This window comes from Kitasatospora sp. NPDC002227 (assembly GCF_040296285.1).
GTDB lineage: Bacteria > Actinomycetota > Actinomycetes > Streptomycetales > Streptomycetaceae > Kitasatospora.
Map to the genome: position 1 here is coordinate 1 of NZ_JBEOWY010000036.1, position 56,587 is coordinate 56,587.

Consider the following 56,587-nt stretch of genomic DNA (forward strand, 5'->3'; position numbering starts at 1 on the left):
TGGAAGGTGCCCGAGACCTCACCGAGGCGGATGTTGACCGGGTCCGCCTCCTGGTTCCAGTACTCGGCCACCGACTTCTGGTAGCGGGTGGCAAGGACGTCGTTGCCGGTGTCGACCGTGGTCATGGAGTTTTCCTAACTCTGGTTGTATCGGGGGCTACTGGCGTGCCACTCGCGGTTGCCGCCGAGCCAGGCCCACAAGGCGCCCAGGTAGCGGGTCAGCAGCGGGTCACCGGCGAGGCTGAGCTCGGCGGCGGCGGCCTCGAAGGAGCGGACGGTCTCGTTGTGCAGATCGGCGGAGCGCCGGACGGCCTCGTCGAGCGAGCAGCCCTCCTCCGCCGCGATCACGGTCGGCAGGTTGTACTCGACGGCGTCGGCGCCGCCCTCCTTGTGCATCGAATAGACGTCGTTGAGCAGCACGGAGGCGAGGGCCGCCAGCAGGGTGGCCCGGCGCACGTCCGGCCGCCCGTAGACGGTGGCGGGCAGCTCGTAGCCGCCCACCACGTCCACCAGCGCCAGGCAGGGCAGGAAGCTGTTCATCTGACGGTTGGCCAGGTACTCCCAGACCGGCGGCAGACTCCCGCCGATCCGCCACCCGGCCTCGGCGTCCATGCCGAGGAACAGCCCGGCGATCTCCTGCCGCAGCCGGTTGACCTGCGCCCCGCTCGCGTACGGCGCCAGCTCCCGCACCGAGCGCCGCAGCGCGTTCAGGACGGGCTGTTCGCGCATCGCCCGCTCGTACGAGGGCCGGACGGCGGCCGGCAGCTGGGCCGGATCGATGGCCGACTGGGCGAGCATCAACTGGGCCCCGAGCCGCTCGGGGTGGTCACCGGCCGCGGCCTCGTCGCAGAAGTAGTCGTCGACGGCGAACTCCGCCGCCATGCACCGGGCCGCCGCCAGCAGCCGGTCCGGGTCGTCGGTGTCGGGGTGGGTCAGCATCAGCAGCCGCCCGAAGTCGGCCGCGCGGAACTTCTCGGTCTGCCCCGCGTAGATCCCCACCTGCCCGGCCCAGCGCACGAGGCGCTCGTTGACCTCCTCGCCCAGGGCGCGGTCGTCGCGCAGGTGGGGTGGGCAGTACAGCTCGGGCAGCGTGCGACGGGGCGCCTTCGCGGGCGGCCGCAGCCGGGCCGCCGAGGTGCCGAGCCCGGTCGGCCCGGGCCTGAACGCGGTTGCCATCGGTCAGGACCTGGGTGCGGCGACGTGGACGTTCTCCAGGACGCCGACGGCGTCCTGGACCAGGATCGCCACCGACGCGTAGGCCGTCACCAGGTACTTGATGATGGCCTGGTCATCGATGCCCATGAAGCGCACGTTCAGCCCGGGCTCGTACTCGTCCGGGATGCCCGTCTGGTGCAGCCCGACGACGCCCTGCCGGTGCTCGCCGGTGCGCATCGCCAGGATCGAGCTCATCTGCCCGCCGGTGACCGGGATCTTGCCGGAGGGGAAGATCGGCACCCCGCGCCAGGCCGGCACGCGGTGGCCGTCGACCTCGGCGTGCTCCGGGTAGATGCCGCGCTTGGTGCACTCGCGGAAGAAGGCCGCGATCGCCTTGGGGTGGGCGAGGAAGAGGTCGGTGCCCCGGCGCATCGACAGCAGGTCGTCCATGTCGTCCGGGGTCGGCGGCCCGGACCAGGTGTTGATCCGCTGATCGTAGTCGGCGTTGTGCAGCAGGCCGAAGTCCCGGTTGTTCAGCAGCTCCCACTCCTGCCGCTCCCGGATCTCCTGGATCGTCAGCTTGAGCTGCTCCTCGATCTGGTCCATCGGGTCGTTGTAGAGGTCGGCGACCCGGGAGTGCACCCGCAGGATGGTCTGGGTCGGGGCCAGCTCGTACTCGCGCGGCGCGAGGTCGTAGTCGACGAAGGTGCCGGGGATCTCGGCCTCGCCCTCGTGGCCGGCGGCCACCGTGACCTCCACCTCGCCCTTGGAATTCACCTTCCGGGATGCGGTGGCGAGGAATTCCCCGATGTGCGAGCGGAGCTCCTCGGAGCGGTGGAACAATTCCTGGAAGGAATTCCAGGAAATCGCCAGGATCGTCCCGGCAGTGGCGGCCTTGAATGTCGCCGTCCAGAGCGGGTCGGTCTGCAGCAGGGCCTCGTCACCGAGATGGTCACCGTCGGCGAGGACACCCCTGGTCTCCTGGTCGCCGTATTTCCCGGTGACGATCCGCTCTATTCGGCCGTGCGCGACGATGAAGACCTCACCGATCGGTGCTCCCTCCTCGACGATGACCTCTCCGCTGCGGAACTCCCGGGCGGTGAACCGCCCGGCCAGCTCCCTGAGCAGGGCGTCGTCGCCGAATCCGCGCAGCGCGGGCAGCTCGCGCAGGGTCTCGGGGATGATCCGCACATCGTCCGCCCCGGTCTGGACGAACCCGACCCGGCCGCGCCCGACCGCAAGGGAGAGCCGACGGTTGACGCGATACGTTCCACCGGAGACCTCGACCCACGGAAGCCGGCGCAGCAGCCAGCGCGAGCTTATTCCGCGCATCTGCGGAGCGGATTTCGTGGTGGTCGCCAGATTTCTCGCGGCAGCGGTGCTGAGGCTGCGTCGACTGCCTTCTCGGAAGGCTTCGATATCGGCTTCGATCGTCATTCTGACTCCCCATCAGTGGTCGGGACGACCAAGTAATACCGGCCTGAAGGTATGACTCGCATCTTTTGGGGAAATCGGAACGAAAGTTCGAAGTGAACACGCCAACTTCACGGGGGTGGCCCATCTGGTCACAGCCGGGCCAGAACCGGACAAAGGCCCTCCGGTTGTGTCCCGGGGGGCCGTGTCGCCGACGATCAAGGTGGCTGGAAACCGCCTGTCGTGCCGAACTCGGTGTTTCAATGCCTCAGGCTGCGGATGCCGAGGGGCTCTGGCTCGTGGTCTCCCGGTTGAGCTCGTCCAGGTCGATGCTCTGGTCCGGCGAGGGAGTGGTCGTCGGCACCGGCGTGCCGAAGTCCTTGAAGTCGAGCTTGCCGCCGCTCTTCTCGATCCGCAGCGGGTACGGCTTCCCGGTGACGGCCACGTAGACGGTGCCGCTGTCGGCGCCCTTGGTCCCGTTGAGGGCGACGGCGTCGGTCCCGTTCACCGTGGTGCGGCCGCCCGTCGTCACCGTGTCCACGCTGCCGATCGAGTCCGCGAGCGTGTTCAGGTCGCACACCGAGGCCAACTGGGCGAAGTCGGGGTTGTCCGAGCTGGTCTTCAGGTACTTGTCGCCGACCAGCTGGGCCGTCGCCGGGCCGCCGTGCGTCTGCCAGAACGCCGCATCCGGCTTGACCCAGACCTGCTTGCCGAGCTTCACCAGCTTGAAGGTGCCCTGATCGGTCTGGCTGACCGTCCCGGCACAGTTCCCGGTGGTGTCCATCGCCAGGTCCATCGTCACGGTCTGGCCGTCGGAGCTGGTCTGCCCCGTCAGGTGCGCCGATCTACCGTCCTTCAGGGTCTGCACGGACCTCGCCACGATGTCCTTCGCGCCGAGCGACTCCACCCCGTTGCCGCTCGGCTGCGCCGAGGTCGGCGCGGTGGAGCCACCGCCGCCGCTGCCGCACCCCGCTACCAGCAGAGCCAGCAGCACCAGGAATGCCCGCTTCGTCATGACAGCCTCCCACCATGCCGTGCCCAGGTGGTGACAGTCTGCGCGCACGGCGGGTGCCCCGCACTCCGACGGCTGGGGCGGCGGCCTCTTCGCGGCCGGGCGCCCGCACCGGCTTCCGCGCGATGTCATCCCGTCTTCCCGGCGGGGAAGGCCTCTGGTGTTTTCAGGGCGCGCCGCTAACATGAGTGATCCTCATGTTAGCGAAGGGGTTGGGCATGGCGAAGAAGGTTGAGCTGCCGGCGGGGTTCCGCTGGGGTGTTTCGACGGCCTCGTACCAGATCGAGGGGGCGGTGGAGGAGGACGGGCGGGGGCGCTCGGTGTGGGACGCTTTTGTGGAGCGGCCGGGGGCGGTGAAGGACGGGCACACCGGGCGGGTGGCGTGCGACCACTACCACCGGTACGGCGAAGACGTCGCGCTGATGCGGGAGTTGGGGCTCGACGGGTACCGGTTCTCGATCGCCTGGCCCCGGGTGCAGCCGGGTGGGAGCGGTGCGGTCAACGCGGCGGGGCTGGATTTCTACGAGCGGCTGGTGGACTCGCTGCTGGAGGCGGGGATCACGCCGCTGCCGACGCTGTTCCACTGGGATCTGCCGCAGGCTCTCGAGGATGAGGGGGGCTGGTTGGCGCGGGACACGGCCTACCGCTTCGCGGAGTACGTTTCCGCTGTGCTCGGGCGGCTGGGGGACCGGGTGCCGGCCTGGATCACGCTCAACGAGCCCTTCGTCCACATGGTGTACGGCTACGCGATGGGGATACACGCGCCGGGGCGGGCGTTGATGCTGGACGCGCTGCCCGCCGCCCACCACCAGCTGCTGGGGCACGGGTTGGCGGCCTCGGTGCTGCGCGAGCACGGGCGGGAGGTGCTGATCGCGAACAACCTGACGCCGGTGCAGGCTGCTTCGGAGGCCGAGGCCGACGTGGTGGCGGCGGAGGCGTACGACGCGCTGCACAACCGGCTGTTCACGGATCCGCTGCTGTTGGGGCGCTATCCGGACCTGAGCGCGTTCGGGGTGGAGCTGGACGGGGTCGTCCGCGACGGTGATCTGAAGCTGATCTCCGGGCCGGGGTTGGACGGGCTTGGCGTCAACTACTACAACCCCACGCGGATTTCGGCGCCGACGGATCCCGGTCTGCCCTTCTCGGACGTGCGGATCGAGGGCGCGCCGCGGACGGCCTTCGACTGGCCGGTGGTCCCGGACGGGCTGCGCGAGCTGCTGGTCGGCCTGCGGGAGCGGTACGGCGCGGCGTTGCCGCCGGTCACGATCACGGAGAACGGCTGCTCGGTGGCCGACGAAGTCGCCCCGGACGGCACGGTGGACGACCGGTTCCGGATCGACTACCTGGCCGGGCACCTCGACGCGGTGGCCCACGCGGTGGCCGAGGGGGTGGACGTCCGGGGATACTACACCTGGTCTCTGCTGGACAACTTCGAGTGGGCTGAGGGATTCAATCAGCGCTTCGGTCTCGTCCACGTCGACTTCGAGACCCAGCGACGGACGCCGAAGGCGTCGTACGCCTGGTACCGCGACCTGATTGCAGCCCACCGGGCGCTGTAGGAAGGGCAGTTGGGCATCCGCGCGGGAACTTGTCCACGTCGGGTCCGATGCCGATCAGGTGCCTTGGTGATGGAGGACGTTCGAAGGCGACGCGAGGCCGGAGCCATGTGCGACACCGCGTCGGGCGATGAGCGGCTTGATGCCGTGCTTCCACAGCAGGCGGCGGTACTTGTCGAAGTCGTGGCCCCGGTTCGCGAAGAGCCGCTTGGGCCGGTTGCGCGGGCGTCCACGCAGCCCCTTGATGAACTGAACCCGGGTTCGGCCGGGCCTCATCTTCTGACCGGGGTGGTGCCGTTCATGGCGAAACGGGCGGAGCACTGCTCGCCGGCCTGGTCGCTCGCGTTCCAGACGCAGATCCACATGGTGGTGCCGGTGTCCGGGATGAAGTTCGTCTTCGCGGCTCCCCAGCCGGCCTGGAAGGTGTACGCGATGCCGTCACTGCGGAAGAGCTCGGCGTCGCAGGTCTGGCCCAGCGAGGTGTTGAGGACGCCGGCGAGCCGGCCCGAGCCGTCGGCGTCCAGCCAGGCGGAGCAGGTGGCGTCGTTGGCGACCCAGCCGGTGTCGGCCTCGGAGCCCTTGACCTGCGCCGGGTCGTCGCCGCCGTTGATGCCGCCGATCGGCGAGGCGGTGGGGCCGGCGGCAGGCGGCGGTGTCGCGGGGGGCGTGACGGCGACCGGGCCCGGTGCAGTGGTGGTGCTCCGGTGGGTCGGGCTCGGGGCGGCGCCCGGGTCCGTGCGGGACGGGCTCGGTATGACGGTCGGTGTGACGGTCGGGGTCGTCGGAGTCGGGGTGGGGGAGGGCGATGGGGCGGTCGTGGTCGTGGTTGCGGGACGGACGGTGGTGGGCGTGCTGCCGGGCGACCGCAGGCTGACGTCGGGTGGGAGTGTGGACGGGCTGTGCATGAAGACTGCGACGGCACCGAGGGCGATCAGTGCGGCGGCCGAGAGCAGCAGTAGGTGTTTGCGCCGAAGGCGGGGCAGGAAGGGGACGGTGGGCACGGCCTCGGGTGTCGGCCCCGCAGTCAGCTCCGGCGGTGGGACGGTGTCCAGCTTGCTGACCGGTGTGGCGGCGAACGCACGTCGCGCGGCGATGCGTGCGGCGATCTCGGCGGGCCAGGCCGGCGCCGGCACGGGCAGGTGCGCGCGGGCCGACTCGGCCACCTGGTGGGCGGTGGGGCGGGCGCCGGGGTCGGCGGACGTGCAGGACTCGACGACGGCGGCGAGGTCGGGGTCCACGGCGCGCAGCGGTTCGGCGTCCGGGATGACGCCGGGCGTGCGGCCCGAGGCGGCGTAGAGCAGGAGCGCCCCGAGCGAGAAGACGTCCGCGGGCGCGTCGACGTTCTCGTCCCCGGCCTGCTGCTCCGGTGCCGAGAAGCCCTGCGTTCCGTAGCTGCCGCCGCTCCGGGTGAGCCTCGCCTGGTCGGCGGCGCGGGCTATGCCGAAGTCGATCAGTTGCACGCCGTCCCGCACCAGCATCACGTTGCCGGGCTTCACATCGCGGTGCACGATCCCCGCGGCGTGCACGGCCCGTAGTTGGGCGGCCGTCTCGGCCAGCAGCAGCCAGAGCGCCTCGGCGGGCAGCGGGCCGCGCAGCCGGACGGCCTCGTCCACGGTGAGCCCGGGTACGTACTCGGCGGCGAACCAGGGGCGTTCCGCGGTGCCGTCGCTCGCCAGCACCCGTGGCCCGACCCCGGGCGGCACGCGGTGGAGGATGCCGACCTCGCGTTCGAACCGCTCGCTGGGGACCAGCCTCGGCCGGACGCGCTTGACGGCGGCGTAGCCCCGGTCGGACGCCCCGAGGTAGACCTCGCCCATGCCCCCGACCCCGAGCAGGCCGATGATGTGGAAGCTGCCGATCTCCTGTGGATCGTCCGAGCCGAGCGGCTCGGCGATCGTGCCGTCCATCATCAGCTGGTCCCCCACCGCTCGCACTGACGGCGGGCAGACTATCAGCAAGTACCGTCCACAAACGGCATGTTCGCGCCAGCTGGAGGACCGGTCCTCGCAGGGCGCTCGTACACTGGCGCGACCCGAGCCGGAGGTACGTGAGATGGACGGAAGATTCCCACCCCAGATGCTGCCGCCGGGTAGCCCTTCGGCCGGAGTGCCGGAGGCTCCGCCGGGGACGATCTTCGTGCTGGGGCCGGAGGGCGGGTACGCGGTGCCGCCGCGCCGGTACACGCTGCTGTTCGGGCGCGACCGCGACGGAGTCCATGTGCCGGTCGGGGTCGACGATCCGACGGTCAGCCGCCGGCACGGGGTCTTCACCTGCACGGGCACGGCCGGTGACTGGTGGATCGTCAACACCGGCAACCTGCCGATCGAACTGCCCGACGGCGCGCTGATGCTCACCGGTCACAAGCGGATCGTCGAGCCCGGGTACACCCCGCTGGTGATCAACTCGTCCAAGCGGCGCTCTCACCTGATGGAGGTCCGGCTGGTGGGCGAGGACGACCGCCACCCCCGCTCCACGAGCGGCGCGGAGACGGTGGACCCCGAGACGGTCTACGAACTCGCGCCGCAGGAGCGGCTGGTGCTCACGGCGCTCGCGCGGCGGTATCTGCAGGGGCACGACGCCTTTCCGCTGCCGCTGGCCTGGGAGGACACCGCCCGGCTGGTCAACGCCTCGCCGTACACGACCAAGTCATGGACCTTCAGGTCGGTCGCGAACACGGTGGAGGACGTGCGGGAGCGGTTGCACCGGCGGGGCGTGCGGGGGCTACTGCGGGAGGAGGTCGGCGAGCCGGTCGGGTCGACGCTGAGCGTGAATCTGATCAGGGAGTTGCTGAAGACGGCGACGCTCACTGCTCAGGATCTGGAGTTGCTGGCCGAGGAGGAGTGAGTGGAGTCCGAGCGTGTGCCCCGGCCGATCGATCGATCGGCCGGGGCACACGCGCTGCGCTCAGCGTTCCGTCGTGTTGTAGGTGACGTGCATGGTGCCGTGTTCGACGGCGAAGACGGCGGCCTGGTCCTCGGCTGAGTTCAGCTGGCGCGGTATTGGTTGGGGTTCCTCGGGGTGGTGCGTCGTGTTGGTGACGCGGTTGTTGTCGCCGACGATGAAGGTGCCGGAGACATCTCCGGTGTGGATGTCGGTGGGGGTGGGGTCGCTGGGCATGGGTGCCCTTTCCGGTCGATGTGACGGATGATCAGACGATGCATCTGAGGACCAGGTCGTGGTAAGCGGAGTTCAGGGCGGAGGTCTGGCTCGACGTGTAGTCACCGTCGGCCTGATGGTTCTGGACCGCCTGGTACTGCTGGCCCTCCTGCTGATTGGCAGTCAGCATGGTGTTGAGATCTGCCACCACAGAGGGGTCCTGGGCCTTCGACAGGGCGCTGTGCAACAGGGAATCCCTGGAGTTCACATCGCCGATGAGGGTGCCGGCGGCGGAGCTCACCGCGCTGTAGTCCGGAATGGGTGACGTCTGGTCCGAGTTGTGGGCGTCCATTGCACGGTTGTAGGCGTCGATGGCGCTGTTCAGCGTGTCGAGGTCGGTGTTGTGCTGGTTGATCGCCGTCGACCAGGCGTCTGTCATGCTGCACCCGGGGTCTGCGGTGGGCCAGGGGGAGGGCGGGGGCGCGGGGGTGGGCGTGCTGTCGTCGACCCGGTCCGTCGAGGGGGCTGGGATCGGCGGGAGACTGAAAGTGTCCGGCGGGAAGGTGGGGGCCGATACGACGGCTGGTGCCGGGCTCGGTCGGTCCTCCGCGTAGACCACGGCGCCCACGCCCACCACGGCGACCAGGCCGAGCGTGGAGGCGACGATGAGCGCGGTCAGCCCGCCCTTGGCGCCTGCCGCAGCGGTGGCGGTGACCGCCGTGTGACCGGTGCCGGCCACGGTGGTGGTCGTAGGCGTTGTCGTGGTTGTGGCCGAGGTCGCGATGTGGGTCGGCTGGGTGGCCGTGTGGGCCTGGGAGAGGTCGATCCGCTGCGGAATGTGCGGGGTGGTGGGTGTGCTCGCCACGTGGGTGGGTGCGGGGTGCGGGGGCGCCGAGTGGGCCGGGGCCGGGGTCGGCGGCGGTTGGGTGGCGTGGTGCGAGAAGTCGACCACGTGCTTCGCCACGGGTGGGTGCACGGGCGGGTGCACGGGGGCCGGGGTGGTGGGCGGGTGTACGACGGTCGGTGGGTGGGGCGGGAGGTGTGTCGCGACTGTCGGGTGGATGGGCTGTGTCGCCGCGTTGACGAGGTGGTGGGCCGCCGAATGGGCGTGCAGGGCGGTGAGTTCATGCCACAGCACGTCCGCTTCGAGGACCAGGGCCGTGGTGAGTGCGGCGCGGCCGATCGCCCGGCGGCGGGTGCGGGCCTCGTTCAGGAAGAAGTCTTCGGCCGGCTTGTCGCCGGCCGCCTTGGCTGCTGTCCAACCGGCGCCGAGGAGGCTGCCCCAGGCGTCGAACTGGCCGGAGAGGGCGAGCTTCGGGGAGGCGGCGCGGGCCAGTGCTACGCCGAGATCCGGGTGTCCGTCGTTCTCGGCCTGGAGGATGGCAACGTCCAGGGCCTGGAAGTGGGCGGCGACCTCGGCCGGGGTGGTGTCCCTCGCCCGGGCCCAGTCGGTGAGGGTGCGGCAGAGGCGGTCGGCCGGGTACCGAGTCGCCCACCTGGTCAGTACGTGCTCGGCGACGTCCGGCGGGCAGCTGTAGCCGGTCTCCGAGGCGAGTAGCAGACCGTGCTGCACCAGGCCGTCGGCGAGGGTGTCGGTGTCGGGTCTGCCGAGCAGGTCGCCCAGGTGGCGGGGGGCCAGTTCGGCGCCGGAGAGGGAGCCGAGCAGGTGCAGCAGGTCGCGCTCCTGTGGCGTGAGCCTGTTCACCAAGGCGGGCAGCAGGGCGGGGAGTTCGGCGATGCTCGGCAGGCGGTTGCCGGCTGCGGCCGAGGAGGCGATGCGGCGCAGGCGGAGCGGATTGCCGTCCACCGCGTCGCGCAGCGCGGCCATCGTCCGCGTCTCGTCGCCGAGCAGCGTGCGCTGGAGCAGCGTCTCCATCAGCTGTGCCGCTGCCCGGAGGGACAGCCCCTGGAGCTGGAGCGCGTGCACGCCGGAGACCGTGGAGCGCTGCTGCGAGGTGAAGACGAAGGTGGAGTGCGCGGCCAGGTCGAAGAGCTGGCGCAGGCCCCGCTCGTCAAGTCCCGTGTCGTCCAGGTAGATCCGTAGCCGCAGCGTCTTGAGGTGCTCCTTCAGCACCTCCAGCGACGGCTTGTAGTTCGGCGCGTCGAAGCTGATGTCGAAGATCGCCTGCGCGATGTCGTCGGCCGTGCGGCCGCCGGCCTCGATGTACGCCACGCCCTCCGGCCCGCGCGGCATCGTCCGGGCGAGGTGACGCAGCAGGGTGCTCTTGCCGACTCCGGATTCGCCCCAGACCTGCACCAACTGACGTGTCTGGATGGCCGCTTGCAGCGCATGCACGTCCTGCTCGCGTCCGATGAACGGATCGGCGGCGGGGCGGGGGAGCTGGGAGATCGGCTGTCGCTTGACCGGTGTCGGCAGCGGCCCCGCGTTCACGGTGACATACGAACCGGACGCGGCGGTGATCCTCAGGGTGTTGACGGTGTTTCCGTCACCCACGACAACCGTGCCGGAGACGTTGCCGACCCCGATCCCGCCGGAAGCGCCCGGAGCGCTGTTGTTCGCTGGCATGTGCTTCCCCCTCCTCCTCAGCGCGCTCAGGTCCTGAGCCCGGCCATGGTGGCAGCGGTCCCGTCGTACGAACCCGGCACTTATACGTGTTTGGCGGGACCCGCCGGCGGACGGGCGAGCCCGGCGGCGGCGTCCTGCGGTGGTGCGGCCTCGGCGGCGATCCGGGCCAGGTGGTCAAGGTCGAGGATGGTGATCCTGCGGTAGCCGGTCTTGACCGCGCCCGACTCCCGCAGGGCCCGCAGGGCCTTGTGGACGGAGGACTCCGCCGCGCCGACCAGAGTCGCCATCTCCGGCTGCGAGAGAGGGAGTTCAGCTCTGTTGCGGCCGGGGCGGCCGTAGGTGACGGCCAGGTGGTGCAGGATCCTGGCGAGGCGCCCGAGCACGTCGCAGCCGGTGAAGTCGACGATCCGGCCGGTCGCCGTGCGCAGCTTGGCGACCACGCTCGCACTGAGCGCGAGGCCGATGGCGGGGCGCCGTTCGGTGCACGCCAGGAGTTCGGACCGCAGGATGTAACGGGCCGCCACCTTGCCGCAGGCGGTCACGGTGCCGATGCGCGGCTGGCCGTCGATCCCGGCGAACTCCCCGACCAGGTCCCCCGCCATCCGTACGGCCAGCAGTGCCTCGCGGCCGTCCTGGGCGCGCGCGGTGACCTTCACCATGCCGCCGAGCAGCAGCAGGGCGAAGTCCGAGGTGTCCGCCTCGTGGATGACGATCTGTCCGGCCGGGTAGGCCACGCCGTGGCCGAGCCCCAGCAGGACCGCGCGGTCGGCCTCGCCGACCCGTCCCAGCAGCCCGGCCGGCGGCCAGTAGGCCGTAGTCCGGCGAACCGTTGTGCTGGTCATCGGCCGCACCTCTCCTCCTCTGCCCGCCGAAGCGGCGCAATCCGTATTAGTAGCCGATCCATCCGAGGACCCCTCCTCTACGCTCCCGTCAATCATCGTGACGGCACCGGACAACGGGGAAGCCGGAATGCCGGCCTTCTGTCCGCCTGCCCCTGTCGTGATCGCGGAGGGAATGTGAATCCGAGGTACGAGTACCGAGCGCTGTTGGCGTGTGACATCGCGGCCTCTGCCGGCCGCGGCGAGCAGCGGCTTCAGGAGATCCGCAGGGTGCTGCGGTCGGCGCTGTTGGAAGCAATCGCCGTCGCCGGGCTGGACTCCCAGGACTTCGCGTACGTCGACACCGGCGACGGCTGCCAGCTCGTCGCCCCGGCCGGGTTGCCCAAGCCCAGGCTGCTGGTCCCGGTGCTGCTGGGGCTGAGCCGGCGGATACGCACGCACAACCGGAAGGCCGGCCCGGACACCCGGCTGCGGGTGCGGGCCGCGGTGCACGCCGGCGAGATCCGGCTCGATCCGCTGGGCACCGTCTCCGGCGTGCCGTTCGAGGCGCTGGCCCGGCTGCTCGAGTCGGCGCCGCTGCGGCAGGCCACCCTGGCCGCGCCGAACGGGGCACCCGTGGCCGCGATCCTGTCGCCGCACTTCCACGAGGAGACGGTCGGTCACGGCTACTCGGGGCTCGACGCCGACGCCTTCACCCCGGCCGACGTCCGGGTCAAGGAGTACGCCGCCCGGGCCTGGCTCTGGTATCCGGGCAGCCCGGTCGGCCCGCGCGTCGATCCGCCTCCAGAGGCCGGCGCCGACGAGCACTCCGTGGGGCCGGGGCCACGGGCCGTGGAGCAACTCATCCAGGCCGGCGGGCGCGGCACGGTCTTCGCCGTCGGCCGTGGCAACCAGTACGTCCACAACGACCGGAGTTGAGCCGCGCCGATGAACGAGGAACTCGCCGCGCTGGCCGCGAGCGCCGCCACCGCGCTGTGCTCCGCGATGGGCACCGATCTCTGGCAGGAGGCCAGGCAGCTGATGAGCGGCGTCATCGCGCGGGCTCGCGGCGGCCGCCGCAGGGAGCTGTCCGCCGCACTGGACCGGCCGTCGACCGCCACGAGGGGAGCGGTCGACGGCCCGGTCGTGGACTACTGGACCGAGGCCCTGGCCCAGTTGCTCGACCGGGATCCGGCCATCGCCCGGGACCTCGCGGTGCTGGCCGCGCTGCGCGTCCCGGAGGGACCGGAGAGGTACAAGGGGCCGGGCGTCGTGATCCAGGTCAATTCCGCCACGCAGTCAGGTGAGGTGTTCGCGGTGCAGTACGGCACTCAGCACTTCTCCGCCGGTCCGCACCCGCGCGATCGCGAGGACCGGTCGTGAGCGGGCGGGGCGTCCTCCTGATCGGGCGGGCACGGACGGTGCTGCTGGTGGCCGTCCTGGCCGGGGCCTTCGTCGAGGTCAGCACCGAGCACCGGCGGTACGGCTGGCTGGTCGACGTGTTCGCCCTCGCAGCGGTGGGGGTGGTCGGCATGGCGGCCGTGCTCGGGTCCGAGGCTTCCCGGCCACGGGACAGGCTCGCGCCGGAGCCCCGGCCCGGCCCGGCCGCGCCGGTCTTCCAGCACCTCCCCGGTCCGCCGCCGCCTCCCGCCCGGCCGCCGAAGCCCAGGCCGCTCCTGCAAGAGCGCCCGACCGACCCGAGCGTGCCCCGCTTCGGCAACGGCGCCCCGGCCCAGGGCTACCCCTGGCTGCTGCCGGAGCGCACGGTGCAGAACGGGATCGCGGCCGACGAGGCCGCGGTCGGCGCCTTCGCCGTCCGGGCGGCCTCGGTCGTCGGGCCCGGCCACCGCTGCAGCCCACCGGCCGGGCCGCGGCAGGACTCGTACCGGATCGGGCGCAGCCGCGACAGCCGGTACGCGATCGTGGCCGTGGCCGACGGGCTGTCCAGCGCGGCCTGGTCCGACGCCGGTGCCACCACGGCCTCGAGCCAGGCCGTCACCCTGCTGCGCGCGCAGGTCGAGGCCGGGGGCCTCGACGGGCTCGACGCCGTGGAGCTGTACGGGCGGGTTGCGGAGTCGGTCGCCGGCTACGCGGTCAGGCGCGGAGTCGACTCCTCGCACGTCGCCACCGTGCTGATCACCGCGGTGCTCGCCGAGCCGGACGCGGACGGAGTCGCGCGGGCCTGGGTCGGCTGGCTGGGCGACAGCTCGGCCTGGCTGCTCGATCCGCGAGGCGGGCCGTGGCAGTGCTCCTCCGGCGATGCCAAGGACCGGGCGGCCGTGGTGCTCTCGAACGACGTCGCCGGGCGGCTGCCGGACACGCCGCAGCTGGCCCGGAGCCACTACCTCACGCTGCCGCCCGGCGGCGCCCTCGCCCTGGTCACGGACGGGATCGGCGACGCGTGGGCGGATCCGGCAGGCCACGTCAACGAGTACTTCGCGAACGCCTGGCGCTTGCCCGTCCCGGCCACCCGGTTCACCGCCGACGTCGGCTTCGACGCGCCGCAGTGCCTGGACGACCGGACCGCGGTCGTGGTCTGGAACGGCGGCCGGGCATGACGGACCAGGAGCTGTGCGGCAGTGCGGCGGCCTACCCGGGAGGCTGGGCGTTGCCGAGGTCCGTGAGCCTCGACGCTCTCGGACCGCTCGGTGAGGCGGTCTCCGAGCACAACGGACAGTCCGTCGCGGTGCAGCCGCTGACCGACCATCCGGGCTGGCTGGCCAAGCTCTACCGGCCCGGCCGGCACCCGGAGGACGCCCGCCGGCTCGACGACCTGATCGCGGCCCCGGATACCCTGTCGCCGCCGGAGCGGACGGCCCTGTACGCCGGGACGTGCTGGCCCGCGGCCCGGATCCACCGGCCCGACGACCCGGCCGCCGGCTGCGTGATCCCGATGGCGCCCGAGGCCTACCGCGCCGAACTGCGGCGCGGCGCGTTCGCCGAGGAACGCTTCGTGGAGGTCGACTGGCTGGCGAAGTCCGACGAGTCGATCCGGCGGATCGGCCTGCCGGGCCCCGGCGCGGCCGGCCGGCTGGCCGCCTGCCGCCGGCTGACGGAGCTGGCCGCGATCCTGGAGAGCTTGGGCCTGGTCTACTCGGACTGGTCGTTCTCCAACGCCTTCTGGAGCCCGGAGCAGCGGTCCGTCTACCTCATCGACGTGGACGGCTGCCGACCGGAGAGGATGCCCGACATCCACCAGCCGAACTGGGCCGACCCGCTCACCCCGCAGGGCACCGACGCGGACCGCTACACCGACCGGTACCGGCTCGCCCTGCTGGTCGCCAAATGCCTGACGGGCCGACGGGACGCGGACGCCTTCCACACCGTCGCCGCATCCCCCTGGCCGGGCCAGCCCGCGGCCTCCGAGGTGCTGCTGGACATGCTGCTCGCCACCGACCGCGAGCGGCGGCCCTCGGCCGCCCAGCTGCACCAGGCCCTGAACGGCGGGCCCTACCTCAGGGCGCTACGGCCGACCCGCAGCGCGCTGCCCCCGGCCCCGCCGGTGGCGGTCACGACCGTGCAGCGCCGTGCCGAGATCTATGCCGTCCGGAAGGAGTCCGTGCCGGCGCCCACCCCGCCCCGGCAGAAGCCCGCGTCCAGCCCGCGCGACGGCCTGACCCTCGCGCTCGTCATCGTGTCGATCGTGGTCCTGCTCGTCATCCTCGCCGTCAACCACTAACCCAGAGGTGCCTCATGTCAGTCTGTCTGCCCACCTACGTGGTGATCGACGCGTCCTCGTCGATGAAGCCGCACGAGGCGGTGCTCAACGCGACCCTCTCCCGGCTGCACTACAACCTGGCGATGAACCCCCGGGTGTCGGAGTTCGCCCGGGTCTGCGTGGTCGCCTTCTCCACCGACGTGCACGTGGTGATCCCGATGTCGGACATGGAGCAGGTGCCGACCATGCCCGAGGTGATCTGCGGCGGGCGTACGGAGTACGGCAAGGCATTCGACCAGGTGCGGCGGTGCATCGAACAGGACGTCGACAATCTGCGGGCGCAGAACCTCGGTGTGCTGCGACCCACGGTGTTCTTCCTGACCGACGGGGCTCCGACCGACGCGCACTGGCGGAACTCCTTCCGCACGCTGGTGGACAGGGACTGGCCCCGCCGCCCGCACGTGATCGCCTACGGCTTCGGCGGAGCCAAGCGCGACGTGCTGGAACAGGTCGCGACCAAGGCGCTGTTCATCGCCGACGGCTCGGACACCGAGTCGGCACTGAGCGGGGCGATCTCCGGCCTGCTGAACAGCCTGATCGCCTCGTCCAGGACCGGCCAGACGCAGATCGCCACCGAGGTCAAGGGCTTCGAGTACGTCCAGGTCGCTCAGGAGTACGTGGACTGATGCCGGACGTCGACCCGCATTCCACGGCGTCCCGGGCGCTGGGCGTCTCCGTCGCCCTGACCGTGCTGGCCGCGGTGCTGCTCCTCTGCGGCGCCGCGGTCGACGTGACGGGCAGTCAACCTGGCTCCCGGCCGCACCCGGCCCCGACCACGAAGCCGGGCCCCGGCCGTCCCACCGTCTCCGGGACGCCGTCACCAGGCACCCCGATTCCGAGCCCGAGCCCGAGCCGGCCTCCCGACCCGCCCTGCCCGGTTTCGCCGCGCTGCGCCGGTGGATCGACCTGTTCGTTGACTTCCTGGTCACCAAACACGGGCTGGCCGATGCGATGCAGTCGGACAGCAGCGGCTTCGCCGCACTGCACGGTCACTTCCTCGACCGCCTGCTGCCGGTCTGCGCGCGGCTGCTCGAGGCCGCGGTCGATGCCGGTGAGATCAGGGCGGGCACCCAGCCCTACGAACTCATGCGCGGCATCGGCAACCTGTGCATCGGAGGCGGAGACCCGCAGTACGACCCCCGGCGGCTGATCGAACTGCTCCTGTGCGGACTTCAGCGCCACCCGTCGGAGTGACGTCGACGGTGACCTCGCCGGGGCTCGCCCTCGTAGCGGCCTGAGTTCGGCGGTTCGGCGGGCGAACAGGACGACAGGGTGTTCGGCGGGCCGAGGGTCGGACTCGACAGCCTCTCCGGCGCAAGCGGCCCGGTCGAGGTCGGCGGCGCTGACGGCCCGGGCCGGCCGGAGCCCGCAGGGCGGGCCGGGGCCGCCGCCGCTGGTCGCCGGGCAACTCCGGTGCACCGTACGGGAATCGTCGTGCGGATCAGGGTTTCGCATGACGTGTTCCTGGCGACATATTCCAACCGTGAACTTATCGCCGGTCGCCGGTCACCCTGCTGTCGCTGTCTTCCGTGAGCCCCGAGGGGGGCGGCCCGTACCGGTGCTGGGCACGCGGGTCACGGCCGAGGCGAGACGGACCGCGCGCGTGCTGGCCGGGGTGGGGACCCATGCCGGACCTGTCGAGCGGAGCGCAGCGCTGCGCCAGGCCGCCGCGGTGGCCGGTGAGTTGGTGGCCGCGCTGTCGGCTCTGGCTCCGGCGCTGGCCGGTGAGGACGTGCCGGCGGAGTCGGTCAGCCAGTCGTACTTCCGGGTCCGCGAGGTGGAGCTGTCGGACCAGCAGGCCGCTCTGCACGGTGTCATGGTCATCCACCACGCTCTGGAAGATCTGTGCGATGCTCCGCTGTCCGGTGCCGACCTGGCGATGGAGGTGGCCGGGATGAGGCAGTCGGTGCTCGACCTCACCGGAGCGGCGCCCGACGCCGACCCCGACGCCGATTCCGTCTTGCCGGTCGCCGCCCCCGAGCCCGGTGCGGGGACGTCGTCGGAGAGCTTGTGGAGCGCTCGGTGGCTCATCGGGCACCAGGTCCACGTCCTGTTCAACGTCTGCGCCGCCGTCGCCGTGGCCGACGCCACCCGCCATCTGCGGAACGGCGACGGCGATGCGGCACTGCTGCGGCTTGCGGACGCAACGGTGTACGTGCGGGGGTTCCCGGCGGCCATGAACCACGCGAGTACGATCCCGGCGGACTACTACATGACGGCGATACGCCGGACCATGGCGCCTCCCTCCGTGGAGATCCCGTTGAGCGGGCGTCAGCATCGCGGGTACAGGCTGTTCCGGGCGGCGATGAAGGACCTGCTCCTGGTGATTCCCGACTCCTACGAGCAACTGGTGGCCCACGCCCCAGAGTTGGCCGAGGCGCGGGGCGCTCTACTGGAGGCCGACATCGTGGACGGCGAACGGCACGTCACTCTCGCGTACTCGATGGTGCATCTGCGTCGTTCCATCGCGCAGCGGCCGGAAGGCCCCGACAACGCTGTCGCCGAACTACGGCTCATGCGCCATCGCCGCGCAGCCCAGTACGCCTCCCTGATCCGATTCGGGGACCACTACATCGCCGACGCCGTGGCCGGCCTGCGCCACTCCTGAGTCCGCGCGACCGCCCTCCGCACCCCCGGCAGGAGAACCCGATGCCCGAGATGACGCACGGCACGCCCCGAAGCCCCGTCGCAGCCGACTGGGAACTGGATCCGGCCGACGCCGGAGCGTGCGAGCGGCTGGCCCGCACCCTGTGCACCGGCGGACACGACCAGGTCGACAGCCCCGAGTGGGTGGCACGCGCCCGGGACGCCTGGGAGGACCTCCCGCTACCGCTGCGCCGTGAGGTGAGCCGGTTCCGCAGGCACTCCGGCCCGCACGGCACCCTGGTGATCGGCGGCCTGCCCGTCGACCAGGCGGCCCTGCCGGCGACACCGACCGTACTCGGCTCGGTCCAGCGCCGGCCCAGCGTCCCGGCAGCGCTGCTCACCATGGTGGCCTGCGGGCTCGGCGAGCCCCTCGCCTACCTGGCCGAGAAATCCGGCGCCCTCGTGCAGGACGTCGTGCCCGTGCCCGGGCAGGAGACCTTCCACGGCAACGCCGGATCGGTGCCGCTCTCCTTCCACACCGAGAACGGCTTCCACCCCCACCCGCCCGACTACGTCGTGTTCCTGTGCCTGCGCGCCGACCACGACCGGACCGCCGGCATGCGCGTCGCCGGCATCCGCCAAGCACTGCCGCTCCTCACCCCGGCCGGCCGCCAGGCCCTGTTCGCAGCGGAGTTCATCACCACACCACCACCCTCCTTCGGCCCGGGCACCACCACGAGCGAACCCGCCGTCGAGCCCCGCCCGGTGCTGTCGGGGGCGGCCGAGGATCCCGACATCCGCATGGCCCAACTCGTCACCACCCCGCTCACCACTCGGGCCACCGCGGCGCTGGCCGAGTTCGGCCGCGCCTGCGAGGCCACCGCCCGCACCCTGCGCCTGAGCCCCGGTGACCTGGTCATCATCGACAACCGCGTCACCGTCCACGGCCGCACCGCCTTCCAGCCCCGCTACGACGGAGCGGACCGCTGGCTGCAACGCACTTACGTCACCACCGACCTGCGCCGCTCCCGTGACCACCGCCCCGACGACGGTCACGTGCTCGCCCGCTGACCGGCGCCCGGTGGGCCGGTCGCCGCCGAGTGGTCCCCATGCCGAAGAGCGCCCGGTCGGCGCGGCGGTCCGGTTTCTGTACGAACTTGAGGCACATTGAGTGACGGCGTCGCTGCCGTGAATCATCGTGAGGGGCGGGAGGCGGATCTCGTCATGTGCGGTGGCTAGGGGGGCGGAGTTGATCAGGAGCCCGGCTGCGACCTTTCGCCCGGCGGGGAGGTGTTCACGTACCAGGTCCCGCCGGCCAGGTGCGACGGGGCTTCACCTGACCGGCAGGTCCAGGTGTCAGCAGGCCGGAGCGAGGGAAACCCGGATCGAGGCCCATGCCATGGTTCCCTGCTGTGGCGCGAACTCGAGCCGTTGGGAGGTGCCGCCCAGGAGCTCGCCGCACAGAGTCCCGCTGGCGTTGACCGAGCCATCCGCGTTCAACAGCGTGATGGCGAGACCGAATTGCTTGGCGAGGCCGGTGTCCGAGTCGTGGGACGTGACATCGGCGACCAGGTCGATTGTCGTGGTGTTCATGGGGTTGGCCCGACTGAGGCTCACACTGTATGCGCCGACGGCGTAGGAGCGGGACAGCGCTCGCTGCTGGAGGCCGGCTGCTTCCGCGCTGGCCGAGGCGGCGACTTCAGCCGCTGCGGACTCCGAAGCGGCTGAGGCTTCGGCCGGCGCGGAGGCTGATGCTTGCGCTGCCGTGGCTGGGGTTTCAGCTGCGGAGATCAACGGAGCAGGTGCGCCACCGGTCTGGCCTGACACGGCCTTGACCGCGAACGGGAACGACCAACATTGCCCCTCGCCGTTGCCGAACTTCTCCGGATTTATGGGGAAGCTGAACGCCTGCATCTCACCTGGCTGGAGTGTCCACGAGGACGGGCGGCTGCCAGTGCCGTTGCCGGTTACCAGCGCTGTGCCGTTGGCCAACACCTCTACGGTCTGCACCGTACTGCCGTTGTTCGTGAGGTCGACCACGGCCACCCGTGCTGTCAGAAGACCCCGGGAGCCAGGACTTTGATAGAGCCTTGTGTTCGAACAGTCGACAACCGCCGCGGTGACCGGAACAGCCGCGCTGCCCTCGCCGGCGCCCGACTGCAGAGCGACGACAATCACCCCTGCGAGGACAGCCGCAACAGCGACGACAGAACCGAGAACAGCGACCCGCCGGCGGGCGGTGGGAACGGGCTGGTCGTGGGCGCTGGGGTCCATGGGAGAAGCCCTCCGGGGCCAGAGTGATCAGAGGCGGCCAGTTCAAAACCAGCTGAGGTTACCGCGCGCACCGCGCCCGCCGGAGTCGATCCGGTTCAGCGTTCGCTGGATCCGGTGCGGACTGGCGTGACCGGCCTCAGCGCGGGCTCGAGCGGCTTGCTCCGGGCGGACCGGTGAGCAAGTCGCCCGTGCAGCCGACCGTCTGTCTGTTCGCCGCCCGCTCTCGGTGTGACCCGTCGAACGGCACCCGGATCGGCGTCGTGCTGGAATACTGGCCCATCAGTCAACCGGTGCGCGGATGCAGGGCAAGGATCGGGGGCACGTGAAGAAGCCGTACAGCTACTGGCGGGTGGTGGGCGGCACGATGGTGGAGGTGGACCACTCCACGGCTTCGGGTGCGTGGACCCGGGAGGTGTACCCGGCACTGGTCGAGGTTGCCCGGACCTACCACGCGGTCATCACCTACGGTGCACTCGGCCAGGTCTTGCAGGAGCGCTCCGGTGTGTTCACGAGGGTTCCCCCGTTCTTCTGGATCGGCCAGGTGCTGGGCAGTGTCGTGCGGGAGGCACATCTGCGGGGCGACCCGCAGCTGACGGCTCTGGTGGTCCGTGTCGACGACGGCATGGTCGGGGACGGCTACGACGAGGTCCTCCAAGTGTCCGGTCTGCCGCCTGCCGCGGACGACCTCGCCCGAGAGAACCATGCTGCTGAGGCCCGCCTCGCGTGTTATCGGAGGTTCTGTTCGTCATTGCCGGCTGACGGCGGCACCGCTGCACTGGCGCCTCGCCTCCAGTCCGCCATCGCCCGTCGGCGCGCCGCCAGCGCAGCCGAGCGGCCTGCTCCCGTGTGTTCCCGCTGCTTCGTCCAGTTGCCAGTCACGGGAGTCTGCGACAACTGCGGCTGATCCTCCCGCGGACAAGGTCTCCGGCTCGGGCTCCCGGGGTCCGGTTGGGTGCCGTACGGCTGCTGGTCGTATGCTGTGAAGCTCATCGGACAGGGGGACGACGTGGGTGGCTGGCTCTGGGCGGTCATTCCTGCCGTGATGGTCGGCGGGGGATGGGTCAGTGACAACCTCAGGCGTGCCCTGAGGACGCGGCACGAGCGGAAGCTGGAGCTGCATCAGGCCGCTGAACGCCGCCAGCTCGCGCTGGACGCGGCGAACCGCCCGCCGGAGCCGGTCTGCGGTTGCACGCATCATCTCGCCAAGCACGACAAGCAGGGCAGATGCCACGAGGTGGTCGAGGCGCCGACGGCTTGGGACGCCGAGCGCAAGCCGCTGAGCTTCGAGCCTCGCCAGTGCAACTGCCAGCAGTACATCGGTCCCGAGCCGCTGGGCACCGTCTTCGCGACGGAGATCACCGACCTGCGTTGACGCCGTGCCAGGGCGGCGAGGTGGGCGGGTCAGGGACGCCGCGCCAGCAGGGCGGCCGTGGGCCGGGGAATCCGGCTGATCACCGAGCCGATGAGGGTGCCGACGCTGACCCCGAACAGGGCTGACACCGCAGCGAGGACGGCTTGTGCTCCGTTGCCCACTTCGATCTGCGCGGTGTTGAGCAGGCCGAAGGATCCGGGCACCGCGACCCAGAACGCGGGGAGGTAGAGCACCTGCCACGACGGGCCGCGCGGCAGCCAGTGCGCGACGGTGGCCGCAGCGGCGGCGGTGACCGCGCCGGCCAGGCCGCCGAGCGCCGCGCCGCTGGTGGAGGTCACCGGTACCTGGACGGCAGCCGTCACGGCGATCACCGCGACGATCCACGGGATGGCTGGCGGCGGGGCGTTGACGTTGATCACGAGCCCAGCTGCGGCGAGCGCCAGCCCCAGGCAGATCACCCACCAACTCGGTTCTGCCAAGCGCGTGTTGGCCAGTGCGGAGGCGGGGACCCCGATGGCGGCGGCCGCACTCACCACGCCGGCGAGAAAGAGCGCCAGCTGCACCGAGCCGGACACCAGCCTGGCCGTCCCCGCGCTGGCCGCACCGGCGGCGATCTCAGACAGCCCGGTCACCAGCAGTGCGCCCGGCAGCAGGATTGCCAGGGTGGCGACGATCGTACGCAACGGGCCGTCCAGCAGCGACGCCCGGGCAGCCCCGAGTACGAGAGCGGAGACCAGGAAGCCGGCGGCCACCGGCAGCAGCGGTCGCAGCAGCGGCCGCCGCCGGGCCGCCGTCGTCAGGCCCACCACGATCAGCGAGCCGAGCGCGGCGGCCAGGACGTTGGCGGCCACCGGTTGCAGGAAGAGGCAGAGCCCCACCCCGACCGGAAGCATCCCGAGATCCGCGACCCAGGCGGGCCAGCGAGCCGGCGCCCGGCGGATCGTGTCGAGCTCGCGCAGTGCCCGGTGTCCGTCGAGGGCGCCCGCGCGCAGCCGTCGGACGAGGTCGAGGACGTCGGCGGTCTGTTCGAACCGCAGGGCCGGGCCGACGGGTTCGAGGACGGTCGCGTCGTCCGGGCTCAGCCCGACGAACAGCCCGGTGGTGAAGGCGGCTACCCGTACGTCGGGTGCGCCCAGCGCCCGCCCGAGCCCGCGCAGCTCCTCCTCCACGTCGTGGACGGGCAGACCGCCACTCAGGAGGGCCGCGCCCAGTTCGAGCAGGAGGCGGCGGCGCGGGTCGGCCTGGGCGTCGGAATCCCGGTCCGGTGGAGAGGTGCTGGACATGGCGCGTATGGTCCCATACCGGCAGGATTCCCCAAGGCCTCCTACGCTCGGTGCCGCGCAGAGCTCCGCGCGCCTGGTAGGTCTCGGCCTATCCGTCCGCTGCGAGCAGTCCGGCCGGAGCCAGGCGCGACAGCGCCCGGATCGGGAGGAGCAGAGCGCAGCACACCAGCGCCACGCCCGCCGCCGTTGCCAGCAGGCCTGCTCCGGTCAGGGTGAGTGCGCGCCCGGCGAGCAGTCCTGAGCCCAGGTTCGCCAGCACCGTGAGCCCCGCGCCGGCGCCCAGCGCTCCGCCGAAGGCGGAGAGGCAGACGCCCTCCGTCAGCGCCAGCCGCGTCAGCTCGCGACCGCTCCAGCCACAGGCGCGCAGCACCGCGAGATCTGCCGCACGTTCTCGCTGGGAGAGGACCAGGACGTCGACCGCGCCCGCCGCCCCGAGGAGGAGTGAGAGCGCGACGCTCGCGAAGTCCACCGCCCGGGCCCGGGCGACCACCGCGTCGCCCAGCAGGGAGCCGGCCACCTCGCCGTGGAAGGCCAGGGTGACGCCCAGCAGCACGGTGAACGCTGCCACGCCCAGTGCGAGGCCCGCCGCGCCGAGGAGGCTGCGGCCGGGCACGCGCAGCAGGTTGCGCACGGCCAGGCCGGGGACGGAGCGGACCGCGCGGGCCCGGCGCACGGCCGCGACCGGCGGGTTGACCGCGTCCAGCGGGCCGAGACGGGTGGCCCGCCAGGCCGGCGGCAGTCCCGCCAGGAGCGCGAGCAGCACGGCCGTGGGGAGCACCAGCGCCGCCTTCGCCGCCGAGGTGTGCAGGCCGAAGGCGGTGGCGAGCGCGTAGGCGAGCAGGGCTCCGGCGGCTCCCGCCGCCGTGCCGATCACCAGCAGTTCGCCCAGGACCAGTCGGAACACCTCGCCCGCGCTCCAGCCGACGCAGCGCAGCGTGCCGATCTCGGTGCGCCGGGACCGGACCGACGCCAGCGCCCCCTGGCCGAGGAACAGTGCGCAGACCACCAGCACCAGCACGAACAGCACCGCGCTCTTCGCGTCCACCGCGGAGAGGATCCGCAGCGCGACGCCTTTCGTGGTCCAGCCCTCGACCACCCGCACGCCGCCGGGCAGCACGATCGTCTGTGGCACCGGCGAGCTTCCCACCGTCACGTCCACGTCCAGCGACGGGTACGCGGTGCGGATCGCCGCGGCCACGGCGTTGACCCGGGCCTGCGAGGCCGCGTCGACGCCGGTCACCCCGGCGACGCGGATCCGGACGGCGCTGATCGGCGCGGTTGCCTGCGCGTCGGGGGTGAGGCGGCTGCCGGTGAAGGCGGAGAGGGAGGAGAGCGTGGTCAGCAGGGTCGGCGGCTGGCTGATGTAGCCGCCGAGATTGCGGTCGGGCAGCAGCGGACTGCCGCCGAGCGCGGTGCGGCTGGCCGCGTCGGCACCGGTGACGGCGGGGGACTGGTACGTCTCCAGCGGGACGTCGCTGAGCGCGGAGAAGGTCCGCAGCTCGGCGGCGTCGTAGCGGCCGACGAAGTCGAGCACGGGCGAGGGGCTCCGGTCGGGTACCACCGTGCCGCAGAGTCCCTGGACGCCGCGGCAGTCGGAGGGCGGCCGGGGGGTGACCGAGCGGAACTGGGTGCCGGTGTTCTCCTCGGGGGCCATCCAGACCCAGCCGCCGGTGGCGCTGTTGCTCCGCCAGACGTCGGTCGACTGTGCGGGGCGGGTGAGGGCGACCAAGCCCTGCGGGGTGGCGCGGTAGCCGACCGGGCCGACGGTCCAGTAGGTGCCGGAGGACGAGCCGGAGGCGGTGTCGAGGTTCTGGAACCCCGAAGCGAGGTCCGTGTGCACGCTGCCGACGGTGGTTCCCGGCAGGCCTTCGACGTAGGCGTGCGCGGCGGGGCCGTCCAGCCGGTCGGGCAGGGCCGACGGGTCTGCGTCCAGGCGCTGGACGTCGGCGGCGATGGTCCCGGCGCTCATCGCGCGAGCGCTGAGCAGCACCGGGACGGTGACCTCCGGGTGGTTGTAGCCGCCGCCGGACTTCGCCGTCGTGGTGCGCGGGGCGTCGTTCTCCTTGAGCATCCGGCCGGAGGTCACCGCCGAGTCGAGGCCGACCAGCCGGCTCTCCGCGGCCGGGTCGATCGCCGACAGCAGCACGGGGTAGGCGATCGGGAGGGAGACGGAGGCCTTGCCCTGGCCGGATTCGCAGGTGAGGTAGGTGCGGTCGTCCGGGGTGAACGCCGTCGGTCCGAGGGGGCGGAGCCCGGCCGGGTCCGCATTGGAGTACGGTCCGCCCGGCCCACCGGTGTGGTCCCAGTTGAAGTACCAGCAGACGGTGTAGTCCTTCGCGCCGGTGCGCTGTACCTGGAGTTCGGGCGTGAGGCCGCCCTGCGGCCGGGGGTCCACCGTGGTGATCGGGTCGCGCGTGAGGTAGAGGTACTGGTCGGCCATGGGATAGCTGCCCAGGCCGGTGCTCAGCACGGGCCGGATCCGGAGCAACTGGTTGCGGGCGCCGCTGTCGAGGAAGGCGGAGACGTCCAGGGTGAGGTGGCTGCTGATCTGCAGGTAGCCGATGTTGGCGACCGGCGCGGCGACGTCCACTCCGGGCAGGGACTTGATCCGCTGGTACTGCGCCATCGATATCCCGCCGAAGATGCCGGACAGGAAATTGGACTCGACCTGCCCGTGCTGCTGCTCCAGCGCCGTCGTGGCGCCGGGCGGCCGGATCAGCAGGTCATAGGCGGAGCGGACGTTGGCCTGGACCGTGCCCACGGTCTCCGCGCGGCTGGTGGTGACCGCCGAGGTGAGCAGCGTGAAGCTGGTCGCCGCGACCAGGATTCCGGCGGCCAGGGCGAGGGCGCGGCCGCGTCGGCGCAGCAGTTGGGCCAGGATCATCGCGATCACGGGCGCAGCCCTCCCAGCCGGTCCAGCACGTCGTCCGACGGGGAGAGCTCGGTGTCCGAGGTGATCCTGCCGTCCTGCAGGCGGACGATCCGGTCGCAGCCCGCCGCGACCTCGGGGTCGTGGGTGGCGACGACCAGGGTCGTGCCGTAGCGCTCGCGCAGCGAGAGCAGCAGGTCGACGATCTCGCGGCCGATGACGCTGTCGAGGTTGCCGGTGGGCTCGTCGGCCAGCAGCAGCCGGGGCCGGCCGATCAGCGCGCGGGCGATGGCCACCCGCTGCTGCTGGCCGCCGGACAGCTCGGCCGGCAGGGCGGAGGTGCGCCCCGCGAGGCCGACCGCGGTCAGCAGCTCGGTGGCCCGCTCCAGGCGGTCGAAGTCGACCCGCCGTGGCAGTAACGGGGCGAGCACGTTGTCCAGCACGGTGAGCGCCGGCAGCAGGTGGAAGCGTTGGAAGACGAAGCCGACGCGGCGCCGGTGCTCGTCCAGCTGCCGTGAGGTCAGTGCCTTGCCGTCGATCTCCACGGTGCCGGTGGTCGGCCGGTCCATGCCGCCGAGCAGGTGCAGCACGGTGGACTTGCCCGCGCCGGAGGCGCCGGTGAGCGCGACGGCGGTGCCGTCCGCGATCTCCAGGTCCACGGCGTCAAGGGCACTCAGCCCGGGATAGCCGCGCGTCACCCCGCGCAGACTCACCACCATCTTCGGTTCCCCCTCTACATTGTGACAATGTACGGGTACATTGTCACAAGCTAGGAGGTGTGTAAATGCCGTTGCACCACGCGGTGTTGGCCTTGCTCGCGGACGGGCCCAGCCACGGTTACGAGCTCAAGGGGCGGTTCGAGGAGGCCGTCGGTCCGCAGTGGGGCGGCCTGAACATCGGGCACCTGTACCAGATCCTCGAGCGTCTGGTCCGGGACGGATACGTCACTCGTTCGCAGGTGGCGCAGTCGGACCGTCCCGACAAGACGCACTACACGCTCGCCCCCTCCGGGCGCGAGGAGCTGCTGGGCTGGGCGACCAGCCCGTGGGTGCGCACCTCGGGCTTCCGCGACGAGCTCTTCCTCAAGCTCTTCGGTGCGGCTCGGCTCGGACCGCAGGCCCTGGCCAGGTTGGTCGAGGCGCAGCGGCAGACCTACCTGGCCGAGTTGGGCGGGCTCACCCGGCTGCGGCGCGAGCACGCGGCGGATCCGATGGTGGCCCTGCTGATCGATGCCGCCGTGGCACACACGAAGGCGGATCTGGAGATCGTCGACAGTGCCGAGTCCCGGCTGGCGGAGGTCGCGGCCGCCGGGGGGATGAGTCATGAGGACCGCTGTGCGGGCACGGACATCCAGGGCAGGCCGGCGGGCGAAGCAGCCACCCCGTGAGGTGACCCTGGAGTGTGGACGTGTCCCGGTGAAGCGGCCGTACGGCCGTGCCGTCGTTCGGGGGAGTCGGTGCTCGACTCCGCCACGAAGCAGTCGCACGCCCGGTGCCTGTCCGCGTACGGCCGCGAGCGGATGCGTCAGGGCGGCGGCTCGGATCCTGGCCGAGCTTGCTCCGGCATTCCAGGTCGGTTCGGGCCCGCTTCCGGGCGGCGGTTCGGCGTCCTACCGGTTGGCTGTGATGTCGGTGTAGACGGGGACGCCGAAGGCGTTGAGCGTGACGCCGGAGACCTTGGCGGAGAAGCCGGCGGTGCCGTTGCGGTACCACAGGGGGATGGCCGGCAGGTCGGGTACGAGGAGCTTCTCGGCGTTCTGGAAGTCGGCGACGGCCCTGTCCGCGTCGGGGTCGGCATTGGCCTTGTCGACCTGGGTGTCGAAGTTCGCGTTGCTGTAGTGGGAGAGGTTCGCGGAGCCCCCGACGGTGTACAGGGGCTGGAGGAAATCCTGGATGAGCGGGTAGTCCATCTGCCAGAAGGCGATGAACCCCCCGGTGGTCCGCCGGCTGAAGGCCTCGTCCAGGAACTCGGCGAAGGTGCCGACCGGGCGGCCGATGCAGGCATCGGTCGAGCCCAGGGTGTTGTTGATGCTGTTGCAGATGGCGTCGACCCAGAGTTTGTTGGGCTGGTCGGCGTTGTAGCTGATGGTCAGCCGGCCGCCGGGGATGCCACCGCCCTGCTGGATGAGCGAGCGGGCCTTGTCCGCGTCGAGGAGGCAGACCTCGCCGCACAGGCCGGCCTGGTAGCCGCCGGCGGCGCCGAGGACAGGGGAGGTGAAGTCGGTGGCGGGGGTTCGGGTGTTGTTGAAAATGGCCTTGGTGATGGTGGGCCGGTCGATGGCCATCGAGATGCCCTGGCGGACCAGCCTGGCCGCGTCGGTGTTCCACTCCGGGCGGTAGAGGGGGAAGTTGAGGGTGTCGATGATGCCGGCGGGCTGGTTGATGTAGCGGCCGCCGAGGTCGCTCGTGACGGTCTTCAGCGCGCTGGTCGGCAGGTTGTTGTCGACGTCGAGGTTGGCGGCCTGCAGGTCGGCGTAGGCGGCGACGGGGTCGGTGTAGACCATCAGGTCCACGCCGCCGTTCCTGGGCTTGTCGGTGCCGTGGTAGCCGGGGTTGGGCCGAAGCCGCATCTGCTTGGTGCGTTGCCAGCTGTCGATGATGTACGGGCCGTTGCCGATCGGCCTGTCCAGGTAGGCGGCGTGGTTGGTGAAGAAGGCTCTGGGCAGGGGGTAGTAGGCGACGTAGCCGAGGGTCTGCGGCCAGGTGGAGAACTTCTGGGTCAGCGCGACGGTGAAGGTGGTGTCGTCGACGACCTTGAGGCCGGACATCCGCTGGGCTGTGGGCGCACCGGAGGTGGGGGCGACGTCGCCGTAGCCCTGGATGTAGGAGTAGAAGCCGGCGTTGACCTGTCTGTTGGTGGCGAGCGCTCCGTAGTTCCAGGCGTCCACGTACGAGCCGGCCGTCACGGGGCTGCCGTCGCTGAACGTCCAGCCCGGTCTGAGCCTGACGGTCCAGTTCTGCTGGTCCGGGGAGGTGATCGACTCGGCCATCGCATTGCGGGCCAGGGCGGTCTTCGGGTCGTACGACACCAGGCCGGTGAAGATCATGTTGAGGGCGGCGGTGCCGTTGACCTCGTTGGTGTTCGCCGGCTCCAGCGGGTTCTGCGGGTCGGCCCACGTCGCGCGTACGATGCCGCCGCCCTTGGCCGTGCCGGTGCTGCCGGCGCAGCCGGTGGCGATCACGGCCATTGAGGCCGCGGCGATCACGGCCAAGCGCACTCGGGCGATTGCGGGCACGGGAGGTCCTCCTCGTCGGCACCATTACATCCGCCGAGCGGTGGGACGGGCGCGCGGCGCGCGGGCCGCACCGCCGGACGGGTGACGAACAGCGGCGGCTGCGGCAGGGCAGTCCGTTCTCGCACGGCCCGGCCGCCACAAGGTCTTCACCTGTCCGCGACCTCAGCCGGCGGAAACGGTCACAGTTCCGACACCGGCCTCGGAGGCGGCTTCCGGGCTCGAAACCGTCGCGAGGGGGCCGGTTGCTGCCGTTTCTCCGGCCCGGCCTCTCATGTCACATCCGTTGACACGATCGCCAATCATCAGCAAGCTGACTGCAGCTGAGATGGCGTCAGCTACTCAGTGAGTCCAACGGCGTTGTCAGCACCGGTAGTTGAGCCTGTGTCGGCGCCTGACCTGACGCCTCTGCACGTCCACTCCACCTAGATCCGACAGGGAGAGAACCATGAAGAAGATCGTCGTGCGCAAGCCCGGCTCGGTCCGTCTCACCAGCGCCGCACAGCCGCTCTACGGCTCCACCTGCGTCTGCGACTTCTGAGCGAACGCACCCGTACGTCCGATCCGTCGGCCCCGGTGAGGAACACCCGACGCCACGCCACCGCTGCGCACCACCTGCGGCGGCCCCGGCAACGGCCCACCGGCGTCTGATCGGCACCGTCCCGGTGGCCCGAGCCCGGGACCATGTCCCGGGCTGGGGCGCACCGGTTCACCGGACGGTGGACGGGCCATCCGCGCAGGGCGGCCCGTCCACCGTTCCCGGACCGAATCCCGACGGCTCCACCCGCTGAGGAGCGTACGTGCAACCCACCGCCGGCAGCAGCCTGCCCGAAACCGACCTGGACCGTCCCCGGGTGCTCCACCCGCTGGTGTTCCTCCCGGACGGGGAGGACGTGGTGGTCGGCCGGGCCGACATCGACGAGTACGTCGTGCTCCCCGCCGACGGTGCGGCACTGGTCCGCTTCCTCGCCGACGGGCTGACACCCCGGCAGGCTGCCGACCGCTACGGCGAGGAGTTCGGCGAGAGCGTCGACATCACCGACTTCCTGGCCACGCTGGAGGAGTTGGGCTTCCTCGCCGCGCCGGGCGAGGCCGTGGAGCCGCCCGCAGCCCCGGCACCGGTCCGGTGGCAGCGGCTGGGCCGAGCCCTGTTCGGTCTCCCGGCCTGGCTCTGCTACGCGGCCGTCGTCGGGGCCTGCGTGGTCGAGATGATCCGAGTCCCGGAACTCGCTCCCAGCAACCACCACCTGTTCTTCACCGGCTACTTCACCGTCATCGAACTCACCCTGTTCTTCGGCCAGTTCCCCCTGCTGCTGATCCACGAAGGCTTCCACACGCTGGCCGGCCGGCGGCTGGGCCTGCGTTCGCGGCTGGGCATCAGCCATCGGATGATGTACGTCGTCCTGGAAACCTCGATGGACGGCCTGGTCGCCGTCCCCCGACGCAAGCGCTACCTGCCGATCCTGGCGGGCATGTTGGCCGATGTCCTGGTGATCGCCCTGCTCACCCTGGCGGCCGACGCCACCCGGACGCCGAGCGGTGCCTTCCCGTTGACCGGTCGGGTCTGCCTGGCACTGGCCTACGGGACGGTACTGCGGCTGGGCTGGCAGTTCTTCCTGCACCTGCGGACCGACCTCTACGTGCTGTCCACCACCCTGCTCGGCTGCGTGGACCTGCACACGGCCGCCCGCGGCACGCTGCGCAACGCCTTCCGCCGCTGGACCCGGCGGCCCCTGGAAGACCCGGAGCTCTGGCACCCGACCGACCGCAGGGTGGCGCGCTGGTACGCCTGGCTCATGGCCGGCGGCTACGGGCTCACCGCCGTCACCTTCCTCGTCGTCGTCCTGCCGGTCGGCCTGACCTTCGTGGTCGGCGTCCTGGGGCGCTACAACGGCCACGGCTCGACCGCCGGGCTGATCGACTCCACCGTCCTCCTCGTCCTCAACGTCGCCCAGCTGACCGCCGTCGGCTGGCTGGCCCACCGAGACCGCCGGCGTGCCCGCGCAGCCGGCCCCAAGCCCGTAAGCGTCGGATGAAAGGCAGCACCGTGACCGGCACCAGCACTGCCAGCACCCCGCAGCACCTCTGGCTCCGCAGCGCCGATCCGGCCGGGCGCCGCACGGCTTCCGCGGCCCTCGAGGTGCCGGCGGTGCTGGCCGAGGTCAGCGCCCACCGCCGGCTGCGCGGCCCGTACACGGCCGCCGGGCACCTGCTGCTGGAGATCGTGCCGGACGCGCTGGTGCGCTGCCCCGACTCGGTGGCCCGGCACGACGTGGAGCTCCTGTCCGTCTCGCCCGAGCTGCGCGCGATCGTCCCCGCCAGCCGGGAGACCCTCACCTCGCTGGCCGTCCCCGCCGAGCGGACCCGGTTCTACTCGCGGCTGCGCACCCTGCGGATCGCCCACGGCCTGACGGAGTTCCTGACCGACTACCTCAAGGCGCTCGGCGACGGCCCGCGCACGCTGGTGGTCCACGACCTGCACCACGGCGACCCGACCGACCGTGAGCTGATCGCCGTCCTGCTGCGCCGGATGGACCCGGCGGTGCTCACCCTCGTGGTGACCACCGGCACCGCGCAGGTGGGCGAGCCGGACACGCCCGTCGCCGTCCCGCTGTCCGAGGCCCTCGAGGTGCACTGCCGCCGCCTGGACCACGGAGGCGAGCCGGCGCCGCTGCCCCCCGCAATCGGACGCCTGTTCGTAGAGGAGGACGGTACCTCGGACGACCCGCGCGTGCTGGCCGCCTACCGGTCGCTCCCGCCGGAGGAGCGCGCCCTGCTGCACGACACCCGGCGCCAGGTGCTGGAGCTGCGCGGCGAGCCCTCGCTCGCGCTGGGCGCGATCGCCTGGCACGCGGAGCACGGCAGCGACCCCTCTGGCGCCGGCCGCAAGGCACTTGCCCACGCGCTGAACCACTGCATGGACCTGGGCTTCTACCACGCGGTGGTGGACTACGGCCTCCGCGGCCGCGCGCTGACGGCCTTCGCCGACGACCCGGACGCCTGGTGGGTCTTCAGCACCAAGACGACCACCTCCTACGCCGCGCTTGGCGTCCCCGAGCGGGCGCTCCCGATCTACGCCGAGGCCCGGGCCGCCAGCGACAACCCGGCCTTCCACATGCAGGCCGCGTACGCCACCGCCATGCTCTACACCCGCCACCTGGACGAGGACCACCGCGACCACGTGCTGGCCCGCGGCTGGATCAACCAGGCCATCGCCTTCGCCCGGCTGCACAGCGCACCCAAGGAGCGCGCCATGCAGACCGCCTTCAACCGCAACGGGCTCGCGCTGATCGAGGTGCACGACAAGCGCCCGCTGGAGGCACTCAAGCTGCTGGACGAGTCGATGGCGCTGCTGGACGAGACCCTGGACCCGGGCGAGCAGGGACTGCACAGGTCGGTGCTGCGCTACAACCGGGCCCAGGTGTACAACTCGCTCGGCCGGTACGAGGAGGCGCTGGCCGACTACGGGTCCGTGATCGAGCTGGACCCCAACTACGCCGAGTACTGGTTCGACCGCGGCGCGATCCGCCGCAAGGCGGACCAACTCGACCTGGCGCTCGCCGACTTCGAGCAGGCCATCAGGCTGTCCCCGCCGTTCCCGGAGGCGTACTACAACCGGGCCGACGTCCGGGCCGCCCTGGGTGACCTGGCCGGCGCGGTGGCGGACTACGGCTACGTGCTGGAGCTGGAGCCGAAGTTCACCGACGCCTACCTCAACCGGGCCTCGCTGCTATGGGACTTGGGCGACCAGGCCGGAGCGTGGCGGGATGTCGAGACCGGCCTTCGGATCGAGCCCGAGAACAGTCAGCTGCTCTGTCTCAAGGGGCAGTTGTCCGCGGAGGAGGAGGATTTCGAGGCGGCCGGGCTGGCACTGTCGGCTGCTCTGGAGAGTGATCCGGCGAACGCGGAGGCGTGGGCGCTACGCGGCGGTCTGGCTCACCAGCAGGGTGAACTGGCCAAGGCGCTGGCGGACTTGGAGCAGGCCCGCACGCACTCGGCCGACCCCGGCATCGCCTTCAACCTCGCGGTGGCCCGGCACGACTCGGGGCACCTGGCGGAAGCCCTGGAGCTGCTGGACGAGGTGGTGGAGGAGACCGGCGACGAGGATGCCAGGCTGCGCCGCGCGCAGGTGCTGATCGCCCTGGGGCGCGGCGCCGACGCCCTGGCGGACCTCCAGGCCTGCGTCGAGGCCGGCCAGGACCCCGAGCGAGGCGTCGACCCTGACCTGGCCACCGAGGCCGCCGCCCTGCTCGCGACCCTGCCGGAGCGCTGACCGGGGTGACGGCCGAGCGGCCGAGCCCACGCCGCCGAGTCAAGTGATCGGCGGCGTGGGCACCTCGCCGCGTCCGGAGGAGGCAGGGCGAGGCGCGTGTCAGCCAATGCGGGGAGCGCCCCAGGCGGCCGTGCGCCGAGATCGCCGACAGACCCTAGTGCCCGATCGGCTCCTCGAGCAGGGGAGTGGTGGCGAGGCTGTCCGGCTCGTCGGCCAGGTCGGTGCCCGGCCACAGCATCGTCTGCCGTTGGGTGCCCCCGGGCGGGGTGACGTGCAACAGGTGCGCCTTGGTGCCCGGCCGGTCGGCCGGGGCGGGGTGGTACCAGATGGTGAAGGTGGCGCGCCCGCCCTTGGCGAGGGTGACGGCGGTCGGCTGGTCGGAGCCGTGCTGGACGGGGGCATGGCCCATGCTCGTGGTGAGGTCGACCTCGGCGAAGCCGAACAGGGTGCAGGTGTCACCGGTGTTGTCGATCGACACGACGACCGAGGCCAAGCCCGGCTCCGGGGGTGTGGCATGGCCGGCGGAGTCGTCGATGAGCACGCCGGAGTCCGAGCAGGTCCCGGCCCCGCCCTGGCCGTCGGGTGCACCGGTCGCGGCGGAGGTCCCGGAAGCCGCGGTTCTCCCCGCCGGCGGAGTCGAGGCGGTGCCGACGGGTGCCGCACCGCTCGGAGCGGCGGCGGTGTCGCCACCGCCCGCCGGGTGGCCGTCGTCCTGACAGGCGGTCAGCCCGAGTCCTGTGATGACCGCTACGACACCCGCCACCAAAACCCGCTGAATACGCATCCGAAGACTCCCCGAGATCCCTGGCCTGCGGCCCCCGCCGCGTTCAGCGGAAGACTCACAGAAACGGTCACGCCCGTCCACTCCTTGTGCGGCTACCGGTACGGAGCTGGAACACGGCTGCGCGTGATCGAGGCCAGGAGGTGAACGACCGGGGACCGGCGTCGGAATGCGCAAGCCCGCGCATTGTCCCTGAACGCCAGTGCCGGGCCCGGGCGTTGGCGGTCGCGGACATGGCCAGTGGCCGCCCGCCAGCCCAGACTTGACGCGACCTGGACCGAACGAGGGGAGCGCACCATGCCTGCACGCTGGATGGGAGCACGTCTGCTGAACGGCTCGGTCGCGCTGGCGACCCTGGCCGGTGCCCTGGTGGTGACCGCCACCGCGCACGCCGACACGGCCGGCCTGCGTGGCGTCGTGCTGGTCGGCAACAGCCAGTCCGGCACCGTTTCCTTCCTGGACGCCCAGACCTTCGCCGTGCTCGGCACCCTCGACGTGATACCCGACCTGCAGCAGCGGCTCGCCGACATGGATCTGATCCAGCAGGCCGGCTACGCGGCCGTCAAGCAACAGGAGGGCGGCGACCGGTTCGTGGACGACGTCGCACTGTCCCCTGACGGCCGGACCCTGTACGTGTCGCGCGGCAACCTGGACGACACCGCCGCCTTCGACCTGATATCCCATCAGGAGCTCTGGCACACCCGGTTGGCCGGCTTCCACGCCGACCACGCCGCACTGTCCCCGGACGGCACCCGCTGGGTGGTGTCCGCCACCACCGCCAACGAGGCCCAGGTGTTCGACACGGCCACCGGCGCGGTGGTCGGCAGCTTCCCGACCGGCACGTATCCGCACCAGAACGACTTCACGCCGGACGGCAAGTACATCTACAACTCCAGCATCGGCGTGATCATGTTCCCGCAGGCCCTGGAGTGGATGAAGGGCGGCTTCCAGCTGACCAAGGTGGACGCCCGGACCCTGAACGTGGTGCAGACCTGGTTGTTCCCGCACGGGATCCGGCCCAATGTGCTGGCCGCCGACGGCACCACCTTCTACGCCCAGCAGTCCTACTACAACGGCTTCATCAAGTACGACCTGAACAGCTCGAAGATCACCGACACCGTACCGATGCCGTTCAGTCCCGCCGGCCACGCCCTGAAGCCCGACAACTATCCGAAGAACTCCGCGCACCACGGCCTGGCACTCTCCGGCGACCAGAGCCGGCTGTGCGACGTCGGCACCATCGACGACTACACCGCGCTGGTCGACACGACCAGTCTCACCACGGTGGGCCGCGTCGACTACCCGGTCGGCAGTCTGCCGTACTGGGCGGTGAGCGCCGGGCCGGCCAACCGCTACTGCTTCGTCTCGCTCAGCCAGGCGGGCCAGGTCTCGGTGGTGGACTACGCGAGTGGGAAGGAGCTGGCCCGGGTACCGGTGGGAGTGTTCCCGCAGCGCGAGCGGGCCGCCCAGCTGGCCGGGGACGCGCTGACCGCGCTGTCCCGGTAGGGCCGGCGGTGCAGCCGAAAGGGTAGCGGGGCGAAAGGGTAGCGGGGCGGAGGGGTGACAGGACGATTGGGCGACGGGGCCGGCCGGTCGGCGCTACGACGGGTGGTCGAGGGGATGCGCGCCGACCCCGAGGTGTTGGCGGAGGTCGTCGTCGCCGCCCGGACGGCCTCGGAGCCGGTGGCCGCGCTGCCCGAGCGAGAGGTCCGGCGCCACATCGCCGCGCTGCTCGGGGTGGTGTCCGCCGCGTTCGTCGACGGCTCCGGACTATCGAGGGAGCATGCCGAGTTGGTGGCCCGGCTGGCCACCGACCGGGCGGCGCAAGGGGTTTCGCTGGACGCGTTGCTCGACGGCTTCCTGGCCGGGCGGACCGCCGCACTGCGGCTCATCGCGACCCGGCTGAACTTCACCGACGTACCGTCAGCTGCGCTGTTCGGGTCACTGATCGAACTCGACGCCTGTGTCGGCGAGTTGCAGAACCGACTGGTGGCCGCCTACCGGGAGGCGGCCGCCGGTCTGGCCGGCAGCCGGTCCGCGCGGCTGCTGGCCCTGCGCGCCGTGCTGGTGCACGGTGCGGTCGAGCAGCTGGCGGCGGCCGGGCTCGCCGCGGACGGCGTGTACCACTGTGCTGTCGCCGAGTCGGGCGATCCGGTGCAGGTGCGCCGGGCCGCCGCCGAACTGACCCCGCGCGGTGGCGTGTCGGGGCTGGTGGAGGGCCACCTGTGCGTGGTGGCGCCGCGCGGCTGGCTGGCGGGCGACCTGGCCGCGGACGCGCTGCTGGTGACCGCTCCGGCCGTCCCCGCCGGCCGCCTGCCCGCCGCCTACCGGCTCTGCCGGGCCGCGCTGGACGCCGGGCGGCGGCGCGGCCGCACCGGCCGGGCCGGGCTCGCCGAGCTGGCCGTGGTGGTCGCCGTGGACGCCGTGCCCGGGATGGGCGAGCTGCTGGCCGTCGAGCTGCTGGCGGCGCTGGACCCGGGGAACGCCACCCACCGCCTGCTCGCCGAGACCGCCGCCGTGCACCTCGACCACGGTGGCCGGCTCGCGTCGACCGCCCAGGCCCTCCACGTGCACCCGAACACCGTCAAGCACCGCCTGCGGCGCTTCGCCGAGGCCACCGGGCGCGATCCCGCCCGCTTCGGGTCCGGCCCCGGCCGGTTCGCCGACACCGCCTGCTGGCGCTGGGCGTTGGAGCACTGGCTCGGCTGATGCGCCGGCCGGGCTCGCCCGGGTCGGTCGGACAGCCGGCGCGTGGGAAGATCGGTTCCCCGACCGTCCGCACCGGAGCGGCGGCGAAGCCGTCCGAATCGTCATCGAGGAGCAGCTGTGACCGAGCAGCCCGGCCCGCAGCAGCGCATCGCCGACACCATCCGCCCGGCCATGCTCAACGGCCTGCAGGATGTCTCGCTGATCGGCGACCCGGGCACCGAGCGCATCAACCAATGGGTCGACTGGATCGCCGCAGTCATCGCCGGCCAGGTCGTGCACTCGATCGCAGCCGAACGCGACGCCTTCGCGGACCGGGTGGACACCCTCACCCATCTCGCCAGGCGCCACCAGGAGGGGTACAAGGAGGCGGCCCGGGACGTGCAGCGACTCGAGGCCCGGGTCGCCGAGCTGGAAGCGGAGCTGACGCAGCTGCGTGCACCCGGAGCCGTGGCCCCCGGCCCGGAAGCGGCACCCGACGCGGCACAGGCGGCGGGCCGGCCCGCCCAGTCCCTCCGGGACCTGCCGCCCGCATGACCTGCCGCACCCGCTGAGCTGCCCGGGGTCGGACTCCCGCGTACGGACGGTGCGGTTCACGCCAACAGGCGGAGGCGGGTGGTGGCGACGCCGATCCGGATGCTCTGGCCCCAGGTCAGGGTCAGGGCGTCCGTCTCGATGCCGTCGCCGAAGGCGACCAGGTGGTCGGACTCGACGGTGAGTTGCAGGGATCCGGTGCCGTCGAGCAGGCCGTGGACCCGGGTAGTGCCGGTGGTGGGGGAGGGCCAGGCCTCGCGGACGAACCAGGCCAGGGCCGGGGCGCCCGGTGCCGGCAGGGTGATCGGGCCGCCGCGCTCCAGCCAGGCGGATCGGCCCCAGCCGGTGGCGCCCGTACCGGTGCTGATCAGGACGCCCGAGGAGGCCTGCGGTTCCGGGGCCCCGCTGTCCGCCGTGAGGCGGTAGCGGGCGGTCTGGTGGCCGGGCTGGCCGACGTACACCTCGTTGAGGGCCAGCAGGCGTTGGGTGTCGTCCGCGACGGCCTCGACCATGGTGCGTTCCTCGATCCGCCGGTCCACGCCGCGTGCGACGGCGGCCGGCAGCAGGGCTGCGAGCGCGTCGGCGCGGTGCCGGACCAGGACGCCCGGGCCCCGGCCCGGGTCGGTGTCCACGCCGATCACCGGCTGGCCGTCGAGGTACTTGGCGGCGTTGGCGACCAGGCCGTCCTGGCCGACCACGACCACCACGTCCTCCGGTTCGAAGAGGAACCGGGCGAGGTCGGAGCGTTCGACCCGGGTGCGCCGCCAGTCCAGCGGGACGGCCGCTGCCGCCTGGGCGAGGGCCTCGGTCTGGCGGTGGTGGCGCTGTTCGACCTCGTCGGCCGAGCGGCCTCGGGTGGAGAGGAAGAACGCGGCCTGCGCCGCGGTGCCGTGATGGGCGATCAACTCCTCGTACTCGGTGCGGCGGTGGACCAGGACCGCCCTCGGTGCGAGGGTCACCGGTCGGCCCCGGCGGCCGGGGCGCCGAGCTTGGCGAGCAGGCCGCTGAGCAGGTCCGGGGTGAGGGTGATGCTGTCGATCCGGGGCAGGTGCTCGGCGAGCCGCATCAGGGCCAGTGCCCGGAGCACGGCGGGATCGGCCTGCTGGTGGGCGGCGAGCCAGGCGGCCTCGGCGGCGGCGCGGGCCTCGCCCAGGGCGTGGGCGGCGTCCGCCTCGGCGGTGGCGAGCAGGGTGCGGCGCTCGGCCTCGGCGGCGGCGCGCACCCGGTCGGCGGTGGCCTCGGCCTCGGTCCGGACACGGTCGGCGGCGGCCTCCTCCTCCGCCCGGAGACGGGCGTTGGCTCCCTGCTGGGCGAGCAACTGCTCTTCTCGGCGGGCGAGTTCGATGCGGTTGGTGAGCTCGTTCTCGGCGATGCCGCGCTCGTGCTCGACGGCGACGGCGCGCCGCTCGAAGGTGGCCCGGTCGGCCTCCTGCTGGACGAGTTCACGGGCGGGCGTGCGCAGCGCCCGCTCGACCTCCGGCTCGGGGCGCAGGGCGACGACCCGCACCGCGATCACCGCGACCCCGGTCTCGGCGATCCGCGCCTCGCCGGCGAGTCCGCCGGCCATCCGCTCGCGGACGGCGCTGACGCCTTCGGCGAGGGCGTCGGCGAGCGAGGTGCGGGCGAGCAGGCCGAGCGCGTGCTGCTGGGCGGTCTCGGTGAGCAGGGTGGCGAGCTGGTCGAGCGGGGCGGCGCGCCAGGCGCCGGTGTCCGGGTCGATGCCGAAGTCCACCCGGGTCGCGGCGAGGGCCGGGTCGGTGATCCGGTAGGTGAGGGTGGCCTGGACGGTCACGTCCTGGAAGTCCGAGGTGCGGGAGTGGAAGAGCATCGCGAGTTCGCGGTCGTCCACCGGCACCTCGGAGAGGGCGGCGGTGAGCGGGCGGAACCAGAAGGCCAGGCCGGTGCCCTCGTGGGCGACCTCGCCCCGGTTCAGGTGGCGGATGTGGGAGGTGGGGACTGCGCGCAGGTGGCGGAAGCCGAGGCGTGCGGTGATGTCGGCCATGGGAAGGCACCTCTTTTCGTCGTAATGACGATAATGACTGCCGAGGGCTATCGTCAAGATGATGAAAAGGGGTCGGTGCAGCCGGCGGAGCCCGGTACGGAAGCTTCGTCAGAGCCGGGTGGCCGTACGGACCAGGGCGGCCAGGGGGAGGGAACGGCTGTGCGGGGGCCAGGCGATGTGGGTCACGACGGCCGGCGCGTCGGTCAGCGGGACGGCCGCGTGCTCGGCCCACAGCCAGGAGCGGGCGGAGTCGGGGGCGACGGCCACCGTGCGGCCGAGGGCGATCAGCTGGGCCAGTTGCGTCTGGTTGTGGATCTCGGGGCCCGGGCCGGGCGGGTAGGTGCCGTGGGTCGGCCAGCGGGCGAGCGGCAGACCGGGGACGTCCCCGATCTCGGCCAGGGACAGGCTCCGGCGGGCGGCGAGCGGGTGCCCGGCCGGCAGGAGGGCGACCTGGCCCTCGGTCACCAGCGGCTCGCTGTCGAACCCGGCGAGGGAGTTCCACGGCGTGTGCATGAGCGCGACATCGGCGCGCCCGTCGCGCAGCAGCTCCTCCTGCTCCGACATGCCGCACGGCAGCACCTCGATCTCGCAGCAGCCCGGCTCGAGCGCCCAGGCGGCGAGAAGCCTCCGCAGCAGCTCGTGGGACGCGGCCGCCTTCACGGCGAGCACCAGCCGGTCGCGCGGGCCGCCGGGACGGTCGGCGCCCCCGGCGCGCCGCGTGCGGCGGACGGCGGCGGCGGCCGCGTCGAGAGCCGCCCGGCCCTCCTGCAGCAGTACCTCGCCGGCGCCGGTCAGGCGGGCGCCGCGGCGGTTGCGCTCCAACAGGCTTACCCCCAGGCGCCGTTCGAGCTGCTGGATCGCCCGCGACAGCGGCGGCTGGGCCATGCCGAGACGCTCGGCGGCGCGCCCGAAGTGCAACTCCTCGGCCACGGCCACGAAGTACCTCAACTCACGGGTCTCCAGGGTGTCCATGGCCGGGAGCATACGCGGTGATACCCGTCGGGTATGACAGGGCACCGTACCGGTGTTGGCCGCACCACCCGCCCACGGGCCAGCATCATCGGCATGAGCGAAACGAAGACCGCGCTGGTGACCGGCGCGAACAAGGGCATCGGCTACGAGATCGCGGCCGGGCTGGGCCGCCTCGGCTACCGCGTCGGCGTGGGGGCCCGCGATGCGAGCCGACGCGAGAGGGCCGTCGGTCGGCTGCGCGCCGCCGGGGTGGACGCGTTCGGGGTGCCACTGGACGTGACCGACGACCGCAGCGTCACCGCCGCGGCGGCACTGGTCGATCGACTGGCCGGACGCCTGGACGCCCTGGTCAACAACGCAGGCATCCCGGGCGAGATGGGCCCGGGCTGGTTGCAGGATCCGACCGGCCTCGACCTGGAGGTGCTGCGAACCGTCGTGGACACCAACGTCATGGGCGTCGTCCGGGTGACCAACGCGATGCTGCCGCTGCTGCGGCGCTCCGCCTCGCCGCGCATCGTCAACGTCTCCAGCAGCGTCGGCTCCCTGGCCCGACAGGCGGACCCGGACACCGAGGTCGGCCCCGTGATGGCGGCCTACGCACCGTCGAAGTCCTTCCTCAACGCCCTCACCCTGCAGTACGCCCGGCAGTTCGCCGGCACCGGCATCCTCATCAACGCCGCCTGCCCGGGCCTGGTGGCGACCGACTTCACCGGCTTCCACGGACCTCGCACCCCCGCACAGGGTGCGGCCACCCCGATCCGGCTCGCCACCCTGCCCGACGGCGGACCGACCGGCTCCTTCTTCGAGGACGACGGCGTCGTGCCCTGGTGATCAACGGCCTGCCGCCCGACCGGCCCGCAGGGACGCCACCCTCGACCCCCACTCGTGCACTGACCTGGGCAGTGGTGGCGGTTGAAACGAGAGTCACCGGTCATCTCGTCTAGGAGGGAGACGAACGACTGTCTGAAACATTGGGGGCACATGGTGGCCAGCACTCGTGACCGAGAGAGGCGGAGTCCGGACCCGGGCGGGCGCCGGGGCCGGGCGGGCCGGCGGCGGCCCAATGGGTACCCCCGGCCGGACCGGACGGGCCTTCGGCGGTGGGTGCCCTCGTGGCGGCAGCTGGTGGTGACGGCGCTGGTCGGTCTCGCCGGACTGGCGGGTGTCACCTGCTACGCCTACCGCGCGACGAGGATACCCGTCGACCTCAAGGCGTTCGCCACCCAGCAGAACAACGTCTACTACTGGGCCGACGGCACGGAGATGGCACGCACCGGCGACGTCAACCGGGAGGACGTGCCGCTGGACCGGGTCCCCGAGGGAGTCCGGTGGGCGGTGGTGGCAGCCGAGAACGAGAGCTTCTACTCGGACCAGGGGGTGGACCCGCGGGGTGTGCTGCGGGCGGTGTACGCCATCGCGACCGGCGGCGAGACGCAGGGCGGCTCGACCATCACCCAGCAGTACGTGAAGAACGCCTACCTGAACCAGAAGCAGACCATGAGCCGCAAGCTCACCGAGATGTTCATGGCGGTCAAGCTCGACCGGAAGCTGACCAAGCAGCAGATCCTGGAGGGCTACCTCAACACCAGCTGGTTCGGTCGCGGCGGCTACGGCATCGAGCGGGCGGCGCAGGCGTACTACGGCAAGGACGTCTCCCAGCTCAACCCGAGCCAGGGCGCCTTCCTGGCCGCGCTGCTCAAGGGCGCGGGTCTGTTCGATCCGGCGATCAGCCCGGAGAACCACCGGCGGGCGGTGGACCGGTGGAGCTGGATCCTGGACCGGATGGTCAAGACCGGCAAGCTCTCCGCCGCCGAGCGGGCGGGCTACACCGTCTTCCCCGAACCCCAGGCGCCCCCCGTGCAGGCCGGCCTGCACGGTCAGACCGGCTACCTGGTGGACCTGGCCCGCAAGTACGTGACCTCGCACACCGACATCACCGACGCCCAGCTCGACCTCGGCGGCTACCAGATCCGCACCACGTTCGAGCGGCCCGCGGAGAGCGCCCTGGCCACCGCGGTGCACGACGCCGCCGGCCGTCTGAACGCCGACGACCGACTGCGGGTGGGGGCGGCCTCGGTGGCCACCGACGGCCGCGTGCTCGCCGTCTACGGCGGCCCGGACTACCTCAAGCAGAGCTACGACAACGCCAACTCGGCCGTCGTCCCGGCGGGTACCGCGTTCACCCCGTTCGTGTACGCGGCCGCGCTCGCCCAGGGCACCCAGCGCCGGGTGGACGCGGCCGGGCGCACCCCCGCCTCCCCGGGCACCGTCTACGAGGGCGACGACCGGGCGCCGATGCAGACCGCGGTAGGCCCGTACTGGGACCGCAACGGGAAGATCGTCAAGGGCGCCAACGACGGTGGCAGGTCCTTCGGGAGGATCACCCTGCAGGAGGCGGTGGCGCAGTCGGCCAACAGCGCGCTGGAGCAGCTGGGCCTGGACGTCGGCCTGGAGCGGGTCCGCAGGACCGCCACCTCACTTGGCCTGCTGCCCGACAGCATGGGCCCGCAGGTACCGGAGTTCGCACTCGGCAACTCCACGCCGAGCGCCCTGCGGATGGCCGCCGCCTACGGTGCCTTCGCCGCCGGCGGCATGCACACCGACCCGTACTCGGTGCTGGGGATCGCCCGCAACGGGACCGACGTGAGCCTTGCCCGGCCGGCCCCGGTACGGGCCCTGAGCCCGCAGGTGGCAGCACAGGTGGACACCGCCCTGACCGAGGCCGTCCGGCACGGCACCGCACAGGGCGCCCAGCTGCCCGGGCGCCCCGCCGCCGGGAAGACCGGCACCACGCACGACAACACCGCCGGGTGGTTCGTCGGCTACACCGGGCAGCGGACCACCGCGGTCGCCGTGTTCCGCCTGGACGCGCACGGCGTGCAGGCCCTGCCGCTGGACGGGCAGGGCGACCCGGCCAAGTCCCCGGCGGCGAACACCCTCCCGGCGGACGTCTGGAGCAGCTACGAGAAGGCCCTGCAGCCGGGCGGGCCCGCGGCGGCGGGCCGGTAGCCGGCGCCGGCCGTCGTACCCCGGGGGTACGACGGCCGGTCAGCCCTTGACGAAGGTGGACCAGTCCGGCTCCTGGCCCGGGTCCAGGGTGCGCAACTTGGCCAGGACGGCCGGGTCCTGGACGTCCATCCAGTCGGCGAGCTCCTTGAACGAGACGCAGCGCACGTCCGGCTTCGTGCAGACGGTGCGCATCACCTCCTCGACGGCCTTCATGTAGATCCCGTCGTTCCAGGTCTCGAAGTGGTTCCCGATGAACAGCGGCGCCCGGCTGCCGTGGTAGACCCGCTGGAAGCCGTTGAGGTAGCCGTCCCGGGCCTCCTGCTGCCAGCTGCGGAACTTCGACGTGTCGTGCGAGAGGTTGCCGTTGGACTGGTTGGCCAGGAAGTTGAAGTCCATCGACAGAACCTGGAAGTCCTGGTCGGGGTAGGGGAGTTGCTGCAGCGGGAAGTTCCAGATCCCGCCCTTCCTGGCGGGCCAGATCTGGAAGTCGCCAGGGGAGCTGGCGTCGTAGCGCCAGCCCAGCTGCTTCTCGACCGGGAGCAGGTTCTGCTGCCCCTCCAGGCAGGGGGCCCGGCCGCCGACCAGCTCCTTGCGGTAGTCGAAGGGCAGCGGCGGGAGGTCCTTGTCACCCGTGTTGGTCTTCCAGTTCTCCACGAAGGAGTAGGCCTGCCGGGTCTCCTCCACCCAGTCCGCGGCGCTCCAGTCCTTGCCGCTGCCCGGGGTGGGCGCGCAGAAGTGCCCGTTGAAGTGGGTGCCGATCTCGTCGCCGTCCGCCCAGGCCCTCCGCAACTGGGCGAGGGTGTCCCTGATGTGCTGATCGGTCGGGAAGTCGATGGCCGAGCTGCCCGGCGCATGCTGCGGCGGGTGGTAGAGGGCGCGCTTTGACTTGGGCAGCAGGTACAGACCGGTCAGGAAGAACGTCATCTGGGCGTTGTTCTGCTCCGCCACCTCGAGGAAGTGCGAGAACAGGTGGTCGTCGCCCTCCAGCGCGCCGTCCCAGGAGAAGACCACGAACTGCGGCGGCTGCTCACCGGGCTTGAGCTTCTGCGGCACCGGCTGCCTGGGTGCCGGGCCGGTGTCGGAGGTGGAGCCGTCGCCGAGCACGCGCACCGTGCCGTCCCACGGCGGTGAGGCCGAGGGCCCCGGACTCGGCGGACCACCGGGCGACGGGGCACCCGCCGAGGCGCCGGGCGGCGTCGCGCCGACGGTCACCGGCCGGGCCGAAGGCGCCGGATCGACGGGGGCCAGCGCTACCGCGAGCGCTACCGTGATGGCACTGGTCAACAACAGGGTAGTACGCCGACTGGTCCGCACCGTCTCGACCTCGTTCCTGGAAGTGACATCCCGCGCTGGGGAAGACGCGGCGGTGGACCAGATCCGTGACACCGGAGGCGCAGTGACGGTCGTCACTCGGGCCGGGCGCAGGGCGCCGGGCCGGGGCCCTGGCAAGGCGGGAAGATCAAATTCTGCGAAGTTCTGAAACGCGGCCACCGCCCCACCGCGTTCCTATGACCATGCAACAGACTTCGACACCCGATCCGGCGCCACCAGGGCCACCGGCCTTCCCGGACTTCGTCGCGGCGCGCGGAAGGCACCTCCTCAAGACCGCCTACCTGCTGACCCGCGGCGACAGCCACCTGGCCGAAGACCTCGTACAGGAGACGCTGAGCCGCCTGTACGTCCGTTGGGGCAGGATCTCCGGCCTGGATAACCCGGCCAGCTACGCCCAGACCGTCCTGGCCAACACCTTCCTGACGTACCGCCGAAGGCGCAGCAGCACCGAGCGGACGACGCACGAGTTCCCCGACATGGCGGTCAGCGACATCGACCCGACCCTGCGGGTGGCACTGCTGCAGGCCCTCGCCGAGGCTCCGCCGAAGGACCGCGCCGTGCTGGTGCTCCGCTTCTGGGAGGACCGCACCGTCGCGCAGACCGCCGCCGCCCTGGACATGAGCGAGGCCGCCGTGCGCACGCGCAGCCACCGGGCGCTCGGCCGGATGCGCGAGCTGCTCGGCAGCACCCTGACCGAGCACGATGCCGCACCCGCGGCAGACCGGACCGCCAAGCCGGCGGCAGCCCCCACCACGAAGGCGGTACTCGGCCATGCACACTGACGACCGGACGGACGACTTCCTCGAGGCCAGCTTCGCCGAGGTCCTGCGCCGGGCGGCCGACGGCGCTCCCACCCTGGGAGCCGAGGCGATGACCCTCGGTGCGGCCCAGCGCGGACGCCGCCGTCAGCGCCGCCACCGGGCCGCCGCCGCGGGTGGTGCCGCCCTGGCGGTCCTGCTGGCCACTGGGGGCGTGGCCCTGGCCTGGCACCCGGCCGGCGCCGCCCGGGCCACGGCGGCCGCCCCCGCCGGGACGCCGCAGGCCGGCCCCACCAAGTCCGCCACCGGCGCACCGGTCGTACCGGCGGTACCCGCCGCAGCTGCCAGCGGCACCCAGCTGCTGGACAGGCTGAAGTCGCTGCTGCCCTCCTGGACCCTCGCCGAGCCCGCCGGACACGGCACCGAGCCCACGGCCGACTCCAAGGACACGTTCGCCTCCTACGTCGTCGACGACGGCCACGGGAAGGCGTGGGTCAGGGTGAGCCTGCGCCACAACACCGTCCCGGTGAGGTCGGAGGCGCTCGGCTCCTGCCCCGACCCGGTCGACTCGCCGTACGCCGTGTGCAGCCGCACCACGCTCCAGGACGGGTCGGTGCTGGTCCTGCTCCAGGACTACTACCTTCCCAGCCGCGAGCTCGGGGCCAAGCGGTGGTCGGCCGAGCTGGACCGCCCCGACGGGACGTCGATCAAGATCACGGAGACCAACACGCCGGGCCAGAAGGTGATCGAGCCCACCCGCACCGATCCGCCACTGGCCCCCGCCCGGCTCCAGGCGATCGTCACCGACCCGGGCTGGCTGCCGGCCCTGGCCGCGATCCCCGCCGTGCCCGCGGTCTCCGAGGCCGACATCGCCCGGAAGAGCTTCAACTGGCCGTCGACCGCGAAGATCCTGGCGACGGTGGCTCCGCTGCTCCCGGCCCACCTGACCGTGGCGGACTCCGGCGGCGCCGACAACTCGGGCGCTCACTTCACGGTGGACGACGGGCGGGGCAAGAGCCTGGTCGAGGTCGGCGTGCAGGACTGGAGCGTCTACAAGCCCGGGGTCAGTACCTGGTCCGACGTCACGGAGAGCTTCGAGGGCGCCCAGGTCCTGCCGGACGGCACCCGGGTCCTGCGGTTCAGCGACCGCGACTACGCGGGCCAGACGGGCCTGGTCCGCAACGGTGTGGACATCCTGCGCCCGGACCACCTGCGGGTCACGGTGTGGGCGTACAACACGACGTCCCAGCCCCAGGCCCCGACCCGGAGCGAGCCGGCCCTGTCCGTCGACCAGCTCCAGGCACTGGCCGCCAGCCCGACCTGGGAGGCCGCGAAGGGGTGAACCCCCGGGCCGCCGAAGGTCCGGCGGCACCGGCACCGGCACCGGCACCGGCAGCGGCAGCGTCAGGGCACGACGGTCACCGGCCAGCGCCCCGCGCGGACCAGTCGCACCGCGAGCGAGCCCACCAGCCGGTGCCCCAGGCTCCCGGAGGCGCCGACCACCAGGGCGTCCGCCCGCACCTCCTCGGCGAACCTGGTGATCTCGGTGTACGGGTCGCCGGTGCGGGTGGTCAGGGTGAGCTCCACACCGCGCTGCCGGGCCAGCTCGACCAGGTGGCGCAGGTCCGCGGCCGTCGCCTCGGCGCTCTCGCGCGCGGCCAGGGCGCCCGCCGCGCTGGCGGCGGCCAGCGCGCCGACGCTCTCCACGTAGACCGCGAGCAGCCGGCTCCCCTGACGCCGGGCCAGTCCGCTCGCGTAGGCGGCGGCCCGCAGCGAGGTCCGTGAGCCGTCGACCGCGGCCACGATGGTGGTGGGGCCGTCCGTACCGAGTTCGAAAACGCTCTCAGAAGCCGCCATGGGCCCCATCCTTCCGGTCCCGCCACCGGTTCACCGCGCGATTCGCCCGGCGAGTCGAGGGCGACAAATGTTTAGAATTTAACTATAGTCTCCGGCGTCGGCTCGATCGGGCCGACGCCGAGGAGGAGGAACCATGGACCAGCCGGTCGTCGACAACGCCGACAAGTCCCGCTTCGAGATCCGCGAGGACGGCGAGTTGGCCGGCTTCGCCGAGTACCACCGCTCGGGTGAGGAGATCGCCTTCATCCACACCGAGATCGACCCGAAGTTCGAAGGCCGGGGCCTGGCGGGCAAGCTGGCCCGCGCCGCACTGGACACGGCGCGCGAGCAGGGGCTGGCCGTGCTGCCGTACTGCCCGTTCGTCCGCGGCTGGATCGGCAAGCACCCCGAGTACGTCGAGCTGGTGCCCGCCTCGCACCGTGCCAAGTTCGGCCTGGCGGCCGAGTAGAGGTCAGCCCCGGGCCGCGGCGCGCGGGCTCCCGGCCTGGCCGGGGCGGAGGTGCCGGCCGGTCCATGCTTCTCCTGACACCCCGTCGCCGTCGAGAGGGGCCAGCCATGGCCGCGTCCGCAGTCGGCACCGCCGGCCGGCCGGAGCCCGTCCCCCGCCCGCAGCTGCCTGACAGTCACCCGCTGGTGCTGTCCCTGTTCGCCCTCACCGTGGTCAGCGGCCTGATCGACGCCGTGAGCTACCTCGGCCTCGGCCACGTCTTCGCGGCGAACATGACCGGCAACGTGGTGGTCGTCGGCTTCGCGCTGGCCGGCGCCCCCGGGTTCTCCGTGCTCGGCTCGACGGTGGCGCTGGCAGCCTTCCTGCTCGGGGCGGGGCTGGCGGGGCGGGTGGCCGGGCCGAGGTCGGCCTCCGGCCGGGGGCGGCGGCTGCGGGTGGCGCTGGTCCTGGAGGTGGTGCTGCACGGGGCCGCCGCCGTGGGCGTGTTCGCCTGGGGCACGGCCGGGGCGGCGCAGTACGTACTCGTCGCGGTGCTCGCGCTGGCGATGGGGCTGCGCACCGGGATCGTCCGCACCCTCGGGGTGCCGGACCTCACCACCACCGTGCTCACCATGACCCTGGCCGGCCTGGCGGCCGACTCCCGCCCGGCGGGCGGGGCCGCACCGCGCCAGCGCCGCCGGGCCGTCGCGGTCGCCGCCATGGTGGCCGGCGCCGCGTCAGGTGCGGTCCTGGTGCGCCACGGACAGGCCGGCTGGGCGCTGGTGTCCGCCGCCGGGCCGGCCGGGGTCACCTTCCTGCTCTACCGGGAGTAGCCATCGGCGGGTTGCCGCGTGGGGTGAGGGTGGTGTGCGGCAGGATCGGGGCCGGGAGGCGGTCGCCCGGGTAGCCGGTGACGTGGCCGAAGCGGTCGGTGGCGTCCTGCCAGGCGGTGCGGGCCTCGACGATCTCCTGGTGGTCGCGGCCGAGGAAGTTCCACCACATGACGATCCGTTCCTCGAACGGCGGGCCGCCGAGCAGGATCAGCCGGGCCGGGGTGGTGCCGGTGTTGGCCAGGGTCAGGGCGGCGGGGCCGGGGGCGAGGTAGCCGAGCTCGGCGGGCTTCAGCGGGGTGCCGGCCATGGTGACCTCGCCCTGGTCGACCAGCAGGCCGTGCTCGAATGCGGGGTCGACCGCGAGGGTGACGGTGGCGCCGGGGCGGAGGGTGAGCTCGGCGCCGAGCAGCGGGGTGAAGGTGGGGACGGGGGAGGTGTCGCCCGCCAGGCTGCCGAGGAAGACCCGCACCTCGCCGCCGTCCAGTGCGACGGGCACCGGGACGTGGTGCCGGAAGTCGCGCGCGGTGCGCCGGTGCTCGGCCGGCAGGGCGACCCAGAGCTGGACGCCGTGCAGCACGGTCGTGCCGGGGGTCGAGACCTCCGAGTGGCAGATGCCGTACCCGCTGGTCATCAGGTTCACCTCCCCCGGGCGGACGAAGGCGTGCACGCCGTGGCTGTCGCGGTGCTCGATCTCGCCGCTGAACAGCCAGCTCACGGTCTGGAGGCCGATGTGGGGGTGCGGGGCGACGTCCATCCCGCCGGTGGCGGCGACGTCGTCCGGGCCGTAGTGGTCGACGAAGCACCAGGCGCCGATCAGGGTGCGGGCCCGCTGCGGCAGGGTGCGCCGGACGGTCATCGCGCGGGGGCCGCCGAGCGGTACGTCCCGGGCGGAGAGGACCTCCACCCGTGGCTGGGTCTCGTTGGTGCTCATGGTGGTGCACGCTCCCGCTCTGCTGCTTGCCATGGTGGTTCCAGATTCAACTATCATGGTACGGCGAAGTGCGGGCAGAGGCGACGGGCCGGAGGGTTCCAGGTGAGTGCAGTGAGCAGCGAGGCGGCAGCGGCCCCGACGCATCCGCGGGTGTTCGTCGACAAGCAGAGCCCGCAGGCGTACCGGGCGCTGCTCGCAACCGCCGAGGCCGTCCGCGGGGTGGCGGCGGAGGCCGGCCTGGACCGCCGGCTGGTGGAGCTGGTCAACCTGCGCGTCTCCCAGCTCAACGGCTGCGCCTTCTGCCTCGACGCGCACACCAGGGCCGCGGTGAAGGCCGGGGAGACGGTGCAGCGCCTCGGTGTGCTCGCGGCCTGGCGCGACACCGAGCTGTTCGGCCCGCAGGAGCGGGCGGCCCTCGCCCTGGCCGAGGCGACCACCCACCCGGCGGACGCAGGTGCCCAGGAGAGCGCCTACGCCGCCGCCCGCGAGAGCCTGACGGAGGATCAGATCTCGGCGGTGGTCTGGGTGGCCGTCACCATCAACGCGTTCAACCGGGTGTCCATCCTCAGCAAGCACCCGGTCCGGCCCGCCCCTGCGGGGCCGGTCAGTAGGTGATGATGCCCGGGTCGGTGAGGCCCGGGGCGCCGGTCTCGACGTGACCGGCGAGGCGGCGGACGAAGTCGGCCGTCGCGCTGGAGGTAATGGTCACGTCGTACCAGTGGCGGCAGGTGCTGAGGTCGACGGTGTACGTGAGGGTCGCGCCCGGCTTGGCGGTGAGCGACTGCGGGGCGCCGCCGTAGGCGTTGGTGAGGGTGAGGACGGCGCCGGTGCTGCCGGAGTTGGTGACCGTCAGGTCGAGGTTCCCGGTGGTCGCGTTGTGGCGCGCGGTGACCTCGGGCCCGGCGGTCGTGCCGGGGTTGCGGAAGCGGCGCAGGAACCCGTTCGGGCCGTGGACGGTCAGGTCCGTGACGCCCTTGGAGTACTTGGTGTTCCAGGTGTCCGCAATCGCCTTGCCCGCCTCGGCGGTGTACGTCCAGGGGCCGTCGGTGCGGTTGGCCGAAGTCACCAGGAACTGGGCGCCGGCCGAGGCGCCGCCGCTGAAGGTGAGCTGGTACGAGCTGGCGGTGAGCGCCGAACCGTCCACGTACGGCGCGTACTTGAGCGGGCGGGTGGGCTTGGCGCCCGCCTCCTGCTTCGGCATGGTGGCGGTGGCGGGCGGGGTGGGCACGAAGTCCGGGTGCCGGCTGTGGTCCGGCGGCAGGTAGGCGGCCGTGGAGGGCAGCGCGGCGGGCGTCGCGTTCGAGGCGGTGAAGTCGAAGGCGGCGGTCAGGTCACCGCAGATCGCGCGGCGCCAGGGCGAGATGTTGGGCTCCTTGACCCCGAAGCGGGTCTCCATGAAGCGGATGATCGAGGTGTGGTCGAAGGTCTCCGAGCAGGTGTAGCCGCCGGTGCTCCAGGGTGAGACGACCAGCATCGGCACGCGCTGGCCGAGACCGTACGGACCGGCCGCGTAGCTGGAGTTGCCCGCGAAGTAGTCCGCGCCGGTCGACACCGTCGACTTGCCCTGCGAGGCGCCGGAGGGCGGGAACGGCGGGACGACGTGGTCGAAGAAGCCGTCGTTCTCGTCGTAGGTGATGAACAGTGCCGTCTTCGCCCACACGGCGGGGTTGGAGGTCAGCGCGTCGAGCACCTGGGAGACGTACCAAGCGCCGTAGTTCGCGGGCCAGTTGGGGTGCTCGGTGAAGGCCTCGGGGGCGGCGATCCAGGAGATCTGCGGCAGTGTGCCGGCCGCCACGTCGGCCTTCAGGACGTCGAACAGGCCCTGGCCCGCCGCCGCGTTGGTGCCGGTGCGGGCCCGGTCGTACAGCGGGTCGCCGGGCTGGGCGTTGCGGTAATTGTTGAAGTACAGAAGCGAGTTGTCGCCGTAGTTGCCGCGGTAGGCGTCGTTGATCCACCCCCAGGAGCCGGCCGCGTTCAGGCCGTCGCCGATGTCCTGGTAGATCTTCCAGGAGACCCCGGCCTGCTGGAGCCGCTCGGGGTAGGTCGTCCAGCTGTACCCGGCCTCCTGGTTGCCGAGCACCGGGCCGCCGCCGGTGCCGTCGTTGCCGGTGTACCCCGTCCACATGTAGTAGCGGTTCGGGTCGGTGGAGCCGATGAACGAGCAGTGGTAGGCGTCGCAGATGGTGAACGCGTCGGCGAGGGCGTAGTGGAACGGGATGTCGTCGCGGGTCAGGTACGCCATCGTGGTGGCCGTCTTGGCGGGTATCCACTGGTCGTACTTGCCGTTGTTGAAGGCCTTGTGGCTCCCGGTCCAGTCGTGGTTGAGGTCCTGGACGAACTGCATGCCCAGGTCGCTGACCTGGGGGCGGAACGGCAGCACCGTCTTCTTGCTGCTGTCCGTCTGGTACCACACCGGCTTCCCGCTCGGCAGCGTCACCGGGCGGGGGTCGCCGAAGCCGCGCACACCCTTCATCGCCCCGAAGTAGTGGTCGAACGAACGGTTCTCCTGCATCAGCACGACGATGTGCTCGACGTCCTGGACGGTGCCGGTGGTGCCGGCCGGGGCGATGGCCGCGGCTCGGGCGATGCTCTGCGACAGCGCCGAGAACGCGACGGTCGCGCCGGACAGTTGGAGGAAACGGCGACGGTTCAGATCTGCCATGGCGTGGATGACCTCTGGGTGTCACGGGGGGTGGAGGGTGGTCGCCCCCAGGACAGCGCCTGCGGGGTACCTCCCGGCGGACCACTCATGACTGCCCGTTGGCCGTCAGGCGAACGCATCAAGTTGTACGAACACCTCAGCCCGCCGCCGGCCCGGCGGTACCGGGCCGGCGGCCGGGGCGACGGCACCGACCCCGGGGTGGCCAGGCTGGCCGCCGCCCACCGCCGCAGCCACCCCGGTGTCGAGGTCCGCATCCGCGAGACCGACCTGACCGACCCGACCTGCGGGCTGCGCGCCGGACTGGTCGACGTCGCCCTGACCCGGGCGCCCTTCGAGGAGAGGGCCCTCGCGGTGCGTACGCTGCGGACCGATCCGGTCGGCGTGGTGCTGCGCGCCGACGATCCGCCGGCCCGCCGCGACGGGCTGCGGCTGGCGGAGCTGGGCGACCGCCGGTGGTTCCGGTTCCCGCCGGGGACGGACCCGGTCTGGCAGGCGTACTGGCACGGTGGTGACCTGCGCGAGGGCCCGGTGGTGCGGGCCGTTCAGGAGTGCGTGCAGGCCGTGCTGTGGAACGGCACGGTCGGCCTGGCCCCGCTCGGGCACGAGCTGCCCGCGGAGCTGGCCGAGGTGCCGCTGACCGACATGCCGCCGAGCCGGGTGGTGGCGGTGTGGAACGAAGGTGACACCAACCCGTTGGTCCGGTCGTTCGTGGAGATCGCGATCGCGGCGTACCGGGGGCGGGTGTAGCGGTTCCGGGGGTGTCGGGCGGGGGTCGTACAATTCCCGGCCGGGCAGCGGCGCGGCGCAGGGGCCAACTCTCCTGTGTGCGAAGGGCCTTGCGGGGGTGTGCGAAGCATCCGAATCGTGACCTGCGATCCGTCCCGGGTGGGAACCCGGAGGGTCGGCGGGCACGTCGCCGACAGCGCGGTGGCGTGTTGCGGCGCTCGCCCGACCCGAGAGAGACCAGGAGAGACCGAGGATGAACGGCCAGACCGACGGCTTGTGGGCGCTGCCCGGCTACACCCATGAGCGCGAGCTCGGCGCCGGGGCGAGCGGGCGGGTGGTGCTGGCCCGGCACGACGCCACCGGCACGCGGGTCGCCGTCAAGTACCTGAGCTCGGCGGTCGGCGACACCACCGCCTTCCGCAAGGAGGCCGTGCTGCTCGGCGGCCTGAGTTCGCCCCAGGTGGCCGAGCTCTACGAGTACGTGGAAGGCCCGCAGGGCGCCGCGATCGTGATGGAGCTGGTGGACGGCGTCGCGCTGCGCAAGCTGCTGAGCCAGGAGGGCGCCACCTCGCCGGAGGCGGCACTGGTGGTGCTCAAGGGCTCCCTCCAGGGCCTGGCCGCCGCCCACGCGGCCGGTGTGGTGCACCGCGACTACAAGCCGGAGAACGTGCTGGTCACCGTCGACGGCTCGTCCAAGCTGGTCGACTTCGGTATCGCGGTGCGCAGCGGGGAGCGGCCGGGCGTCGGCGGTACCCCCGTCTACATGGCTCCCGAACAGTGGGCGGGCGAGCCGGCCTCGCCGTCCGGCGACGTGTACGCGGCCACCGCGACCTTCTTCGAGTGCCTGACCGGGAGCAAGCCCTACAGCGGTACGACGCTGGTCGAGTTGGCGGTCAAGCACACCGAGGCGCCCATACCCGACGAGCTGGCGCCGGAGCCCGTCCGGCCGCTGATCCGGGCCGGTCTGGCCAAGGCGCCGGGGGAGCGCCCGCAGAGCGCGGCCGCGCTGGTCGAGGAGCTCGAGCGGGTGGCGCGGGCCGCGTACGGCGAGGAGTGGGAGGAGCGCGGGCGCGGGGTGCTCGCCGCACTGGTCGCGCTGCTGCCCCTGCTGCTCCCGTCCGCCGGCGGTGCGGTCTCCGGCGGCACCTCGCTGGCCACCACGGTGCTCGGCGCCGGCGCGGACCTGGCCTCGGCCGCGAACCGCCCTCGGCTGAGCCGGAAGGCCCGCATCACGGCGGGCGCCGCAGGCGTCGTGCTGGTGGCCGGGACGATGGCCGGAATCGCGGCCGCCAACAGTGTGGACAGCGCGGGTGTGACGGCCGTCGCCGGCCCGGCGCCGGAACTGACGAGCTCGCTGTCGCCGGTGGTGAACGCGACCTCGGCGGGGCCGTCCACGAGCGGTTCGCCCTCCGCCTCGCCGTCCGCCTCCGCCTCCGCCTCGGCGTCGCCCTCGACCAGTGCCACGCCCGGTGCGACGGCCACCGCCACCACCCCGACCACGCCGGGCACTCCGGGCTCGCCGGGCACCCCTGGCCCCGGCACCCCGGACACGCCCCCGCCGGGCCCCGGTCCGGTGACGGATCCGCCGTCCACCGCCGGGACGCCGACCCCACCGAGCCCGTCGACTCCCGCGCCGCCCCCGCCGACGCCGCTGCGCGTCAGGAGCCTGAGCGTCGACCGCCTCGGCTGCTACGGGACCTATGGAGTCCAGACCACCGTGCATGTCACGTCCAACGGTGCCAACACCGGGACTCTGACGCTCAGTTGGATCGACCACGACTCAGCCAAGAAGGTTGTGGCGACCTAGAGCATCACGCTCGCCAAGGGCCAGACCAGCGCAGCGATCCCGGTCAACCACATCTTCGGGGACAGCTCCACCGCTTGGGGCCTGGAGGTCGACACCGACCCGGCCGCGGCCGGGGGCCAGGGCAGCTACCAGGAGCTCTACGCCTTCAACTGCACGCTTCGCTGACCACCCCGCACCACCTGCCAGGAAGAGCCCCAGGATGACATCTCAGGAACGCCCGACCCCGGAGACCGCCCCGGAGCAGGACCGTACGCTGCGCCTCGACGGACCGGTTCCGCCCGATCCCGCCGCCGCCGCGACGGTGCGGCTCCCGTCCGCCGACGTACCCGCCTTCGGCGAGGAGGCCGAGAGCGCCACCTTGCTCGACGAGGAGGTCTGGGCCACGCCCGTCTCCACCGTCAAGCTGGCAGCGGCCCCTGCCGAGACCACCACCGTCAAGCTGTCGGACGCCCCCGCCGGGACCGCCGCCACCGTCAAGCTGTCGGCCACCCCGGCCACCCCGGCCACCCCGGCCGACACCGTCGGGACCGTCGAACTGTCTGCCCCTGCGGTGGCTCAGCCGGAGCCGGAGCCGGCGGAGGCGACGGGTGAGCCCGGGGCCGACGGGCTGCGCCGGTTCGGCCCGGGGGTGCCGGGCGCCGCCGGGGAGGTGCCGGCGCTCGCCGCGGCCGTCTGGCACGGCACCGTGCGGCCCGGCGAGCCGACGGAGGCGGAGGCGCCGAAGCCACGCCGGCGGCGTCGGTGGTGGCTGCTGCCGTTGGTGGTCCTGCTCGCCGTGCTGGGCTGGCTGTTCTGGCAGGGCTCCGCGAAGCCGCTCTCGGTGACCGCGGTCTCCGTTCGCACGGACCAGGGCGGTCCGTCCTGCGACGGCACCGAGACGGTCACCGGAACGCTGCGGACCGAGGGCCGGGGCGGCACGGTCACCTACCGGTGGCGCCGCAGCGACGGCACGGTCTCCGCCGACATGGCCCAGCCGGTGCCGAAGGGCAGCCACCAGACGGACGTGACGCTCCGCTGGACCTTCGAGGGCAAGGGCACCATGGCGGCGACGGCGACCCTGGAGGTGCTCTCCCCGGACTCCCGCTCCGCCTCAGCCGCCTTCACGTACACCTGCCACTGAGCCGGCGTCACCCGGCGGCGGGTGACGACTGGCGGTCGATCTCGTTCTCCCGGACCAGCCACAGGGCCAGGACGGCGCCGATCAGGCTGACCACACCGCCGAGCATGAGCACGGTGTTGAGGCCGTCGAGGAAGCCGGCCCGGGCCGCTGCCGAGGCGGCGGCCCGGGCCGGTTCGGGCAGGGCGTCGAGCGCCTGCGGCAGGCTGCCGGAGGAGGCGGCCTCGATCAGCAGGCGCGGGCGGGCTCCCTCCGCGATCGGCGTGCCCGCCGTCAGTTCGCGGACCTTGCGGGAGCCCTGGCCGACGAAGATCGCCCCCCAGACGGCGATGCCGACCGCGATGCCGACCTGCCGGAAGGTGTCGTTGATGCCGGCCGCCATGCCGCTGCGCTCCTTGGGCACCACGCTCACCGCGACGTCGGCGATCACCGGGTTGATCAGGCCGACGCCCGCGCCGCCGACCAGGAAGCCGGCCAGCAGGCCCGTCCAGCTGTCCCCGGCCCGGATGCCGCCCATCAGCAGCAGGCCGGCGCCGACCGCGAGCAGCCCGGCGCAGAGCATCAGCCGGGCCTGCACCCGGGAGAGCAGCGCCCCGGCCACCGGCGCCACCAGGAAGCTGAGCAGCGTGGTCGGCAGGTAGCGGACACCCGCCGCGAAGGGTGAGAGGCCGAGGTAGTTCTGCAGGTAGAGGGTCAGGTAGAGGAAGAGGGCGAACAGCGAGCTGGAGACCGCGAACGCGGCCAGTTGCACACCGGTGAACGCGTGGCGCCGGAACAGCCCGAGCGGCAGCATCGGCTCCCGGACGCGGCGCTCGATCAGTACGAAAGCGGCGAGCAGCACGCCCGCGCCGATGAACAGCGCCACGATCAGGGCGCTGCCCCAGCCCTCGGTGTTGCCGCGCACCAGCGCGAGGACGAGCAGGAACAGGCCGCTGCTGAAGGCCGTGACG

At 72.3% G+C, this 56,587-nt stretch carries 49 protein-coding genes and 1 pseudogene (1 of these 50 cut by a window edge); 28 read left to right on the top strand and 22 right to left on the bottom strand.

Annotated elements, in window-relative coordinates; translation table 11 throughout:
• Positions 1-134 precede the first annotated feature (134 nt).
• From ABT095_RS26810 to ABT095_RS26820, 3 genes are all read right to left on the bottom strand, one after another.
• Positions 135-1,175, bottom strand: coding sequence for a family 2 encapsulin nanocompartment cargo protein terpene cyclase (locus ABT095_RS26810; RefSeq protein ID WP_350532077.1), 1,041 nt, complete (start codon positions 1,173-1,175; stop codon positions 135-137).
• Positions 1,176-1,178: 3 nt separating this feature from the next.
• Positions 1,179-2,591, bottom strand: a complete 1,413-nt coding sequence (locus tag ABT095_RS26815) for a family 2B encapsulin nanocompartment shell protein (protein WP_350532078.1) — start codon at positions 2,589-2,591, stop codon at positions 1,179-1,181.
• Between the two features lie 244 nt (positions 2,592-2,835).
• Complete coding sequence (locus ABT095_RS26820) at positions 2,836-3,582, bottom strand: hypothetical protein (protein WP_350532079.1); 747 nt, start codon at positions 3,580-3,582, stop codon at positions 2,836-2,838.
• Positions 3,583-3,797: 215 nt separating this feature from the next.
• Between ABT095_RS26820 and ABT095_RS26825 the strand changes: the two genes are divergently transcribed.
• Positions 3,798-5,138, top strand: coding sequence for a GH1 family beta-glucosidase (locus tag ABT095_RS26825; protein WP_350532080.1), 1,341 nt, complete (start codon positions 3,798-3,800; stop codon positions 5,136-5,138).
• A 93-nt stretch (positions 5,139-5,231) separates the two neighbouring features.
• Here the strand turns inward: ABT095_RS26825 and ABT095_RS26830 are convergent.
• Positions 5,232-5,381, bottom strand: a pseudogene (locus ABT095_RS26830) (IS5/IS1182 family transposase); the annotation flags it as partial.
• 26 nt (positions 5,382-5,407) lie between these two features.
• Positions 5,408-7,060 (bottom strand): serine/threonine-protein kinase, encoded by a 1,653-nt coding sequence (locus ABT095_RS26835; protein WP_350532081.1) that lies wholly within the window; start codon positions 7,058-7,060, stop codon positions 5,408-5,410.
• A gap of 127 nt (positions 7,061-7,187) precedes the next feature.
• On the opposite strand from ABT095_RS26835, the gene ABT095_RS26840 reads away from it, so the two are divergent.
• On the top strand, positions 7,188-7,979 hold the full coding sequence (locus ABT095_RS26840; protein ID WP_350532082.1) for an FHA domain-containing protein: 792 nt from the start codon (positions 7,188-7,190) through the stop codon (positions 7,977-7,979).
• Between the two features lie 60 nt (positions 7,980-8,039).
• Here the strand turns inward: ABT095_RS26840 and ABT095_RS26845 are convergent, their stop codons facing one another.
• From ABT095_RS26845 to ABT095_RS26855, 3 genes are all read right to left on the bottom strand, one after another.
• Positions 8,040-8,252, bottom strand: a complete 213-nt coding sequence (locus ABT095_RS26845; protein WP_350532083.1) for a hypothetical protein — start codon at positions 8,250-8,252, stop codon at positions 8,040-8,042.
• Positions 8,253-8,283: 31 nt separating this feature from the next.
• Complete coding sequence (locus ABT095_RS26850; protein WP_350532084.1) at positions 8,284-10,758, bottom strand: AAA family ATPase; 2,475 nt, start codon at positions 10,756-10,758, stop codon at positions 8,284-8,286.
• Positions 10,759-10,838: 80 nt separating this feature from the next.
• On the bottom strand, positions 10,839-11,600 hold the full coding sequence (locus tag ABT095_RS26855) for a Crp/Fnr family transcriptional regulator (RefSeq protein ID WP_350532085.1): 762 nt from the start codon (positions 11,598-11,600) through the stop codon (positions 10,839-10,841).
• A 204-nt stretch (positions 11,601-11,804) separates the two neighbouring features.
• Between ABT095_RS26855 and ABT095_RS26860 the strand changes: the two genes are divergently transcribed.
• The 8 genes from ABT095_RS26860 to ABT095_RS26895 all read left to right on the top strand — a co-directional run bounded on the left by ABT095_RS26860 (position 11,805) and on the right by ABT095_RS26895 (position 18,951).
• Complete coding sequence (locus tag ABT095_RS26860) at positions 11,805-12,515, top strand: hypothetical protein (RefSeq protein ID WP_350532086.1); 711 nt, start codon at positions 11,805-11,807, stop codon at positions 12,513-12,515.
• Between the two features lie 9 nt (positions 12,516-12,524).
• On the top strand, positions 12,525-12,959 hold the full coding sequence (locus ABT095_RS26865; protein WP_350532087.1) for a hypothetical protein: 435 nt from the start codon (positions 12,525-12,527) through the stop codon (positions 12,957-12,959).
• On the top strand, positions 12,956-14,134 hold the full coding sequence (locus ABT095_RS26870) for a protein phosphatase 2C domain-containing protein (RefSeq protein WP_350532088.1): 1,179 nt from the start codon (positions 12,956-12,958) through the stop codon (positions 14,132-14,134). Before ABT095_RS26865 ends, ABT095_RS26870 begins: the two co-directional genes overlap by 4 nt.
• On the top strand, positions 14,131-15,255 hold the full coding sequence (locus ABT095_RS26875; RefSeq protein ID WP_350532089.1) for a serine/threonine-protein kinase: 1,125 nt from the start codon (positions 14,131-14,133) through the stop codon (positions 15,253-15,255). The genes ABT095_RS26870 and ABT095_RS26875 overlap by 4 nt, the downstream gene beginning before the upstream one ends.
• A gap of 14 nt (positions 15,256-15,269) precedes the next feature.
• Positions 15,270-15,920, top strand: a complete 651-nt coding sequence (locus tag ABT095_RS26880; protein WP_350532090.1) for a vWA domain-containing protein — start codon at positions 15,270-15,272, stop codon at positions 15,918-15,920.
• Between the two features lie 85 nt (positions 15,921-16,005).
• Positions 16,006-16,488: an SbtR family transcriptional regulator gene (locus tag ABT095_RS38880; protein WP_502885020.1), complete on the top strand. Its 483-nt coding sequence runs from the start codon at positions 16,006-16,008 to the stop codon at positions 16,486-16,488.
• A gap of 364 nt (positions 16,489-16,852) precedes the next feature.
• Positions 16,853-17,902, top strand: coding sequence for a 3-methyl-L-tyrosine peroxygenase-related protein (locus tag ABT095_RS26890; protein ID WP_350532091.1), 1,050 nt, complete (start codon positions 16,853-16,855; stop codon positions 17,900-17,902).
• A gap of 41 nt (positions 17,903-17,943) precedes the next feature.
• Entirely contained in the window at positions 17,944-18,951 is a 1,008-nt protein-coding gene (locus ABT095_RS26895) for a TauD/TfdA family dioxygenase (protein WP_350532092.1), read from the top strand.
• A gap of 285 nt (positions 18,952-19,236) precedes the next feature.
• On the opposite strand, the gene ABT095_RS26900 is transcribed toward ABT095_RS26895, so the two are convergent.
• Positions 19,237-20,154: a hypothetical protein gene (locus ABT095_RS26900; protein WP_350532093.1), complete on the bottom strand. Its 918-nt coding sequence runs from the start codon at positions 20,152-20,154 to the stop codon at positions 19,237-19,239.
• A 322-nt stretch (positions 20,155-20,476) separates the two neighbouring features.
• Between ABT095_RS26900 and ABT095_RS26905 the strand changes: the two genes are divergently transcribed.
• Both ABT095_RS26905 and ABT095_RS26910 read left to right on the top strand, forming a co-directional pair.
• Complete coding sequence (locus tag ABT095_RS26905; RefSeq protein ID WP_350532094.1) at positions 20,477-21,058, top strand: hypothetical protein; 582 nt, start codon at positions 20,477-20,479, stop codon at positions 21,056-21,058.
• A 138-nt stretch (positions 21,059-21,196) separates the two neighbouring features.
• Positions 21,197-21,526, top strand: coding sequence for a hypothetical protein (locus tag ABT095_RS26910; protein WP_350532137.1), 330 nt, complete (start codon positions 21,197-21,199; stop codon positions 21,524-21,526).
• Between the two features lie 29 nt (positions 21,527-21,555).
• Here the strand turns inward: ABT095_RS26910 and ABT095_RS26915 are convergent, their stop codons facing one another.
• From ABT095_RS26915 to ABT095_RS26925, 3 genes are all read right to left on the bottom strand, one after another.
• A complete protein-coding gene (locus ABT095_RS26915) occupies positions 21,556-22,809 on the bottom strand; it encodes a threonine/serine exporter family protein (RefSeq protein WP_350532095.1) in 1,254 nt (417 codons plus the stop codon).
• 88 nt (positions 22,810-22,897) lie between these two features.
• Positions 22,898-25,693, bottom strand: coding sequence for an FtsX-like permease family protein (locus tag ABT095_RS26920; protein WP_350532138.1), 2,796 nt, complete (start codon positions 25,691-25,693; stop codon positions 22,898-22,900).
• Between the two features lie 5 nt (positions 25,694-25,698).
• Positions 25,699-26,397, bottom strand: a complete 699-nt coding sequence (locus tag ABT095_RS26925) for an ABC transporter ATP-binding protein (protein WP_350532096.1) — start codon at positions 26,395-26,397, stop codon at positions 25,699-25,701.
• A 65-nt stretch (positions 26,398-26,462) separates the two neighbouring features.
• Between ABT095_RS26925 and ABT095_RS26930 the strand changes: the two genes are divergently transcribed.
• Positions 26,463-27,065 carry a PadR family transcriptional regulator gene (locus ABT095_RS26930; RefSeq protein WP_350532097.1) on the top strand — a complete coding sequence of 201 codons (603 nt, stop codon included), beginning with the start codon at positions 26,463-26,465 and terminating at the stop codon, positions 27,063-27,065.
• 222 nt (positions 27,066-27,287) lie between these two features.
• On the opposite strand, the gene ABT095_RS26935 is transcribed toward ABT095_RS26930, so the two are convergent.
• A complete protein-coding gene (locus ABT095_RS26935) occupies positions 27,288-28,865 on the bottom strand; it encodes a peptide ABC transporter substrate-binding protein (protein WP_502885022.1) in 1,578 nt (525 codons plus the stop codon).
• Between the two features lie 845 nt (positions 28,866-29,710).
• Between ABT095_RS26935 and ABT095_RS26940 the strand changes: the two genes are divergently transcribed.
• Complete coding sequence (locus ABT095_RS26940; RefSeq protein WP_350532099.1) at positions 29,711-30,946, top strand: hypothetical protein; 1,236 nt, start codon at positions 29,711-29,713, stop codon at positions 30,944-30,946.
• On the top strand, positions 30,943-33,183 hold the full coding sequence (locus ABT095_RS26945; protein ID WP_350532100.1) for a tetratricopeptide repeat protein: 2,241 nt from the start codon (positions 30,943-30,945) through the stop codon (positions 33,181-33,183). Before ABT095_RS26940 ends, ABT095_RS26945 begins: the two co-directional genes overlap by 4 nt.
• A gap of 154 nt (positions 33,184-33,337) precedes the next feature.
• On the opposite strand, the gene ABT095_RS26950 is transcribed toward ABT095_RS26945, so the two are convergent.
• On the bottom strand, positions 33,338-33,676 hold the full coding sequence (locus tag ABT095_RS26950; protein WP_350532101.1) for a DUF4232 domain-containing protein: 339 nt from the start codon (positions 33,674-33,676) through the stop codon (positions 33,338-33,340).
• 585 nt (positions 33,677-34,261) lie between these two features.
• On the opposite strand from ABT095_RS26950, the gene ABT095_RS26955 reads away from it, so the two are divergent.
• From ABT095_RS26955 to ABT095_RS26965, 3 genes are all read left to right on the top strand, one after another.
• On the top strand, positions 34,262-35,470 hold the full coding sequence (locus tag ABT095_RS26955) for a YncE family protein (RefSeq protein ID WP_350532102.1): 1,209 nt from the start codon (positions 34,262-34,264) through the stop codon (positions 35,468-35,470).
• Positions 35,471-35,524: 54 nt separating this feature from the next.
• Complete coding sequence (locus tag ABT095_RS26960; RefSeq protein WP_350532103.1) at positions 35,525-36,673, top strand: PucR family transcriptional regulator; 1,149 nt, start codon at positions 35,525-35,527, stop codon at positions 36,671-36,673.
• A gap of 117 nt (positions 36,674-36,790) precedes the next feature.
• The gene (locus ABT095_RS26965) at positions 36,791-37,207 is read left to right on the top strand and encodes a hypothetical protein (protein WP_350532104.1); all 417 of its coding nucleotides are present in this window, start codon (positions 36,791-36,793) and stop codon (positions 37,205-37,207) included.
• A gap of 56 nt (positions 37,208-37,263) precedes the next feature.
• On the opposite strand, the gene ABT095_RS26970 is transcribed toward ABT095_RS26965, so the two are convergent.
• The 3 genes from ABT095_RS26970 to ABT095_RS26980 all read right to left on the bottom strand — a co-directional run bounded on the left by ABT095_RS26970 (position 37,264) and on the right by ABT095_RS26980 (position 40,178).
• Entirely contained in the window at positions 37,264-38,163 is a 900-nt protein-coding gene (locus tag ABT095_RS26970; protein WP_350532105.1) for an NAD(+)/NADH kinase, read from the bottom strand.
• On the bottom strand, positions 38,160-39,206 hold the full coding sequence (locus ABT095_RS26975) for an SPFH domain-containing protein (protein WP_350532106.1): 1,047 nt from the start codon (positions 39,204-39,206) through the stop codon (positions 38,160-38,162). The genes ABT095_RS26970 and ABT095_RS26975 overlap by 4 nt, the downstream gene beginning before the upstream one ends.
• Positions 39,207-39,314: 108 nt before the next feature.
• On the bottom strand, positions 39,315-40,178 hold the full coding sequence (locus ABT095_RS26980) for a LysR family transcriptional regulator (protein WP_350532107.1): 864 nt from the start codon (positions 40,176-40,178) through the stop codon (positions 39,315-39,317).
• Between the two features lie 93 nt (positions 40,179-40,271).
• Here ABT095_RS26980 and ABT095_RS26985 point away from each other — a divergent pair, with 93 nt between their 5' ends.
• Positions 40,272-41,009, top strand: a complete 738-nt coding sequence (locus ABT095_RS26985) for an SDR family oxidoreductase (protein WP_350532108.1) — start codon at positions 40,272-40,274, stop codon at positions 41,007-41,009.
• A gap of 273 nt (positions 41,010-41,282) precedes the next feature.
• Entirely contained in the window at positions 41,283-43,187 is a 1,905-nt protein-coding gene (locus ABT095_RS26990) for a transglycosylase domain-containing protein (RefSeq protein ID WP_350532109.1), read from the top strand.
• A 39-nt stretch (positions 43,188-43,226) separates the two neighbouring features.
• Here the strand turns inward: ABT095_RS26990 and ABT095_RS26995 are convergent, their stop codons facing one another.
• Positions 43,227-44,474, bottom strand: a complete 1,248-nt coding sequence (locus ABT095_RS26995) for a polysaccharide deacetylase family protein (RefSeq protein WP_502885017.1) — start codon at positions 44,472-44,474, stop codon at positions 43,227-43,229.
• Positions 44,475-44,701: 227 nt separating this feature from the next.
• On the opposite strand from ABT095_RS26995, the gene ABT095_RS27000 reads away from it, so the two are divergent.
• Both ABT095_RS27000 and ABT095_RS27005 read left to right on the top strand, forming a co-directional pair.
• Complete coding sequence (locus ABT095_RS27000; RefSeq protein WP_350532111.1) at positions 44,702-45,301, top strand: SigE family RNA polymerase sigma factor; 600 nt, start codon at positions 44,702-44,704, stop codon at positions 45,299-45,301.
• The gene (locus ABT095_RS27005) at positions 45,291-46,619 is read left to right on the top strand and encodes a hypothetical protein (protein ID WP_350532112.1); all 1,329 of its coding nucleotides are present in this window, start codon (positions 45,291-45,293) and stop codon (positions 46,617-46,619) included. The genes ABT095_RS27000 and ABT095_RS27005 overlap by 11 nt, the downstream gene beginning before the upstream one ends.
• Positions 46,620-46,681: 62 nt before the next feature.
• On the opposite strand, the gene ABT095_RS27010 is transcribed toward ABT095_RS27005, so the two are convergent.
• Positions 46,682-47,134 carry a universal stress protein gene (locus tag ABT095_RS27010; protein ID WP_350532113.1) on the bottom strand — a complete coding sequence of 151 codons (453 nt, stop codon included), beginning with the start codon at positions 47,132-47,134 and terminating at the stop codon, positions 46,682-46,684.
• 133 nt (positions 47,135-47,267) lie between these two features.
• Between ABT095_RS27010 and ABT095_RS27015 the strand changes: the two genes are divergently transcribed.
• Complete coding sequence (locus tag ABT095_RS27015; RefSeq protein ID WP_350532114.1) at positions 47,268-47,582, top strand: GNAT family N-acetyltransferase; 315 nt, start codon at positions 47,268-47,270, stop codon at positions 47,580-47,582.
• Between the two features lie 107 nt (positions 47,583-47,689).
• Entirely contained in the window at positions 47,690-48,394 is a 705-nt protein-coding gene (locus ABT095_RS27020) for a YoaK family protein (RefSeq protein WP_350532115.1), read from the top strand.
• On the opposite strand, the gene ABT095_RS27025 is transcribed toward ABT095_RS27020, so the two are convergent.
• Positions 48,369-49,325: a pirin family protein gene (locus tag ABT095_RS27025; RefSeq protein WP_350532116.1), complete on the bottom strand. Its 957-nt coding sequence runs from the start codon at positions 49,323-49,325 to the stop codon at positions 48,369-48,371. The two genes, ABT095_RS27020 and ABT095_RS27025, sit on opposite strands and share 26 nt — an antisense overlap.
• Before the next feature lie 102 nt (positions 49,326-49,427).
• On the opposite strand from ABT095_RS27025, the gene ABT095_RS27030 reads away from it, so the two are divergent.
• On the top strand, positions 49,428-49,940 hold the full coding sequence (locus ABT095_RS27030) for a carboxymuconolactone decarboxylase family protein (RefSeq protein WP_502885018.1): 513 nt from the start codon (positions 49,428-49,430) through the stop codon (positions 49,938-49,940).
• On the opposite strand, the gene ABT095_RS27035 is transcribed toward ABT095_RS27030, so the two are convergent.
• Positions 49,930-51,987, bottom strand: a complete 2,058-nt coding sequence (locus ABT095_RS27035; protein WP_350532117.1) for a phosphocholine-specific phospholipase C — start codon at positions 51,985-51,987, stop codon at positions 49,930-49,932. The genes ABT095_RS27030 and ABT095_RS27035 overlap by 11 nt on opposite strands.
• Positions 51,988-52,074: 87 nt before the next feature.
• Here ABT095_RS27035 and ABT095_RS27040 point away from each other — a divergent pair, with 87 nt between their 5' ends.
• The 3 genes from ABT095_RS27040 (at position 52,075) to ABT095_RS27050 (ending at position 55,640) form a co-directional block, all read left to right on the top strand.
• Positions 52,075-52,734 (top strand): LysR family substrate-binding domain-containing protein, encoded by a 660-nt coding sequence (locus tag ABT095_RS27040; RefSeq protein WP_350532118.1) that lies wholly within the window; start codon positions 52,075-52,077, stop codon positions 52,732-52,734.
• A 232-nt stretch (positions 52,735-52,966) separates the two neighbouring features.
• A complete protein-coding gene (locus ABT095_RS27045; protein ID WP_350532119.1) occupies positions 52,967-54,520 on the top strand; it encodes a serine/threonine-protein kinase in 1,554 nt (517 codons plus the stop codon).
• A 199-nt stretch (positions 54,521-54,719) separates the two neighbouring features.
• Complete coding sequence (locus ABT095_RS27050) at positions 54,720-55,640, top strand: hypothetical protein (protein WP_350532120.1); 921 nt, start codon at positions 54,720-54,722, stop codon at positions 55,638-55,640.
• Positions 55,641-55,647: 7 nt separating this feature from the next.
• On the opposite strand, the gene ABT095_RS27055 is transcribed toward ABT095_RS27050, so the two are convergent.
• Positions 55,648-56,587: the 3' portion of an MFS transporter gene (locus ABT095_RS27055; protein WP_350532121.1), read on the bottom strand. It continues 590 nt past the right edge of the window; only the last 940 of its 1,530 coding nucleotides appear in the window; its start codon lies off the right edge, out of view; it ends in the stop codon at positions 55,648-55,650.

Bases quoted from the DNA above. Each gene is read 5' to 3' on its own strand.
- ABT095_RS26810 (WP_350532077.1), bottom strand. From the start codon at position 1,175: ATGGCAACCGCGTTCAGGCCCGGGCCGACCGGGCTCGGCACCTCGGCG.
- ABT095_RS26815 (WP_350532078.1), bottom strand. From the start codon at position 2,591: ATGACGATCGAAGCCGATATCGAAGCCTTCCGAGAAGGCAGTCGACGC.
- ABT095_RS26820 (WP_350532079.1), bottom strand. From the start codon at position 3,582: ATGACGAAGCGGGCATTCCTGGTGCTGCTGGCTCTGCTGGTAGCGGGG.
- ABT095_RS26825 (WP_350532080.1), top strand. From the start codon at position 3,798: ATGGCGAAGAAGGTTGAGCTGCCGGCGGGGTTCCGCTGGGGTGTTTCG.
- ABT095_RS26840 (WP_350532082.1), top strand. From the start codon at position 7,188: ATGGACGGAAGATTCCCACCCCAGATGCTGCCGCCGGGTAGCCCTTCG.
- ABT095_RS26845 (WP_350532083.1), bottom strand. From the start codon at position 8,252: ATGCCCAGCGACCCCACCCCCACCGACATCCACACCGGAGATGTCTCC.
- ABT095_RS26850 (WP_350532084.1), bottom strand. From the start codon at position 10,758: ATGCCAGCGAACAACAGCGCTCCGGGCGCTTCCGGCGGGATCGGGGTC.
- ABT095_RS26855 (WP_350532085.1), bottom strand. From the start codon at position 11,600: ATGACCAGCACAACGGTTCGCCGGACTACGGCCTACTGGCCGCCGGCC.
- ABT095_RS26865 (WP_350532087.1), top strand. From the start codon at position 12,525: ATGAACGAGGAACTCGCCGCGCTGGCCGCGAGCGCCGCCACCGCGCTG.
- ABT095_RS26875 (WP_350532089.1), top strand. From the start codon at position 14,131: ATGACGGACCAGGAGCTGTGCGGCAGTGCGGCGGCCTACCCGGGAGGC.
- ABT095_RS26880 (WP_350532090.1), top strand. From the start codon at position 15,270: ATGTCAGTCTGTCTGCCCACCTACGTGGTGATCGACGCGTCCTCGTCG.
- ABT095_RS26895 (WP_350532092.1), top strand. From the start codon at position 17,944: ATGCCCGAGATGACGCACGGCACGCCCCGAAGCCCCGTCGCAGCCGAC.
- ABT095_RS26900 (WP_350532093.1), bottom strand. From the start codon at position 20,154: ATGGACCCCAGCGCCCACGACCAGCCCGTTCCCACCGCCCGCCGGCGG.
- ABT095_RS26910 (WP_350532137.1), top strand. From the start codon at position 21,197: ATGGTCGGCGGGGGATGGGTCAGTGACAACCTCAGGCGTGCCCTGAGG.
- ABT095_RS26915 (WP_350532095.1), bottom strand. From the start codon at position 22,809: ATGTCCAGCACCTCTCCACCGGACCGGGATTCCGACGCCCAGGCCGAC.
- ABT095_RS26920 (WP_350532138.1), bottom strand. From the start codon at position 25,693: ATGATCCTGGCCCAACTGCTGCGCCGACGCGGCCGCGCCCTCGCCCTG.
- ABT095_RS26925 (WP_350532096.1), bottom strand. From the start codon at position 26,397: ATGGTGGTGAGTCTGCGCGGGGTGACGCGCGGCTATCCCGGGCTGAGT.
- ABT095_RS26930 (WP_350532097.1), top strand. From the start codon at position 26,463: ATGCCGTTGCACCACGCGGTGTTGGCCTTGCTCGCGGACGGGCCCAGC.
- ABT095_RS26935 (WP_502885022.1), bottom strand. From the start codon at position 28,865: ATGGCCGTGATCGCCACCGGCTGCGCCGGCAGCACCGGCACGGCCAAG.
- ABT095_RS26945 (WP_350532100.1), top strand. From the start codon at position 30,943: ATGAAAGGCAGCACCGTGACCGGCACCAGCACTGCCAGCACCCCGCAG.
- ABT095_RS26955 (WP_350532102.1), top strand. From the start codon at position 34,262: ATGCCTGCACGCTGGATGGGAGCACGTCTGCTGAACGGCTCGGTCGCG.
- ABT095_RS26975 (WP_350532106.1), bottom strand. From the start codon at position 39,206: ATGGCCGACATCACCGCACGCCTCGGCTTCCGCCACCTGCGCGCAGTC.
- ABT095_RS26980 (WP_350532107.1), bottom strand. From the start codon at position 40,178: ATGGACACCCTGGAGACCCGTGAGTTGAGGTACTTCGTGGCCGTGGCC.
- ABT095_RS26985 (WP_350532108.1), top strand. From the start codon at position 40,272: ATGAGCGAAACGAAGACCGCGCTGGTGACCGGCGCGAACAAGGGCATC.
- ABT095_RS27000 (WP_350532111.1), top strand. From the start codon at position 44,702: ATGCAACAGACTTCGACACCCGATCCGGCGCCACCAGGGCCACCGGCC.
- ABT095_RS27005 (WP_350532112.1), top strand. From the start codon at position 45,291: ATGCACACTGACGACCGGACGGACGACTTCCTCGAGGCCAGCTTCGCC.
- ABT095_RS27010 (WP_350532113.1), bottom strand. From the start codon at position 47,134: ATGGCGGCTTCTGAGAGCGTTTTCGAACTCGGTACGGACGGCCCCACC.
- ABT095_RS27015 (WP_350532114.1), top strand. From the start codon at position 47,268: ATGGACCAGCCGGTCGTCGACAACGCCGACAAGTCCCGCTTCGAGATC.
- ABT095_RS27020 (WP_350532115.1), top strand. From the start codon at position 47,690: ATGGCCGCGTCCGCAGTCGGCACCGCCGGCCGGCCGGAGCCCGTCCCC.
- ABT095_RS27025 (WP_350532116.1), bottom strand. From the start codon at position 49,325: ATGAGCACCAACGAGACCCAGCCACGGGTGGAGGTCCTCTCCGCCCGG.
- ABT095_RS27035 (WP_350532117.1), bottom strand. From the start codon at position 51,987: ATGGCAGATCTGAACCGTCGCCGTTTCCTCCAACTGTCCGGCGCGACC.
- ABT095_RS27040 (WP_350532118.1), top strand. From the start codon at position 52,075: ATGACTGCCCGTTGGCCGTCAGGCGAACGCATCAAGTTGTACGAACAC.
- ABT095_RS27045 (WP_350532119.1), top strand. From the start codon at position 52,967: ATGAACGGCCAGACCGACGGCTTGTGGGCGCTGCCCGGCTACACCCAT.
- ABT095_RS27050 (WP_350532120.1), top strand. From the start codon at position 54,720: ATGACATCTCAGGAACGCCCGACCCCGGAGACCGCCCCGGAGCAGGAC.